The organism is Streptomyces sp. NPDC001787 (genome assembly GCF_040297465.1).
Classification (GTDB): Bacteria; Actinomycetota; Actinomycetes; order Streptomycetales; family Streptomycetaceae; genus Streptomyces.
In genome coordinates this window covers 222,335-276,657 of sequence record NZ_JBEOZE010000008.1, presented here as the reverse complement: position 1 = coordinate 276,657, position 54,323 = coordinate 222,335, and the positions used below count along the sequence as shown (strand labels likewise).

At 69.3% G+C, this 54,323-nt stretch carries 62 protein-coding genes and 1 tRNA gene (1 of these 63 cut by a window edge); 17 read left to right on the top strand and 46 right to left on the bottom strand.

Going from position 1 to position 54,323, the window contains the following annotated elements:
• Positions 1-37 precede the first annotated feature (37 nt).
• On the top strand, positions 38-643 hold the full coding sequence (locus ABT170_RS14845) for a hypothetical protein (RefSeq protein WP_351867434.1): 606 nt from the start codon (positions 38-40) through the stop codon (positions 641-643).
• 70 nt (positions 644-713) lie between these two features.
• Here the strand turns inward: ABT170_RS14845 and ABT170_RS14840 are convergent, their stop codons facing one another.
• The 9 genes from ABT170_RS14840 to ABT170_RS14800 all read right to left on the bottom strand — a co-directional run bounded on the left by ABT170_RS14840 (position 714) and on the right by ABT170_RS14800 (position 9,835).
• Positions 714-1,517 carry a hypothetical protein gene (locus ABT170_RS14840; RefSeq protein WP_351867431.1) on the bottom strand — a complete coding sequence of 268 codons (804 nt, stop codon included), beginning with the start codon at positions 1,515-1,517 and terminating at the stop codon, positions 714-716.
• A gap of 212 nt (positions 1,518-1,729) precedes the next feature.
• On the bottom strand, positions 1,730-2,530 hold the full coding sequence (locus tag ABT170_RS14835) for a hypothetical protein (protein ID WP_351867428.1): 801 nt from the start codon (positions 2,528-2,530) through the stop codon (positions 1,730-1,732).
• 346 nt (positions 2,531-2,876) lie between these two features.
• Complete coding sequence (locus ABT170_RS14830) at positions 2,877-3,329, bottom strand: hypothetical protein (protein WP_351867425.1); 453 nt, start codon at positions 3,327-3,329, stop codon at positions 2,877-2,879.
• 219 nt (positions 3,330-3,548) lie between these two features.
• Positions 3,549-5,585 carry an NAD-dependent DNA ligase LigA gene (ligA, locus tag ABT170_RS14825; protein ID WP_351867422.1) on the bottom strand — a complete coding sequence of 679 codons (2,037 nt, stop codon included), beginning with the start codon at positions 5,583-5,585 and terminating at the stop codon, positions 3,549-3,551.
• An 863-nt stretch (positions 5,586-6,448) separates the two neighbouring features.
• Complete coding sequence (locus ABT170_RS14820) at positions 6,449-7,126, bottom strand: hypothetical protein (protein ID WP_351867419.1); 678 nt, start codon at positions 7,124-7,126, stop codon at positions 6,449-6,451.
• A gap of 330 nt (positions 7,127-7,456) precedes the next feature.
• Positions 7,457-7,705, bottom strand: coding sequence for a hypothetical protein (locus tag ABT170_RS14815; RefSeq protein WP_351867416.1), 249 nt, complete (start codon positions 7,703-7,705; stop codon positions 7,457-7,459).
• Positions 7,706-8,236: 531 nt separating this feature from the next.
• A complete protein-coding gene (locus ABT170_RS14810; protein WP_351867414.1) occupies positions 8,237-9,034 on the bottom strand; it encodes a hypothetical protein in 798 nt (265 codons plus the stop codon).
• A gap of 135 nt (positions 9,035-9,169) precedes the next feature.
• On the bottom strand, positions 9,170-9,361 hold the full coding sequence (locus ABT170_RS14805; RefSeq protein ID WP_351867411.1) for a hypothetical protein: 192 nt from the start codon (positions 9,359-9,361) through the stop codon (positions 9,170-9,172).
• Positions 9,362-9,463: 102 nt separating this feature from the next.
• Positions 9,464-9,835, bottom strand: a complete 372-nt coding sequence (locus tag ABT170_RS14800) for a hypothetical protein (RefSeq protein ID WP_351867408.1) — start codon at positions 9,833-9,835, stop codon at positions 9,464-9,466.
• Between the two features lie 322 nt (positions 9,836-10,157).
• On the opposite strand from ABT170_RS14800, the gene ABT170_RS14795 reads away from it, so the two are divergent.
• Both ABT170_RS14795 and ABT170_RS14790 read left to right on the top strand, forming a co-directional pair.
• A complete protein-coding gene (locus ABT170_RS14795) occupies positions 10,158-11,372 on the top strand; it encodes a recombinase family protein (RefSeq protein WP_351867406.1) in 1,215 nt (404 codons plus the stop codon).
• On the top strand, positions 11,369-11,773 hold the full coding sequence (locus ABT170_RS14790; protein WP_351867404.1) for a hypothetical protein: 405 nt from the start codon (positions 11,369-11,371) through the stop codon (positions 11,771-11,773). Before ABT170_RS14795 ends, ABT170_RS14790 begins: the two co-directional genes overlap by 4 nt.
• Positions 11,774-11,940: 167 nt before the next feature.
• On the opposite strand, the gene ABT170_RS14785 is transcribed toward ABT170_RS14790, so the two are convergent.
• Both ABT170_RS14785 and ABT170_RS14780 read right to left on the bottom strand, forming a co-directional pair.
• The gene (locus ABT170_RS14785; protein ID WP_351867401.1) at positions 11,941-12,390 is read right to left on the bottom strand and encodes a hypothetical protein; all 450 of its coding nucleotides are present in this window, start codon (positions 12,388-12,390) and stop codon (positions 11,941-11,943) included.
• A gap of 248 nt (positions 12,391-12,638) precedes the next feature.
• Positions 12,639-14,933, bottom strand: coding sequence for a DEAD/DEAH box helicase (locus ABT170_RS14780; RefSeq protein WP_351867398.1), 2,295 nt, complete (start codon positions 14,931-14,933; stop codon positions 12,639-12,641).
• A gap of 216 nt (positions 14,934-15,149) precedes the next feature.
• On the opposite strand from ABT170_RS14780, the gene ABT170_RS14775 reads away from it, so the two are divergent.
• Positions 15,150-15,323: a hypothetical protein gene (locus ABT170_RS14775; RefSeq protein WP_351867395.1), complete on the top strand. Its 174-nt coding sequence runs from the start codon at positions 15,150-15,152 to the stop codon at positions 15,321-15,323.
• A 134-nt stretch (positions 15,324-15,457) separates the two neighbouring features.
• Here ABT170_RS14775 and ABT170_RS14770 read toward each other — a convergent pair whose 3' ends face one another.
• The 7 genes from ABT170_RS14770 to ABT170_RS14740 all read right to left on the bottom strand — a co-directional run bounded on the left by ABT170_RS14770 (position 15,458) and on the right by ABT170_RS14740 (position 21,220).
• Entirely contained in the window at positions 15,458-15,889 is a 432-nt protein-coding gene (locus tag ABT170_RS14770) for a hypothetical protein (protein WP_351867392.1), read from the bottom strand.
• Positions 15,890-16,175: 286 nt separating this feature from the next.
• Positions 16,176-16,694, bottom strand: coding sequence for a hypothetical protein (locus ABT170_RS14765; RefSeq protein WP_351867389.1), 519 nt, complete (start codon positions 16,692-16,694; stop codon positions 16,176-16,178).
• A 300-nt stretch (positions 16,695-16,994) separates the two neighbouring features.
• Positions 16,995-17,606, bottom strand: a complete 612-nt coding sequence (locus tag ABT170_RS14760) for a TerD family protein (protein WP_351867386.1) — start codon at positions 17,604-17,606, stop codon at positions 16,995-16,997.
• A gap of 283 nt (positions 17,607-17,889) precedes the next feature.
• Positions 17,890-18,438, bottom strand: coding sequence for a hypothetical protein (locus ABT170_RS14755; protein WP_351867383.1), 549 nt, complete (start codon positions 18,436-18,438; stop codon positions 17,890-17,892).
• A gap of 218 nt (positions 18,439-18,656) precedes the next feature.
• Positions 18,657-19,208 (bottom strand): hypothetical protein, encoded by a 552-nt coding sequence (locus ABT170_RS14750; RefSeq protein WP_351867380.1) that lies wholly within the window; start codon positions 19,206-19,208, stop codon positions 18,657-18,659.
• Between the two features lie 426 nt (positions 19,209-19,634).
• On the bottom strand, positions 19,635-20,036 hold the full coding sequence (locus tag ABT170_RS14745) for a protein kinase family protein (RefSeq protein ID WP_351867377.1): 402 nt from the start codon (positions 20,034-20,036) through the stop codon (positions 19,635-19,637).
• 233 nt (positions 20,037-20,269) lie between these two features.
• Positions 20,270-21,220 (bottom strand): hypothetical protein, encoded by a 951-nt coding sequence (locus ABT170_RS14740; protein WP_351867375.1) that lies wholly within the window; start codon positions 21,218-21,220, stop codon positions 20,270-20,272.
• Between ABT170_RS14740 and ABT170_RS40610 the strand changes: the two genes are divergently transcribed.
• On the top strand, positions 21,113-21,805 hold the full coding sequence (locus ABT170_RS40610) for a helix-turn-helix domain-containing protein (RefSeq protein WP_502970520.1): 693 nt from the start codon (positions 21,113-21,115) through the stop codon (positions 21,803-21,805). The genes ABT170_RS14740 and ABT170_RS40610 overlap by 108 nt on opposite strands.
• A gap of 47 nt (positions 21,806-21,852) precedes the next feature.
• Here ABT170_RS40610 and ABT170_RS14730 read toward each other — a convergent pair whose 3' ends face one another.
• From ABT170_RS14730 to ABT170_RS14705, 6 genes are all read right to left on the bottom strand, one after another.
• Complete coding sequence (locus tag ABT170_RS14730) at positions 21,853-22,323, bottom strand: hypothetical protein (RefSeq protein ID WP_351867370.1); 471 nt, start codon at positions 22,321-22,323, stop codon at positions 21,853-21,855.
• Between the two features lie 64 nt (positions 22,324-22,387).
• Positions 22,388-22,984: a DUF262 domain-containing protein gene (locus ABT170_RS14725; RefSeq protein WP_351867367.1), complete on the bottom strand. Its 597-nt coding sequence runs from the start codon at positions 22,982-22,984 to the stop codon at positions 22,388-22,390.
• A gap of 96 nt (positions 22,985-23,080) precedes the next feature.
• Positions 23,081-23,347 (bottom strand): hypothetical protein, encoded by a 267-nt coding sequence (locus ABT170_RS14720; RefSeq protein ID WP_351867364.1) that lies wholly within the window; start codon positions 23,345-23,347, stop codon positions 23,081-23,083.
• Positions 23,348-23,810: 463 nt separating this feature from the next.
• A complete protein-coding gene (locus ABT170_RS14715; protein ID WP_351867361.1) occupies positions 23,811-24,113 on the bottom strand; it encodes a hypothetical protein in 303 nt (100 codons plus the stop codon).
• Positions 24,110-24,859, bottom strand: coding sequence for a DUF6283 family protein (locus ABT170_RS14710; RefSeq protein ID WP_351867358.1), 750 nt, complete (start codon positions 24,857-24,859; stop codon positions 24,110-24,112). The genes ABT170_RS14715 and ABT170_RS14710 overlap by 4 nt, the downstream gene beginning before the upstream one ends.
• A gap of 198 nt (positions 24,860-25,057) precedes the next feature.
• A complete protein-coding gene (locus tag ABT170_RS14705) occupies positions 25,058-25,975 on the bottom strand; it encodes a hypothetical protein (RefSeq protein ID WP_351867355.1) in 918 nt (305 codons plus the stop codon).
• A 393-nt stretch (positions 25,976-26,368) separates the two neighbouring features.
• On the opposite strand from ABT170_RS14705, the gene ABT170_RS14700 reads away from it, so the two are divergent.
• The gene (locus ABT170_RS14700; RefSeq protein WP_351867352.1) at positions 26,369-27,532 is read left to right on the top strand and encodes an MFS transporter; all 1,164 of its coding nucleotides are present in this window, start codon (positions 26,369-26,371) and stop codon (positions 27,530-27,532) included.
• A gap of 180 nt (positions 27,533-27,712) precedes the next feature.
• On the opposite strand, the gene ABT170_RS14695 is transcribed toward ABT170_RS14700, so the two are convergent.
• The 5 genes from ABT170_RS14695 to ABT170_RS14675 all read right to left on the bottom strand — a co-directional run bounded on the left by ABT170_RS14695 (position 27,713) and on the right by ABT170_RS14675 (position 32,551).
• The gene (locus tag ABT170_RS14695) at positions 27,713-28,849 is read right to left on the bottom strand and encodes a hypothetical protein (protein ID WP_351867349.1); all 1,137 of its coding nucleotides are present in this window, start codon (positions 28,847-28,849) and stop codon (positions 27,713-27,715) included.
• Positions 28,850-29,166: 317 nt separating this feature from the next.
• Positions 29,167-29,898: an XF1762 family protein gene (locus ABT170_RS14690; RefSeq protein ID WP_502970519.1), complete on the bottom strand. Its 732-nt coding sequence runs from the start codon at positions 29,896-29,898 to the stop codon at positions 29,167-29,169.
• Positions 29,899-30,031: 133 nt separating this feature from the next.
• Complete coding sequence (locus ABT170_RS14685) at positions 30,032-30,745, bottom strand: WbqC family protein (protein ID WP_351867346.1); 714 nt, start codon at positions 30,743-30,745, stop codon at positions 30,032-30,034.
• A gap of 19 nt (positions 30,746-30,764) precedes the next feature.
• Positions 30,765-31,430, bottom strand: a complete 666-nt coding sequence (locus tag ABT170_RS14680) for a YdcF family protein (protein ID WP_351867343.1) — start codon at positions 31,428-31,430, stop codon at positions 30,765-30,767.
• 17 nt (positions 31,431-31,447) lie between these two features.
• Positions 31,448-32,551, bottom strand: coding sequence for a helix-turn-helix domain-containing protein (locus tag ABT170_RS14675; protein WP_351867341.1), 1,104 nt, complete (start codon positions 32,549-32,551; stop codon positions 31,448-31,450).
• Positions 32,552-32,710: 159 nt separating this feature from the next.
• On the opposite strand from ABT170_RS14675, the gene ABT170_RS14670 reads away from it, so the two are divergent.
• Genes ABT170_RS14670 through ABT170_RS14660 form a run of 3 tightly spaced genes read left to right on the top strand, consistent with a single transcriptional unit; the run spans position 32,711 to position 34,010 of the window.
• A complete protein-coding gene (locus ABT170_RS14670) occupies positions 32,711-33,157 on the top strand; it encodes a hypothetical protein (RefSeq protein WP_007490484.1) in 447 nt (148 codons plus the stop codon).
• Positions 33,148-33,549 (top strand): ATP-binding protein, encoded by a 402-nt coding sequence (locus ABT170_RS14665; RefSeq protein ID WP_351867338.1) that lies wholly within the window; start codon positions 33,148-33,150, stop codon positions 33,547-33,549. The genes ABT170_RS14670 and ABT170_RS14665 overlap by 10 nt, the downstream gene beginning before the upstream one ends.
• Complete coding sequence (locus ABT170_RS14660) at positions 33,546-34,010, top strand: hypothetical protein (RefSeq protein ID WP_351867335.1); 465 nt, start codon at positions 33,546-33,548, stop codon at positions 34,008-34,010. Before ABT170_RS14665 ends, ABT170_RS14660 begins: the two co-directional genes overlap by 4 nt.
• A gap of 150 nt (positions 34,011-34,160) precedes the next feature.
• Here the strand turns inward: ABT170_RS14660 and ABT170_RS40605 are convergent, their stop codons facing one another.
• Positions 34,161-34,271 (bottom strand): hypothetical protein, encoded by a 111-nt coding sequence (locus ABT170_RS40605; RefSeq protein ID WP_502970518.1) that lies wholly within the window; start codon positions 34,269-34,271, stop codon positions 34,161-34,163.
• A gap of 37 nt (positions 34,272-34,308) precedes the next feature.
• Positions 34,309-34,980, bottom strand: coding sequence for a hypothetical protein (locus tag ABT170_RS14655; protein ID WP_351867333.1), 672 nt, complete (start codon positions 34,978-34,980; stop codon positions 34,309-34,311).
• Positions 34,981-35,348: 368 nt separating this feature from the next.
• On the opposite strand from ABT170_RS14655, the gene ABT170_RS14650 reads away from it, so the two are divergent.
• Positions 35,349-35,915 carry an RDD family protein gene (locus ABT170_RS14650; RefSeq protein ID WP_351867331.1) on the top strand — a complete coding sequence of 189 codons (567 nt, stop codon included), beginning with the start codon at positions 35,349-35,351 and terminating at the stop codon, positions 35,913-35,915.
• 136 nt (positions 35,916-36,051) lie between these two features.
• Here the strand turns inward: ABT170_RS14650 and ABT170_RS14645 are convergent, their stop codons facing one another.
• From ABT170_RS14645 to ABT170_RS14610, 8 genes are all read right to left on the bottom strand, one after another.
• Positions 36,052-36,591 (bottom strand): hypothetical protein, encoded by a 540-nt coding sequence (locus ABT170_RS14645; RefSeq protein ID WP_351867328.1) that lies wholly within the window; start codon positions 36,589-36,591, stop codon positions 36,052-36,054.
• A 396-nt stretch (positions 36,592-36,987) separates the two neighbouring features.
• Positions 36,988-37,812: a hypothetical protein gene (locus ABT170_RS14640; protein WP_351867325.1), complete on the bottom strand. Its 825-nt coding sequence runs from the start codon at positions 37,810-37,812 to the stop codon at positions 36,988-36,990.
• Positions 37,809-38,234: a hypothetical protein gene (locus ABT170_RS14635; RefSeq protein WP_351867323.1), complete on the bottom strand. Its 426-nt coding sequence runs from the start codon at positions 38,232-38,234 to the stop codon at positions 37,809-37,811. Before ABT170_RS14635 ends, ABT170_RS14640 begins: the two co-directional genes overlap by 4 nt.
• A 208-nt stretch (positions 38,235-38,442) precedes the next feature.
• Entirely contained in the window at positions 38,443-38,790 is a 348-nt protein-coding gene (locus tag ABT170_RS14630; protein WP_351867320.1) for a hypothetical protein, read from the bottom strand.
• A gap of 55 nt (positions 38,791-38,845) precedes the next feature.
• Positions 38,846-41,152 (bottom strand): hypothetical protein, encoded by a 2,307-nt coding sequence (locus ABT170_RS14625; RefSeq protein WP_351867317.1) that lies wholly within the window; start codon positions 41,150-41,152, stop codon positions 38,846-38,848.
• A gap of 24 nt (positions 41,153-41,176) precedes the next feature.
• Complete coding sequence (locus ABT170_RS14620) at positions 41,177-41,473, bottom strand: ribonuclease E inhibitor RraB (RefSeq protein WP_351867314.1); 297 nt, start codon at positions 41,471-41,473, stop codon at positions 41,177-41,179.
• Entirely contained in the window at positions 41,470-41,868 is a 399-nt protein-coding gene (locus ABT170_RS14615) for a hypothetical protein (RefSeq protein ID WP_351867311.1), read from the bottom strand. Before ABT170_RS14615 ends, ABT170_RS14620 begins: the two co-directional genes overlap by 4 nt.
• 53 nt (positions 41,869-41,921) lie before the next feature.
• Entirely contained in the window at positions 41,922-42,044 is a 123-nt protein-coding gene (locus ABT170_RS14610; RefSeq protein ID WP_351867308.1) for a hypothetical protein, read from the bottom strand.
• Positions 42,045-42,504: 460 nt separating this feature from the next.
• On the opposite strand from ABT170_RS14610, the gene ABT170_RS14605 reads away from it, so the two are divergent.
• From ABT170_RS14605 to ABT170_RS14595, 3 genes are read left to right on the top strand one after another with little or no spacing between them, the layout of a single operon-like run.
• Positions 42,505-42,741 (top strand): hypothetical protein, encoded by a 237-nt coding sequence (locus ABT170_RS14605; RefSeq protein ID WP_351867306.1) that lies wholly within the window; start codon positions 42,505-42,507, stop codon positions 42,739-42,741.
• A gap of 56 nt (positions 42,742-42,797) precedes the next feature.
• Positions 42,798-43,187, top strand: coding sequence for a hypothetical protein (locus tag ABT170_RS14600; RefSeq protein ID WP_351867303.1), 390 nt, complete (start codon positions 42,798-42,800; stop codon positions 43,185-43,187).
• A complete protein-coding gene (locus tag ABT170_RS14595; RefSeq protein ID WP_351867300.1) occupies positions 43,184-44,464 on the top strand; it encodes a site-specific integrase in 1,281 nt (426 codons plus the stop codon). The genes ABT170_RS14600 and ABT170_RS14595 overlap by 4 nt, the downstream gene beginning before the upstream one ends.
• Positions 44,465-44,525: 61 nt before the next feature.
• Here the strand turns inward: ABT170_RS14595 and ABT170_RS14590 are convergent, their stop codons facing one another.
• Positions 44,526-45,215 (bottom strand): hypothetical protein, encoded by a 690-nt coding sequence (locus tag ABT170_RS14590; RefSeq protein WP_351867297.1) that lies wholly within the window; start codon positions 45,213-45,215, stop codon positions 44,526-44,528.
• Between the two features lie 229 nt (positions 45,216-45,444).
• Here ABT170_RS14590 and ABT170_RS14585 point away from each other — a divergent pair, with 229 nt between their 5' ends.
• Positions 45,445-45,750, top strand: a complete 306-nt coding sequence (locus ABT170_RS14585; RefSeq protein ID WP_351867294.1) for a hypothetical protein — start codon at positions 45,445-45,447, stop codon at positions 45,748-45,750.
• A 51-nt stretch (positions 45,751-45,801) separates the two neighbouring features.
• On the opposite strand, the gene ABT170_RS14580 is transcribed toward ABT170_RS14585, so the two are convergent.
• Entirely contained in the window at positions 45,802-46,515 is a 714-nt protein-coding gene (locus ABT170_RS14580) for a SpoIIE family protein phosphatase (RefSeq protein WP_351867291.1), read from the bottom strand.
• Between the two features lie 165 nt (positions 46,516-46,680).
• Here ABT170_RS14580 and ABT170_RS14575 point away from each other — a divergent pair.
• Positions 46,681-46,757, top strand: a tRNA-Met gene (locus ABT170_RS14575).
• Positions 46,758-46,838: 81 nt separating this feature from the next.
• Here the strand turns inward: ABT170_RS14575 and ABT170_RS14570 are convergent.
• The 4 genes from ABT170_RS14570 to ABT170_RS14555 form a co-directional block, all read right to left on the bottom strand.
• A complete protein-coding gene (locus tag ABT170_RS14570; RefSeq protein ID WP_351867288.1) occupies positions 46,839-47,369 on the bottom strand; it encodes a hypothetical protein in 531 nt (176 codons plus the stop codon).
• Positions 47,370-47,406: 37 nt separating this feature from the next.
• Positions 47,407-47,685 (bottom strand): hypothetical protein, encoded by a 279-nt coding sequence (locus tag ABT170_RS14565; RefSeq protein WP_332758412.1) that lies wholly within the window; start codon positions 47,683-47,685, stop codon positions 47,407-47,409.
• A gap of 355 nt (positions 47,686-48,040) precedes the next feature.
• Complete coding sequence (locus ABT170_RS14560) at positions 48,041-48,625, bottom strand: DUF6245 family protein (RefSeq protein WP_351867285.1); 585 nt, start codon at positions 48,623-48,625, stop codon at positions 48,041-48,043.
• A gap of 147 nt (positions 48,626-48,772) precedes the next feature.
• Positions 48,773-49,603 carry a hypothetical protein gene (locus ABT170_RS14555; protein WP_351867282.1) on the bottom strand — a complete coding sequence of 277 codons (831 nt, stop codon included), beginning with the start codon at positions 49,601-49,603 and terminating at the stop codon, positions 48,773-48,775.
• A 474-nt stretch (positions 49,604-50,077) separates the two neighbouring features.
• Between ABT170_RS14555 and ABT170_RS14550 the strand changes: the two genes are divergently transcribed.
• Positions 50,078-51,274 (top strand): hypothetical protein, encoded by a 1,197-nt coding sequence (locus tag ABT170_RS14550; RefSeq protein ID WP_351867279.1) that lies wholly within the window; start codon positions 50,078-50,080, stop codon positions 51,272-51,274.
• 224 nt (positions 51,275-51,498) lie between these two features.
• Here the strand turns inward: ABT170_RS14550 and ABT170_RS14545 are convergent, their stop codons facing one another.
• Positions 51,499-52,068, bottom strand: coding sequence for a hypothetical protein (locus tag ABT170_RS14545; protein ID WP_351867276.1), 570 nt, complete (start codon positions 52,066-52,068; stop codon positions 51,499-51,501).
• A 934-nt stretch (positions 52,069-53,002) separates the two neighbouring features.
• Here ABT170_RS14545 and ABT170_RS14540 point away from each other — a divergent pair.
• Positions 53,003-54,323: the 5' portion of an SIR2 family protein gene (locus ABT170_RS14540; protein WP_351867274.1), read on the top strand. 287 nt of this gene lie beyond the right edge of the window; 1,321 of the gene's 1,608 nt are visible here — the first part of the coding sequence; its start codon is at positions 53,003-53,005; its stop codon lies off the right edge, out of view.

Genomic DNA, 54,323 nt, shown 5'->3' with positions numbered 1-54,323 from the left:
TACGGTCGGTGGCTCCCCGGACCTCTACCGTTCGCTCATGACCACAGCGATCACCCGGTATGCCGCTCGCGACCAACCAGAGGTCGTCCGACATGCAGCCTGGCTGCTGTGCCGCTGGCTGACCGAACACCCCGACGGCGCGGCGCTGGCCGAGATCCAGGCCGACCCGTACTTCCGCGAACGCGTCGATCACGCAACGCGCGAGGAAGTCACCGCGGACGTCATCGAAGCCGCAGCCCGGGTTCTCGTCGAGGAGCGCCGAGTCGTTACGGAGGGCGAGGTCTACCGGCTGCAGCCCGCGCTCCGCACCCCGCTGGATGTGACCACCTTGGAGTGGAAGGGGGCTGTTGTCCCCGGATTCAAGCGGAAGCGGTACACGATGAGGCTGTCGCTGTGCCCCTCGGGCTGGCCGCTGCCTCCGGAGCGGGCCGGCTACCCCGGTCACGAGATCTGCGGGTCGGTCTTCGACCGTGTCCGTGACCCGAGCGGATTCTGTGACGTCCTGCCGATCTGGCGCATCACCCGGAGCAACGGACGGATGACCGGCACGCAGTACTGGTGCGACGAGGAGCTACCAGTCGACCTCCGGGCCGCCGCCGTGACACTGGAGAACCAGCCCGAGACGGCAACCCGCTCCGTATAGCCCTAGCCCGGCGCCCCGGCGCCGGGCCCCGGTCCTCCGCGACACGGCTTAGGGCGCGCCCGCCCGCCCGCTACCCTTCAGTGCCCCATGAGATGTGCACGAGGTACGGGCGCTGCTCCGGAAGCACCTCGAAGGTCCACTCCAGCCCCGCCAAGTCGGTGACGCGGGACTCGCCTTCCTGGGTGGGCAGCGAGACACCCGCCCGTGCCATGTAGTCCTGCATCTGCTCGATCACCTCGGTGGCGTTCTCCTCGGTCATCTCGACCCCGAGCTCCAGGCGCGCGAAGAGCCGCGCGGTCATCACGCCCATGCCGAAGGGCAGCTCGGTCTGCAAGGCCAGGAACCACTTCTTCCTCTCGCGACGAGGAGACGCCACCCGGCTGGAGACGCCAGCCTTGACCTGGGCGTAGGTCCGATCCACGTGACGGGCCTTGTAGCCGGTGACGACGGCGGCGTCCCTGCTGAGGGTGACCGAGAACTTGTCCCGCTGGGTACGGAGCCGCCACCGGCCGGTCTCGGGATGCCGCAGCGCCGGGCGGGCGTCGACGGCGAGCAGATCTTCGAGCAGCGAGCGTATCTGCGCCTCTGCCGCCCGGCGATCCCCTCCGTGCGCGTCGATGAAGTGGTTGAGGGCCGCGTTGGAGATCGACACCTCGTACGCCTCGTCGGACTCGAGCGGACGATCGCTGGTCTCCCGCCAGCGTGTCTCCTGCCTCAGGTCGGGCTTTGCCTCCGGCTGGGCCGCTCGCGGGCGGCCGAACCCGTCGCAGGACCGGCACCAGCCGTCAGCCATCGAGGTCTTCGCGGCACAGCGTGAGCCGTCCTTGTTGTATCGGGTGCACTGCCTGGTGGGCGGCTGGGGGATCGCGGCCATCGTGACGTCCCTGGGCGTAGTGGGGAGGGAGCAGGCGGAGAAGCTCCTGACCTGCGTGTTGACGCCCTGACTGTGTGGCGGACCCCGCCCGATCGCCGCATGCGCGCGAATCCCGCTCCCGTCGTGCCCTACCGGCCGCTTCTTTCGTCAGGCCGTGCCGGTGGACAGCTCGCCTCCGCCTGAGGCCCCGGCGCCCCTGCGGCCGCTGGGCCTCAGCAGGAGAATGGGGTGCTCCGCCCCAGGGCCCGGCGGATCGTCAGGTGGTGCCGCGTACGCAGGCGCTGGAGCTCCCACACCGACAACAACGTCACGGACACCGGAGGGCCGGCCACGAACAGCGCGTGCACCGCCGGAGGGGCAACCACCGGCGGGCCGTCCAAGGCCTGGACGACGAACAGGGACCAGACCAGCACGGGTGAGAGCAAGGGCGGCAGGACCTCTGAGACGTCACCGACGCGGAAGGTGTAGTGCACGCTCAGCACCACGGCTGCGGCACCGAAGGGAACGCCGAACAGTACCCCCGCCGTGGAGACGAGCGCGCCGACGATCGGCAGACCGCCAAGCGCCTGGGTCACCTGCATAGCGCCGCCCAGAAGCAGGAACCACAGTCCCACTGCCGATCCGAGCAGCGCAGCGAACCCCGCGGCCGGCCCGGCAAGACGCCGGCAGTAGACGGCGCGCACGGAAGGCCGCGCGGACAGGACGAAGCAGGCCAGAGCGATGGGGCCCGCGACGAGCAGAACACCAGCACTGAGGAACAACTCGAGCACCTGGTCCGCCGCGACATCGGCCGCCGACTCCTGGAGGGGGTAGGACCGGATCAGCCACAGTGTGGCCGCTCCGCCGACAGCGGTCCGTGCGACCTGCGCGGCCGTGATGGCCGGGTCCGATATCCGGTCCTGGCGGCTCGGGCGGAACAGCCGGTAGGCCGTCCGGAACGGGAGAGTGAGCAGCCGGAGGCACCCAGCGGTCCGGGTGCCCCCGGTGTACCGGGTGCGTGCAGCGATGCTCATCGTGTGATTCCTCGTGGAAGCGGTTAGTCAGGTCTGGACGTGCTCGTAGGCCTCGGGCAACTGGCGGCGAATGGCTGCTCGAGAGAGAAGTGCTGAACTTATGAGCAGATGCGACGAATAGCGACGGTTAGCGAGGATTGCCCAGTGAGGTGGCATCGGGAGGGCTCAAGAGCTGGGGAGATCGGCGTAACAGCCGGACAGCGTGCAGGTGAGAACGCCGCTTCTGATCGAAGGTGCCTGCTGCCCCCTCTCGGTCCACCGAGGGGGGCAGCAGCAGCGAGGGCTGTTCAGGGGCAGAGCGCTTCGCCGGTCGTAAACCGGGCGCGGGCAGTGTGGCGACAGCCGGTCACATCCAGAACGGGATGAGCCGCTGGTGCTCATGGGTCTGAAGGAACCGGGTGATGTCCGCGGCGGGGTCTCGTCCGGGCACTTCGGCATCCGGCAGTCCGAGTGCGGTGAGCACCACGGTGCGCAGCGACGGGTCCAGGAGCGGCGCGTCCCAGAGAAGGCAGGTCACCGTTCGGGTGGAGGCGTGGACGTCTTCTTCGATGTCGGCGATCTGCGGGTCGATGGACCCAGGAATGGCGTACCGCTGCCCCAGACAGACGCGGTCTGCGTCCTCGATCAGCCGCGCGACGGTCTCACGTGCTTCCCCCAGCTGCTCGTCCAGCGCGACCAGCCTCGTCCACATGTCGGGGCTGTCCGCTGGGACGCCGAAGAGGTCGGTCGCGCTCTGGCGGCCAGCCCTCCACAGGAAGAGCGCATCGTCCGGCAGGGGGTACAGATACGTGTGCTTCATGATCGTCTTTCTTGGTCGGAGTGTCTGGTCTCGTCGGCGGTCGCGGACGCCCAGAGCCTCCTGTGCGCGCGGGCCTGCCGACGGGCACAGGAGCGGCCGCCGGGGGCTGCGGCGGCCGGCACGTGAGGCCCCGCCCGGTGCAGCAGAGGGCCGGAACGGGAAGGACGCGGAGCCCGCTCTCACTGAGAGCGGGCTCCGCTGGATGTACGACCGATCGGGTCAGCTGGTGAACTGAGCGACCAGGATGGCGAACGCCTCCTCGTTCATCACCTCGATCTTGTGCTTCTCGGCCTTGGCGAGCTTGCCTCCAGCCCGCTCCCCGACGACCAGCAGGTGGGTCTTGGAGGTCACGTCGCGGCCGGGCTTGCCGCCCGCGTCCTTGATCAGCTGGTTCATCGCGGCGCGGTCGTAGGCAGCGAGCGGCCCCGTCATCGTGCCGGTGACGACGACCGTCTTGCCTGCGAGCGGGCCGCTCACGGGGGCGGACTGAAGATCGGCCGCCAGCTTCACGCCTGCCGTGGCGAGCTTCTTGACCACCGCAGCGACCCGGGGAAGCTGCCGGGCGATCAGCTCGGCCTTCTTGACCCCGATGCCGTCCACCTCCATGAGCACCTGGGTGTCGGCCGTGACGAATGCGTCCATCGACCGGAAGTGAGCGGCGAGTCGTTCGGAGAGTTCCACTCCGGTACCCGCGATGCCCAGCGCTGCCAGCACCTTCTCCAGCGGGCGGTCCTTCGCCGCCGTGATCTGCTCCAGCAGGTTCGACGCCTCACCGCTGCCCCGGGTCGCCTCGGTGAGCTGATCCAGGGTGAGGTGGAACAGGTCGCCGACATCGCGCACCAGACCAGCCTCGACGAGGTTGCCGATCACCGCCGGGCCGAGACCGTCGATGTCGAACTGCTCGCGTCCTGCGGCGTACAGCAGGGCGGCGGGGAGTCCGCAGGAGCCGCCATTGTTCGCCGTCTCATCGCAGGTCCAGCGGCCCTTGTCGGTGTTGATCTTCCCACCGCACACCGGGCAGGACGCGGGGAAGGTGATCGTCTCCTCGGTCCCGGTGCGCAGGTGGGTCACTGGCCCGACCACCTGCGGGATGATGTCGTTGGCCTTCCGGACGTAGACCGCATCTCCCTTCATAAGCCCAATACGGGTGATTTCCGAGGGGTTGTGCAGGGTTGCGGAGGTGACCATGCTGCCGTCGATCTCGACTTCCTCCAGCACGGCCCGGGGAGCGAGGATGCCGGTCTTGCCCACGGCCCAGACCACGTCCAGGAGCTTGGTCATTCGCTCCAGACTGGGCAGCTTGTAGGCGACGCTGTAGTGGGGGTGCCGCGATCCGCTACCTGCGGTGGTCTGCTCGGCGCGGCTGTTCGCGCGGATGACCACGCCGTCGATGTCGAAGGGCAGACTGGGGCGCATCACAGCGATCGCCGCGACCTGCTTCTGTACCTCGGCCATCGTCGCGACGACGTGGGCCTTCGGCGGGGTGGCCTCCGTGGTCTGTATTCCGGTGTCGGCGACCCACTTCATCAGGTCGGCGTGCGAGGTATGGGCGAACACCTCGCCGCCCGGCAGCTCGACGGCCTGGAAGGCGAAGAACGTCATCTCCAGGGCGTAGGCCCTGTTCCTCGCCCGGATGGTGCCAGCGGCGGCGTTGCGGGCGTTGGCGAACGCGTCCCCGCCGTGCTGGGCGCGCACCTCCTTGGCCCGTTCGAACTGCTTGTGGGTGAAGAGGACCTCTCCCCTGACCTCGAAGGTCAGCGGCCGGTCCAGCTGCTGGGGGAGACCGGCGATCGAGCCGATGGCATGGCTCCAGTCCTCGCCCTGACGGCCGTCACCACGTCCGACGAGCTTGACCAGGCGACCGCTCTGGTACCGCGCGGCGACCGCGAAGCCGTCCAGCTTCACGTCCACGACATAGCCGCCGGTGACCGGGCCGCCCAGACGCCGCTGGAGCGACGCCTCCCAGGCCAGCAGCTTGGCGGGCGTGTTCACCTTGTCCAGGGACTGCATGGGCACCGTGTGCGGGACCTCACCCGCAGGGACCGCCCCGTCAGCGACCTTGCCGGAGGGGGAGTTCGCCGCCACGTCCTCCGGGTGGTTCTCCTCCCATGCCACCAGCTGGTCCCGCAGCCGGTCGAAGGTGGCGTCGTCCAGCGGGCTCTCGCCGGTCGCGTAGGCACCAGATGCCTTCTGGATGGTGGCCAGGGCCTGGCGGTAGGCGGCGGTGCTGCTGATCGTGGTCTCGATGACCGACATGGGCACGGACCTTTCTGGACGCGGTTCAGGACCCGTCCGGCAGTGCGGAGCCAGCGCCGCACGGATCGTCCGTGCGGCGCTGGCGGGTGGGGTTGACGGGCTGAGCCTGCGCCCCGGAACCGCGATGGTCCTCACGCTCGCGAATTTCGGCTCGAAGGCCCGCACCGCCACGGCCCACACGCGGGTGCCGGCGTTCTCGCCGGTTTCAGACGGGACAGCGCGTCAACGGCCGGCCCGGCGCCGCGCATCGCGGAGGATCTCGTCCCGCGCTGGATGCGCGTCCACCGCCGCCCGCAGCGCGGCCCACCAGGTACTCGCATACGATTCCCGCTCCGCGGCTTCCGTCAGGCGTTCTTCGGCCCTGGTCAGGCGGGAGGCGAGGGTTCTGCAGGTGCAGGCGGCGTCGGGGTCGTTGATCCGGGCTAGACACCCTGGTAGCAGGCACAGTGCCCCGTCCGGGTCGGTCCACCAGTAACAGCCCTGCGGAATCTGCTCAGCAGGAACAGCGATGGGTGCTTCTCGATCTCCGGGTCTTCTCATCGTGGTGGGGTGGCGGGGTCCAGGGCGGCAGCCAGTGTCGGTGCGAGCATGCTTGACCTTCCGTGTGGCAAAGGCTTCCGCCGGCCGACGGAGACCCATCGTGGCCTCGGTAGCGGACAGTCCCGCTCTGCAGAGCCGATTCGAGGCGCCGAGGGTTGTGGTCTGGGAGCGGTGCTCCCGCCCTACGCAAGGAACCGCAGCGCCGGGATGGGGCCGGCCGGGAGCCCGTCGCATCCCAGGGTCGACAAGAGCGTCTTCCTCTGCGGCGCGGGCGCCGAGCCCCTGGCTGCGCTGACAGTCCGGGGCCCGGCACGGAGGGTGTTCTACATGGGCTCGCTGATCTCGTCGAAGAACGTGGCGGCGCGCTCCAGCACGTCCTTCTGGGTTTCGCTCAGTTCGTCGTTGACGTCGCCGTGCGTGCCGAACAGCTCCACGGCGGTGTGGGCGAGAGCAGCCAGGTCCCAGCCGTTGAACGTCCCCAGAAGGGACGCCAGAACGTCCTCTCCGCCCCGTGCACGGGAGGCCCGTGCGCGCGTGGCTTGGCGGGTGCAGGGCTGCCCGATGCGGGCCTGGGCGCACTCCTCGGCATCCGCATGCGGCAGGCAGTCGGCGCAGGCCAGCGTGAAGGAGCCACAGACCACGTGCTCACCGCTGCGGCGAGCCGAGTGCCGCCACTGCGGCAGATGGCAGCGGGTGCACCGGCGCTGACAGAGGCGGCCAAGGCCGTCTCGGAGCGCGGCGAGGACGTGGGCCATCTCGTCGATGCTCAGCTCGAAGAACCTCACGTCCGCTGTGCCGTCGTCCCGGATCAGCAGCGAGTCCTCGTCTGAGGTGTCGGTGTACGAGCCCGGCGCGGCAGCTCGGGGCTCTTCGACATCACTGCCGTCGGCGTCGACCAGGACGAAGTGCTCGCCGCCGTGCAGGGCAGAAACGGCGGCGCTCCACAGTTCCCAGTGCAGGCCGTCGGCGCGAAGGGTGGCCCGCTCGGAGTGGGTGGTCACGAACACGCTCCCGCAGCCGGCACGCTCGAACGACAGGCCGGGCTGTTCCGCCGGACCGCCAGAGCGACTGACTTCAAGATCAGGAAAGGCGGCGGTCAGGTAGCGGGCGGCGTGCTGCTCGGCCCGTGAGAGTGAAGCTGCCCATACCTGCCGTGCTGCGGTTTCCGGGCAGTGGGAAGCGAAGGTGATGTTGTGCGGCATTGCGGGCTCCGGCGTGGTCGGGAAGTCGGACGCCGGAAGACTGCTGCCGGACCACGACGGAACCCCATCCGTCGCGAATCTCCGTGCCGATTGCACCAGGTACACGAGGCTGATGGCCAGCCAACTGAACTACCTCGTGACCTGCCACTGCTGGAGGAAGAACGGGTCCGAAGGGGCCGCGTCCCTCAGCGGATGACCATCGGCCGAGAGCTCGTCCCGGGAGACCAGCATCGGGACGGCGCGGGTGTCGCCACTGGACAAGTGAGGGCAGAACTCCAGCGCCAAGTCCTTGCACTTGGCGTGCAGCGCGGCTTGGAGCACCTGGCCCTCAGGGGTGGCCAGTACCCACGCCTCCTCGGGCAGCTCATCGCCGCACACCTGGCAGAGCCACCGGTTGTGCGCGAGGGCGCAGCGTGCCCCATCGAGGGCGAGCCATAAGACGTAGTCCGCGGTCCGGGGAGCGACCCAGGGCACCGGCAGGCCCTTGTGGACCGGGCGGGGCAGCCCGGGCGGGACCGAAGCAGCGAGCCCGGACTGTTGCAAAGCGCGCCAAATAGGGACTTCCATGCCCAGCGCTGAGCACTGGACGTTGCCGCAGACGAAGCGGCGGATCTCCACGTCGTACTGAAGCGGCTCAACGCACTCTGCGCAGGGTGGTGCAGGGAAGCTCACAACCCCATCCTCTCCGAAGGAACCTACGGGCGTCCTTATGGGACCCGAGCGGTCCATGGCCGACGATCACGGATTCTGGGATGGGGCGCAGCAGATCCGTGAGTGCCCGCGAGTCCTGCGACGGCCCGGCGCAGGCGGAGGGCGATACCGCAGGGGCACAGGCCCCTGGTCGTTGGACAGGCCGACGGCCAGGGGGTACGCCGCCGCCCGTCTGACGGTGACGGGCGGCGGAAGATCTCAGTCCAGGGTCTCCAGCCAGGCAATCAGCCCACGCTCGTACCGGTCACGGGCCGCGTCGGCGACGGCCCGCAGTGCGGCCAGACCCGGCACATGGGCGTCCACGGCGTCGCGCATGAAGCCCGGCATTACGGCGGCAAGCTGCTCCTTGGTCCGGCCGGCTGCCAGCCCGGGGCCCCGCCGCTGGGCACTGACGGCGAGCTCAGCGAGCTGCTCCGCCGTCATCGAGGTCTGCGCCGTGCTGACCGTGTCGCCCGGGTCCTTGTTCAGAATCTCGAGTGCGTGCGCCTGCCACAGCGTGACGCCGTGGCCCCGGAACTGGACCTTGCCGGATTCCCACCCGCAGGCACAGAGCAGACGAGTGTCGTCGTCGCTGTGGTGGTGCCAGTTCGGGATGTGCCTGCCCGATGTCCAAAGAGCCTGCGCATGCTCGGGGCACGCGTGACCGCTCAGCGGCCGGTGCTGGAGCCAGCCATCACTTGACCAGTCCTCGCGTTCTGGAGGCGCACCGGAGAGGGAGGCGATCATGTCGAACTGGCGGAGGCAGCCAGGTACCAAACACGAGCGTAGGGACACTCCACTGCGCTCCCACTCCTGGTGAGCGAGCAGCATTTCCTGTGCGAGTACGTCAACGACGGCGGAAGCCACCATGTCGGCCTCACCTCCTGATAGGCGGATCGGCTGCTGTGCCGAGGCCATCGCAAGAGCGTTGGGGCCGAGTCTGATGGTGATCGTACGGGCGGCTGCTGCGATGCGGGAGCGTAGCTCGTCGACGCGTTCCGGTTCGATGGGAGGCATCTGGTCTCCATTCTGGGGCGGGGTGCATGGTGGCCGGTGAACCGGCCATGTCCTGCGGCGCTCGGTGGGGCGTCGGGTTCACGACTTGCCCGGGCCCCACAGCGGCCGGGGGTCAGTGGGAGTGGCGCGAGGCGGTCACCAGCCAGGTGGGGGCGGCGGCTCCCACATCGATGGGAGCTCCTCCTCGCGGGTGTAGCTGGGATCGATGACGCCCAACGGGCAGTCCACGTCGCAGTACTGACCGGCTGCGGCGTGGCAGTAGCTGCATTCCTCATCGAGGAGTAGAGCCGTCTCGGCATTGTCGAAGCGGCGTTCGGCGTAAGGCATGGCGTTGAGGCCTCCTGACCTCTCAGTGGCCCGGGTAGACACTGTCGGTGCGGCGTCGCCGCCGTGTACTACGTCCGCAGGCACGACCCGGGCCGGCACCGGTCAGGACGGGGTGACGTCCGGCTGCGGATGGTCGGCATCGGGACCCGGGCAGGCACGGACGGTGCACCAGTGCGAGCCGGCGAAGGTGACACCGCCGTGTGTGACGATCGCGGCGGCCGCCAGCCCCCTCGCGAGCGCGTTGAACGCTTCGGCTGCCGCCCCTCGCTTCGGAGAGTGGAACTGGAGAACGTCGCCCTTGGAGCCGACGACGCTGGCCGACTCGCTGGCGATGGCTACGAGCACGTCAGTGGGACGGTCGCGGAGCTCGGCGATATGGAGGGGCACGGCAAGCCGCAGCGTTTCGAGAAGGGCGACGTTTCCTGCGGCTGCGTTCTGGGTTGACTCGGAGCGGCGGACGGGACGAGTGGGCATCGGCTTCCTCGGGCTGGGGGCGTTGAGGAGGCCGATGCTGCGTTCAGGAGGCTGAATCCATCACACCGTCGCGAATTTCCTGACCGTCGGGTCTGCAGGTATCAACTGGTGCTGTAGGGGTCGAGGTTGGAAAACGGTGACTGTCAGTGGGGCCTCATAGGGTCGAGGTACCGCGACTCTCTCCTGTCTTCCTCCCTTTGAGGGACAGCGATGAGCCTCATGCCGCGTCTGCGGATATGACCCTCGGCCTGCCATTTGAGCCCGGCCGCGGTCATTCGCCACCGCGAGGACACATCCGCTCTCTGAGCACCCAGGAAGGACCATGACTTTCCCCTTCGGACCGCCCATCGACCTCAGCGACCTGGCCAACTTCGTACAGGTGGACGCGCGCCTCCGCCGGTCGGCCTTCGTTGGCCGGGTCTCCACCAAGGACAACCAGAACCCCAGCAGCTCCATCCCCCGGCAGGTGGCCCTCGCCGCCCAATGCCTGGAAGAGGGGGAGGAGTTCGCGGCGTACTTCTGGGACGTCGAGTCCGGAATGCTCCCTACCGAGGCCCGGGGCCTCGCCCCCCAGGAGATGTACGACGCGCTGCGCGTCCCGACCCGCCGGGACGGTGGCCTCCAGGACCTTCTCGCCCACGCCGAGCCGATGGGCATCACCCACGTGCTAGCGGAGCGCGCCGACCGCGTCGCGCGGGCCATGCTGGCCAGTCTGACCGTGGAGCACGAGCTCCAGAAGTCCGGGATAGAGGTGGTGTACGCCAACGAACCGCAAGGCGGGACCGAGTCCGGCCGGCTGCGTACCCGCCGCTACGGACAGGTCGAGGCGGAGGTGTACCGGACGGTCATGCTGGAGATGTCCATGGGCGGGCAGTTCCAGCACGCCCTTGGCGGATGGAACCACGGCTACCCGCCGTACCCCTACATTGCGGTCGTCGACGAGAACGCACCGCCGCCGCCACGGGGCCGGTTCGGAGAGGCGCGGCCGAAGAAGAAGCTCGCCCCGCACCCGGACGCGCGACGCTTCGACGCCTCTCGGGAGCTGTGCCGCCTGCGGCGTGAGGAGCACCTGAAGTCGGGAGACATCATCTCGATTCTGTCGGCCGATCCGGAGCGGTACCCGATCGAGGGCCAATGGACGCACAACCTCGTCGAGGGCCTGATCGCAAACCCGAAGCTCACCGGCTATCAGGTCTACAACAGGAAGGCGTCCCGGACCGGGCAGCCAGGCTTGTCCCGGTGGAATCCGATCTCGAAGTGGGTGTGGTCGCCGGGCCCCGTGCATGAGCCCGTGGTGAGTCTCGCGGAGTGGAAGCAGGCCCAGGAGGTGACTGCCGGGCTCAGGGCGGGCGTGGAGGGCGTCCCGCTGCTGCGCATTCAGGCCGCCGCTCGTCGACAGGGCCTGACGGTCACGAAGGTCGACAGCACCAGCAGTCACACGCGGTACCGGATCGGCGCTCGGCAGGTCGTCCTGCCCACCCCCATCCCGGATGCGGTCGCTCAGCAGATCATCGAGGACCTGGAGCGTGCGGCGTGAGCGAGGCCATCGAGTGCCAGGCCAGCCGGCGCGGCCGTCTGTGGGTGGCGCACGAGCCCAAGCACGGCGTGTACGGGAGCGGGCGGACGCTGCGGCTGGTCCGCGCGAGCGTCGAGGATGGTCTCGCGCTCGTAGGCGTGACCGCCGAGGTGAAGATCATCCCAGTGACGCCGGAACTCGAGGAACTGCGTGACGCTGAGGATGCCCGCGCAACGGCCCTGGCCCAGGCCGTGAAGGCTCTGGCTCTGCGGCGGACATCCTTGAGCGACATCGCCCTGGCGACCGGAGCGTCCGTCAAGCAGGTGAAGCTGATCCTCGCCAGACCAGCCGAGGATCCGAGGGCGCACGCGGATCCCGCCTCCGTTCCGACGGGAATCCGCTCGCCGGCCGTCCTGCCGTGATGTGAGGAGAGCACGTCGTGGGCGATCGGTCCGGTCGGTCCTTCCTGGGTAGCGAAGCGTGATAGCCGACTGACCGGTCGCGGTGACGCTGTTCCTGCTGCTTGAGGGAGCCGATCGCCCGCCTCGCCCATGGCCGCTGGCTCTGAGACTTCGCGCGACCGGAAAGGCTACTCCAAAGGGACCACGTGGGCTGGGCGCCCCTGGCGCAGCTGGATAGTCGCAGCCGTCGCCAGGGCGGAGCTGACGAGCTTGGCGTGGCCGCCGATAGTGATCCGTGCATCATCCAGGGTCGCCAGCCGGCCGTCGATCAGAGTCCGGCGGCTGACCACCTCCACAGTGAACCCGCCGGGACTATGCTGCCGGGCCACGTAGCTTTCCGCACCGATGGTGCACTCCCAGGTTCCAGCCTCGGTCTCGGCCATGTCGACGAGAGTCCGGACCTGGTCCAGCGGACTCTGGACTGCCGGGTGGTTCTCGTCGACATGTTCCTCGAACGCCCGCCGTGCGAGCAGCGCGAATCGGTACCGGCCGACCTCGCCGCACAGCGGACACTCGAGCTTGTACCTGTCCGGGGCAGTGCACTCATCCTCGGTGATCTTCGGCTGTAGGCCGTTCACCGAGGGCTCGGATGCTCTCTGCTTGCGAGGTCGTGGGCTCACCGGCTCATCCCTGGTTCTCGGGTCGATGGCATTCGCATTCTGCCCATGAGGGAAGCGCCGCCGGACAGTTTCGACCCGCTGGTCTGGATGCCGGCCGGGGTGTGCACTGCTTCGCCAGCAGATCGTTTACCTGGACGGTGCTGAGCTTCCGCTCGAACGGGTGAGGCCGCGGGCGGCACGGCGACCTCACCTCGTAGGCCTGCGTATCACCCCGCGCTGGACCACCCGGGAAGAGCTTCCAGGCGGCGGCGCCGCTCGGCGGGCTGCTTGCCCTCGCGGACGAGGGCCTTCTGCTTCAGTAGCCAGCGGTAGAGGCCGACGCCGTCGATCGCTTCGTCGAAGGGGACCTTCAGGTGGCCGTGGTCGGCGGCCCAGTCGGCCAGGACCTCGAAGCTCGCCTCCCAGGCGGCAGCGTGGCCGTCCCACATCCATTCGGGCCGCTGTTCCAGAGTCTCCGCCTGACCGGCGGGCAGCGTCCCCCTGCGGTAAGCCGTCCGCTTCCGCGACACGGCGTTGCCGAGGGCGAATTGGATGCCGTCCTTGTTCACCTTGTACGGCTGTGGAACCCGAGCATGCCCGTGCTCGCTGATGAAGTCGTCGAGGTGCTTGAGAAGGAGCTCGAACTTCGCGTCGTGTACGTGCCACATCCAGCCGGGCAGGGCCTCGTAGTACGCGATCTCATCGGCGTCCATCAGCTTGTCGCGGTATCGGTTGCGAGCCAGCGTGACGAAGTTGTCCAGCCGGTAACCCGTGGGGGAGACGAAGCCCCGCGGCACCCTGGCGTGGCCCTTGACTGCGACGAACGCTTCCAGCTCCGTCCGCCCTTCCTCGCGCTTGGTGTCGGCAAGGCTCCACGTCCATCCAGGCTGCCCTGACAGCAGCTCCTCCCGGCGGGGCAGGAGCTTGCCAGCCGCGCGCAGAGACCTTTGACGAGCCGCCCAGGCCCCGAGGCTCCCGGCCTCGGTGGAAAAAGGCACAGCCGCGTGTCCGTGCTGCGCGACGTATCGCTCCAGCAGGCCGAGCCACCGGTACCAGTCCTCGGTGGTGTTCTCCAGGACGTGGACGCCCAAGGCCTGCACGAAGCGGGCCCCCACCGTCGCGCTGCCGTAGATCTTGACCTTCTCGGGCAGTATCGCCTGGGCGTCGATGCCGTCCGCCGTCGGCTCACTGCTCAGCCGACGGCGAGCGGCAGTAAGGGCAGCGTCCATGCGCTCGTCCTGATCGCGGAGCGCGGCCAGGACTCGCCACACATGCTGGAAGGCGCTGGCTTCCAGGACCGCCTGCGGATTCTCGCCCGGCGCGACGTAGACAGGGAGGAGGATCGTCGCCGGACGGTCGTGCTCGGGATGGAGCCTCAGCGCCCGGCCGACAGCCTGCACGATGTCTGTCTGGGAGGACTTCGGGTCGACCAGGCAGATGCCGTCGACGCTGGTGACGTCTACGCCCTCGGTCAGGGCACGGACGTTGTTGAGGACGACCCGTTCGTCCCCGGCGGGCGCGGCCAGCATGGCCAGCTGCTCAGCGCGCTTCCCTGCCGGGGTGGCGGCGTCCATGTGCAGAGAGGTGATCGTCACGCCTGCTGCTGCGGTGCCGATCGAGCCGAGGGAGGCAGAAAAGCGCTTGGAGCGGTCTACCCGGCTGTGGAAGGCGATCACGCTGCGCAGCTCACGTTCGCGCATGGCCCGCGCCAGGGCGATCTGAGCGGCCACCTTCGAGGAGTCCCCGGGGCCGGTCCGGGACGTCGCCTCCTTCTGGAGTGCGGCGTGCACGTCCTCGTCGGAGACCAGGACGATGGCCACCTCGTAGTCGGCCAGTAGGTTCCGCTGGATGGCGGCGCCGAACGTTAGCTCGTGAACCCGAGTGCCGTACTGCGCCTCGTCGTCCATCGAAATGACATCCGCCATGCCGTCCGCGCCCTCGTGAATGCGACTCGTGGCCGTAAGCGACAGACGGAACGCCGCCGGAATCCGGTCATTGTCGAGCACGACTGCGTAGGACTTTCCCGACGGTCCAGCGGTGTGGTGGGCCTCGTCCAGAACGATGAGGTCCAGCGGTGAGAGGGAACGTCCTGCGTACGCCTCGGCTATCCGCCCTACCGACTGATAGGTCGAGATCACCAGGCGTATCCGCCCGGCCTCCGCCGTATCGAGGAACGCGGCTACCCGCTCGGGGTCGACGGTCACCGGTACGTCCGCCCCGCCCACCGCGGAGTCCGAGCAGACGATGAGTGTGTCCAGGGTTCCGGGGAAGTCGGCTGCCCACCCGCGGTGCACCTGCTCGGCGAGTGCGAGGGTCGGCACTGCGACGAGTACCGAGTAGGCCGCCCGCCTTCGGGCCGTTTCACGTCCCACCAGGGACTTGCCCGTGCCGCACGCCATCACAACCAGTGCGCGGTCCCCAGCGGTCCGCATGATGGCGTGCAGCGCCTCCTCCTGATGAGGGCGTGGGGTGAAGCGGAACGCACTTCCAGAAGAGGAAGCGCGGGACCGGCTGGCATACATGCGGGCTCCGTGGGCGGGGTGATCTGAGTAAGGGAGCCGATGGTGCGCCGGGTGCATGAGGCGGCCAGAGTTTCCGCGAATTCCGGCCGAGCAGGGCCGCCAGATGAGCAAGTGAACTGAAGGCGTTGTCCGACGTGACAGACGGACAACGGGGCCAGCCGCGCAGTGTGGTGTTCATGGGTGCAGGTTCGTCTCAGCGCTTCTACCGTTGGCCTCATGAATGGAAATGTCGAGCCGTTCGGGGATTCCGGGTCCTCGCTGAACGCCGTGGAAGTTGAGACCGCCGACGGGATATGGATGCTGATCTACGGCGACGGCCCCGACTTCACCACCATGGACACCGCGTTCGTTCCAGCCGCGCTGATTGAGCGACGCGGGGACGTGACCTAGCGGCTGGCGTCAGTAGCCGGCCAGCCGCACCGGGCAGCGGAAACTGCACTCGCCTTCCATGACCGGCCGGCACGTCCTGGCCGCAATCGGCAGGGCCCAGGAGCGCGTCCTGGGCCCTGCCGGTGAATGACGGATCAGCACCCAGCTCGCAGCGGGGTGAAAGCGAGCTTGTCGCCCTCCGCGGCGGCGGCGGCCTTGGCGTACGTCGCGGAGTCCACCTCGTACCAGACGTCGTCCCTGCCTGTGTTGCCGTCGACGTCGTCGAGTTCGACGCACCACCGCGCGTGCCGGACGACCCGGTCATAGGTCTCCGTGCCCTGCTGCACCTTCCGGCAGGTCCGGGTCGGTTCGGTCGTGTACCAGGTGCGCGTCTTCCCCTTCGTCGTAGAGGTGTGCTTGACCCGCTTGGTACCGGTAGTGCACTGCTCGACCATCCGGGGGCGAGTGTCGGTCACGGTCTTCTTCGTGACGATCCGAAGGTCATCGCGCGCACCGGAGACAGTGCTGTCCTTGGAGCCACCGCAGGCGCTGAGCGCGCAGGCGAGAAGGGCGACGCCAGCTGCCATCCGAGCGGCCATACGGACGGGACGCGACATCGGCTTCGACTTCCCGGTGGTAGCGGTAGAGGAACGGATTGATATGGGCACGAACAACTGCTCCTGTCTCCACAAGTGGTTGGGGGGTGCGCTGCACTTGGCCGGCGCTTACGGAGCAGAGGGTCCTCGACGAATGCGGTGGTACCGAGTTCTGGCGAATCCCCCTCGGCACTTTGAGGTTGGAGCCATGCCAACCACCTACCGGGCGGACAGGAATGCCTCGGAGCCCAGAAGAAGCGTGGCCCGTGGACCTTGCTCATATGCGCTGCTGAACCGAGATGCCCGGCACCCGGTTCTCGTCGGAATGGACGCTGGAGCCGCACCTCCCGTAGCCGAGCCTCACGGCGCCGCACCTGCAGGAAGGTGAGACCTCGTCCAGCGAGGGTGGGAAGAAGTCGGCCCAGGCCAGCATCGAGGCAGTCCACCGGTCCTCGAGTAGCGCCAAAGCCTCACCCTTGGTAGCCGGACGTCCTTCGCGTCTTCCGGTGACGACGTACGCCAACCCCTGGCGGGCGACATCCACGAGCATCTCGCGCTGCTGGCAGGACCGGCCAGGGGGAATGTCTGCGGCCAAGCTCAGACTTCGGTACCCCTCCATGAGGTAGGGGCGCTCCGCAACCTCGCATGAGTCCAGTGCGGCAAGCAGGTCGTCGGCGAGCTGGTTGATGTGCAGGGTGGTGAACGAGCCGGCGGCGCCCGCGGTGTGCGTCGCGCGAGCGTCGAAGATCAGGCAGGCCCGCTTCAGGAGATCGTTGAGTGCCTCATCGTCTATCACGCCGCGAACTTAGGCCCAGAAGCGGACAACCGTAGTTGCCGAGCCTCACCGCTGGGTGCCCAGAACGCTGACTGCAGTGCTCGGCAGAAAGGTACGGCCCACCAGAGGAGGGAGAGGGCCGGTTTCTAACCGGGGCAATACCGTCGTCGCCGGCGGGGTGCTGGAGGCCAGCTCAGACGGAACGTCCGAGGCGTCTGGTGGCTGGGCAAGCCACCAGACGCCTCGATAACGCCTTCCACCCGAGGGCGGAGCACGCCGCGAGCAGCGTGCTCTGCTCCCTCAGCGGTTGCTGGGGGACCGCTACTTGTACGCGTTGCGCGGCCCCGCGTCCATGTCGATGGCCACCACCTCGGCCTTCTTCATCAGACCTCGGCGCACGAGGCTGACGAGCGGCCGGTCCTCGCACCCCGGCGCGGAGTAGTGCTCCAGCGCGTGGACGCTCACCCCGTCCGGGGTGTTCTCCAGCATGCCCGGCACGCACGTGTAGATGCGGCTGTTGTTGTTGGCGTTCTCAGCCGTGATGACGACCCGGTCGCCGAGGCCGTTGTCGAGTTCCATGGAGACGCGGTACTCGAAGAAGGACCCGGTGCCGTTCGACTGAGCGGAGTAGGCGACTGGGATCACGGCGCGTATCGAGTCGTCCAGGGCGATCTCGATGATCTCCTCGGCAACTCCGACCGTCTGGCGGCCGACGTCGCCGAGATGCTTCACCGCCCCGTCGGCTGTGGCGAGCTGGGCGGGTACTCCCTCCGCGGGGAAGGTAGCGACGGTCTCGACTCGGCCGTCTGCGTAGACGACGAGGGCGTACAGGTCGTAGTCCGTTCGGCTGTCCCACCAGCACCGCACCCGGATGCTGGAGGACTTGGTCATGCGGGCGGGCGCAGAGCCCTTGGTCATGTTGATGGTGCTCACTGCTGGTGGCGCTCCTTATCGCGTCGTCTTCGGACGTCGCCAAGGTGAGGCCGTTGATGGCCAAAGCACTTCTCCACGCGAATTCGCGTTGGCGCGGTCCACCGCCGGCAGGGGGCGCACGTGGTCCTGCGGACCCTGCCGGCGGACAGGCGGTCAGCGGTGTAGGCGGTCGAAGGCCCTCGGCACCCGCAGGGGGCGGGTGCCCGGACGTGCCACCGATTGGTGGCTGGTCTGTGCGGCGTCAGTCGGCCGGCACCCGCGGAGCCGTAGGACCGTCAGCTGGTCAGACCGTCGGCGAGGCGCTGTAGTCGTAGTTCAGGTAGCCCTTGCCGTCGTTGCGCCATTCGAGCTTCAGCTGTCCGTCGACGTACGCCTTCGCGCTCCCGACCGGGTAGCTGATCGTCGGCGTGGTGTAGCTGTTGTTGTAGTTGCCCCAGTAGTCGGAGTTCTCCAGCTTGGCTTCGATCCCGTAGTAGTTGCCGCTGCGGACAACCGGATCGGTGCCGGCGACGGACTTCGCTATCCAGATCCGCAGGTATGCGCCGTTGAAGATCGACGTGTCGTCGACCTCTCCAACGGGGCCGTCCCAGGAGGCCTTCGCGTAGCTGTACACCGTCGAGCCGGAGCGGGCGGAGCAGAGACTGATCTTGATGTCCCAGTTGTCCGCCCACGGGCCGGAGTAGGCCGGGTTGTCGATGGACTTCGTGCTGGTGGTGCACTTGTAGGAGAGCGCCGACGCCGGCGAAGCGGCGAGAAGCGAGGTGCCGGCGAGTGCGGCGAACGTGAGCGCGGCGGCGGTCCCACGGCGGGCGTTCGAGGAGAGGTTGCGCAACTGAAGTCAGCTCCAAAGTGATGTAAGCCGCATACCGGGCGGCGGGTGGGTGTGACGAGTCATGCCGACCTGCGCACGGCAGTCAGCGGGGTGGGGGAGAAGGGGTGTCTGGCCTGCTGGTCGGAGTCCTGGCATCGGCAGGCACGCTGGTCCGGCGGCGGATGAGCGCCGCCGCTACAGCGCTGTGGCTGACGTGTCAGCCGTTCCGGACAGAGCTGTCAGACGGCACTGGTGGGCTGGGGCCACCGGTACAGGTGCATGAGCTGCTCCAGGACCGGGGACGAACCGATCCCCAGAAGGACGCAGGCTTCCAGTCCATCCGTGAAGGATGCTCCCGGATGGCTCGTTGCCTTTTCCAGGCGCTGCTGCGTGGTAACTCCGATCAGTCCGCCGCCGACGATGTACTGCCAGAGCTCGGCGTACTGGTCCGCAAGCAGCACCAGGTCCGCCGATCCCCTGGCCGGGTGGGGGCCGGGGAACCCGAGCTTCAGCTTGACCAGCGGACTAGTGCCGCTCATCCCCGACCAGGAGGTGGCCACCGGCATACGCTCGTGCAGAGCGACCGACCCCATCTCGTCCAGCAGCTCGAAAGCGGTCCGAAGCTGCGGTGCCGGCCCGAACGTGCGCTCGTCGTCATGGACGTAGACAACGAACACCGGGCTCAGACCGGGCCCATCGCCCTCGGGGAACATCACCCCGGCGCCGTCCGCGAACACGCCGCCGGCCAGGAAATCCTGGCGCTGCCGCTCCTCGTCGGCGGGCGAGAACACGGCCGCCCGGGCGATCCGACCCGCTGGAGCCTGAAAGGACGGCCCCGGTTCCTGACCCCTGCGACTCCTGCGCGCCGCACGCTCGGCACGGCGTCGCTCCTCACGGTTCACTGACTTCTCCGTTCGTCGTCTGTCAGCACGCAAGGTCTCAGCAGATGCGGACACGGCATCAGAAGTCGTTCACGCAGCGGTCAAGACAGCTCGGTCGCGGACGCGCCACATTTGATGGCTGGCGCCCGGTGCCCGGGAGGCACCGATGGCGGACGGCAAGCCGATCCGTCTGCTCGGGAGGGAACCGACATGAGCCCGTCGCGTCGGCCCCTGCGGCGACGAGTCCGCGGCGACCTGAATCGACAGCGGCTGCTGCCCGGCGCCTTCGCCATGAAACGGCAGGAGCGCCTGCCACGGACTCGTGATGCTTAGGGTTCAGCAGAAGACGGCTGGGACGTCCTCTTCGGCGCAGAGCGTGAGGAGGTCAACGAACTCCCGCCCGACGCGCCCGTTGTAGCCGTCCGGACCCCACAGGAGGCCCTCGGGGTCACTGCGGCCGAGTTCGGCGAGTGCTTCGCTCAGCGCCGGGGCAAGCTCGCGCGCCTGCTCGGGCGTCAGCTCACCGCGGTCGTCGTCGTGGTCCAGAAGGTGACGCAAGGGACTGGTCACGCTGCTCCATCGACGGCCGCCGCCGTAGCCGTGCATCTGAGAGAGGTTGATGCCGATGTGGCTGGCGATCCCGCGGCGGAAGAGACTGAAGCCCGCGTACGACCACTGCGGCAACGGATCACTGGGCAGCGGTCCGTTCGGTCGGCCTGCTCGGATGGAAAGCCCCACGTCGTTCTCCTAGTCGTCCGGTGTGAGAGGAAGCAGGGGCGATGGTGCGGGTGTGGGGGGACGGAACGGCAGCGACGGCGAATCTGAAGGCGTGGCCCTCTCGTGGTCCTGTGTCGTCGACCATGACGCGCAGGACAGCCGCCCCCGCAGATCAGGGACGGACGCCGCGTGCGGGGAGGCCGGTACTCCCCGGTGCCCGACGCCTACGTCGGGCACCGGGGAGTAACACCGGGTCAGGGAAGGCACAGCCCCGTGTGGTCGACAGACTGCGCGCACCCGTCCGCGCACTGGTGCCCAGCGGCTGCCTGAGCGGTTCTCATCGCCTCGTGACAGTCGGGGCAAAGGGCCGGGGCCCCGGGCCAGTCGGTGGCCCGGGCGAGGAACGCCACCGTGCCGCAGCGCTGGCAGACGTCGCCGCTGGTGCGCAGCCACGAGGTGTGCAGATACGTGTAGACGGTGTCCGGCGGCGGAGTGCCGAGGGTGCGAATGTGTGCGCTCTGGCTGAGGACGCTCAGTTTGTCGGCGGGGACGATGACGTGGCGCAGGCGGCGGTCACCAAGGACGCCCACCCAGGTCAGTTCTGAGGCGCCGAGCGCGGCGAGCGCGTCCTCGGTGCCCTGCATGCTGCCGGGGTAGATGACAGCGGCCTCGGTCAACCGGGGCGCGTACAGCGCCCCGTTGGAGGTCCGCCAGATTCCGCGTTCATCACGCCAGAAGGTCGGCTCCCGTCCGCTGGTCAGGCAGTCGTCCACCCAGCCGGCCACAATGAACTGCATAACGCTGGCTGGTAGCCCACGGCTGCCGCTGCGCCTGGTGCCGTCAGTGATCAGGTCGTGGGCGACTCCCCACACGCGGCGGCGTGCTTGATGCTCGGCTGCGACGCTGAAGTCACCGTCCTCGAGGCCGTAGGCGGCGGCATACGCCGCTTCCCAGTTGATCGCCGCAGCACCGTCGGAGAGCTGATCGAGCGCCGCCAGCAACTGCTCCGGTAGGAGATCTGCATCGAGCAGGGCGGCCGCGTCCTCTTCGCTGATGCCCAGGGCATCGTGGGCCGCATCGATGATGGGGCGGCCCGCGTGGCCGATGTTGGGCAGGTGGGCAGTGATCCAGGCTTGAGGATCTTGCGGGGTGGGGTGGGCGGTGAGCTGGTCGCGGAGGCGACGAGCGAGGTCGTTGTCTGGCATGACCGCAAGAAACCGCGCTCCACGGCAGTGCGTCGCGCCATCGCGAATCCTGGAACGGGTAGGTCACCGAATCCGGCGGGCCGGCCACCGGGCCGGTCGCGGGTAGCCGCGCACCGCGGAACAGGAGCGTGCCAGCAACTTCCATGCGCCCGCGTCCTGTCGTACTCCCCGGCACGGGTTCCGGCCCGCACCGTCCTGAGTGCGGCGTATGACGGCGTCGCTGCAGTCCGTCTGCCACTGCCCCACGAGCAACACCGCCCCGACGAAGCCAGCACTCGTGCCCGAGACCGGAATCGTGCCGCTCACCGGGAGAGTGAGCATGCTCCCGGGCGCCAGCTGGCGCCCGGGAGATTGTTCGAGCAGAGAGAGGAAGACGACGTGTTGGGCAGCCGTACGTGGATTACCGGACTGGCGCGCAAGAAGCTGGGCGCCGACTTGAGGCGGGCGTACGACAAAGGAGCTTCGATCCGGACCCTGGCCGAGGGCTGCGGACGCTCCTACGGCTTCGTTCACCTCCTGCTTACCGAGGCCGGGACGACCCTGCGCCCTCGGGGCGGAGACACCCGAGGCCGACCCGTCGCCTGATGAGGAGGCCGTGCGGTGGAGTGCCCAGGTGGAGCAGCCCGCCCGTGTTACGCGCCGTTCTCGGGAATCAAGCCTGGAGGAGCGCCGGCGGTCCTGGCGAGCGAGGTGCAACCCGATGCGCCTCGGAGCCACGCGTCCGCATCAGGCGCGGGCAAGCACACCACGTCGGTAAGGCCGGACAGTTCGACATCGCGAAGATGGGTTTCCCACACCTGACGGCATGCGATAGCGACTGCGACCACATCGGCCGGCAGGTCTGGGCTGGGGCGGAACCACAGGCGCGCGAAGTACATCACCAGATCGGCGGCCGCACCGGCCATGCCTTGGCGCTCTCCTATCTCAGCAGCCCATGAAGCGATGTCCTTCGGAACGGTGCTTCTCCCGACGACGGCGGCCGCGGGGCCGGGCAGGTGGACCACGGTGTCGGCGAGGCGCTGGCCGAGATTGCCCACGTCGGTTCCCGGCACCGTGCTGGCGGTGACGAGCAGCAGGGCCTCAGCCGGGGCGGTCGCTTCCATGGCCGCAACCCTAGGGCCCTGCTGCGGGCCACATGGCCTCAATGCGCAGTTCGGGCCGGAGGACCTACGGCTTCTTCTCGGCGATCTCCCGGGCGTGCTGCATCTCCTGGCCGGTGTGGGGCGTGCCGCCGCCGTTGACGAGCAGGTACATGGCGGCCTCGTCATGGATCGTTCCGGCCGTCCGGAACTCGGCGACTTGGAACTGAGCGCGGCGGTCGAACTTGAGCCGCCTAGGCTGGCTCAGCCCGCCATAGCGGACGTAGGGGCCATCCTCGGTGAGCTCGGTCTGCTCCACGACCGCCGGGTCGAACCAGGAGGCGGGAACAGCGAACTGATCGGTGAACCACAGCTTCGCTGTCAGGATCCGCTGCTTCCCGTCGACGGCCGCCCATACCGCCGCCCCGGCCTTGTACACGTCTTCCGTGGCTGCGGCCCAGTTCGGGTTGTCGCGATCGCTGATGATGATCACGCCAGCGGGCAGGCCGATCATCCAGGAACGGACGAGTGCCACTCGCTGGTCCTCCGTCCAGACACTGCCCCGCTGGTAGGGAGGGTCCACGTCGAGCTGCCCTTCCTCGACCTGGCGAACGAGGTCGTGAGCCCCGCGGGCCCTCGGGTTCAGGGTGGTGTGCTCGATGTGGGTGGGCGTCTGCCGAGTCATGGGGATGAGGTTCCTTCGCTCTGAGGGACGGGGTACTCGGAGGGAGTGAAGCGTCCTTGCCGACCGGGCCGGAGCAGCGGCGAATCCTGCCTCCCGCTATCCCTTGATCCGGTAGTCACCGTCCTCGATCAGGCCCTCGTGTGCGAGCCCGTTCAGCAGCACCTGCGGGCGGGGAGCGGGGCCCCCTCGGGCCATCCACAGGCGGGTGGTCTTGGCGTCGTGCAGGTTGCCGTGGACCTGGAACTCGCCGCCGGCGGCCGTGCGGGCGTCGTAAGTGCGGCCGGACAGTGCCGCTACAGTCCGGTCCAGGTCGTGCGGGAGGAGGACTCGCAGGGTGATCGTCTCGTAGGGAAGCTGGGGCATGGCTGCTCTCCGATCGGTCCGCTCGGGACAGAAAGGTGCAGGCTCGGGGGAGCCGGGCACCTACGAAGCGCTGCCGCGGCTGGTCCGCGGTGGACGCTGTCCTGGTGGTCAAGACGAGCGCAGCCTGCCTCGTGAAGCGGACAGCCTCCGGAAGCACGTGGACGCCGCTGTGCGAACCTCCGCAGGTTGACGGTCGAGGGGCAGAAGCGGGAAGCCACGCATCGCGGGAACGACGACGGTCAGGCGGTGCGCTCGGTGAGGCTTACGGCATACGAGGGCAGTCCCTGGCGAAGGATGGTCGTGTTCGCCCCTTCCCAGAACTTGACCGGATCGAGGGTCAGAACCGCATCCGTCCCGCGCAGCGCCCGCTGCTCCCGGCAGAAGCGGTCAGAGAGCGGGACTCCGAAGTAGGCCGTGGCCCACCCGTCTGGCAGCGCCGGATCGGCCACCCTGCCTTCGGCCGTCAGGCGCCATGCTCGAAGCCGCTGAACGGGATCTCCGACGGAACGAGCACGAAGCCTTCCACGTACGTCCACCCGGCCTCCTCGGCCCACCGGCGGGCGACGTGAAAGCAGCGCCTGGGATGCTGGGCGTCCGGCATGGGCCAGGCAGCCGGCTCGTATGCCTGCCCGTGGTGGACGACGAGCTCCGCGAAGCTGGTGTAGACCCATGATTCGTCCCCGAGCGGCAGCTGTCGGTAGCGGGCTATCCACTCCTGGAGCGTGTCAGACGCCGCAGTGCTCGACTGGTTGGCATCGGCGGTCACCCGGCACCGCCCGAACGCCGGTTCTGCTTGCCCTCGGCAGCCACGTCCCCTCCTGGCAGCGTCTCGTTGTCTGCGCACATTTGCGACCGGCCCCGAAGAATCGGGGCGAGCGTCGGGTCGCCCTCCGCGACACCGTTGGCCACGGCCATCTCCGCGTAGTCGTCGTACAACTCGACCCCGGCAGGCAACGTCGGCACCTGAATGAGCCCGGCCTCCAGCAGTTTCAGCACCTGCTGGTTCCCCGAGGCGCCGCGCAGCAGCCACCCAGCACAAACCCGCGGCGCTTCAGCAGACGAGGAGTGGCAGCCGAATCGGCGGTCACTGTCCGGGTAGGACGTCGGAGCTGAAAGACGGAAGGCCTCCGCGGGAAAAGCGCCCGGAACCGCGTCCCGCCGCCAGGGGCACCGCTCCGTACCCGCGCAGGGGCTGCGCTGAGCGACCGGCGGCCCTTGGTAATCCACTGACGTCACGCCCCAGACCGGGCCCGCCGGCCGCTGCTGGGTGACCGTGCCCCCCTTTCGACTGCTCGGAAGCCCAGGGGCAGCCTCGCCGTCGTGCTCAGGATCTGTGATCAACGGTTGCCCGGACGCCAGGGTCGCATTCAACGCCTCCAGGACCTCGTCGACCGACAGACCGCGAGCGTTGGCCAGCCTGGCCAGGTGCGCGCGGACTCGTTGATCGTGCTCGGCCTCGTCGTCGAGCGGCTGCTCAGGACTGAGGAGGGTGCGGTCTGCCTCAAGGGCCATGGCTAACGACTCCTGGAGTGGTCGAAGAGGGGAGGATCGCACAGGAGCGTGGATCGCGGATCGTGGGCCCAGTCTGATCTCGAGCGCTCTCGACGCCGAGGCCTGGCGAAATCCTCTCGGCCGTCGGGTCGACGGGGTTACCGGTGGAGTTGCAGAACTGTGCCCGGGGCAGTCCGTTCAACATCCGGAAGCGCCTGGTCATCCGTCGTAGGTGAGATGGAACCGCCAGGTCAGTCCTGAGCCCCCCGAGCCGGGCGCTGGCGCGAGCACAGGCTGGCCCCGTACGAGTAGATGCCGGGCGACCACACTGAGTTCGGAGGACACGATGCTCTGATGCAGGGCGTGCAGGATTCTCGACCGGTCATCCTCGGCGCCGGGGGAGGAGGCTGCAGTCACATCGGCCCAGGAGAACCGAGTAGCTGGGGCGTCACCTGGGCCTTCCACCGTGATGCCGGAATCGTCGGCGTCGAGCCTCTGGCCGGGCAGGGTCCCGATGTCGGTCAGGTACGGCTTCCAGCCGCCGGCCGGTACTGCAACGGCTCCCGGCGTACGTGCCGTGCCGTTCTGGTGGTCGTACGCGAGCCACAGCACCACTGCTCCGTTGCCGTCCGGGCCGTTCTCTTCGTCAGCCGGGAAGCCAGGATCGGAACGGTGCGGCGGAAAGACCTGCTTCCTGCGGTAGGTGAACCATTCGCCCACCTCGTGGACGGCGAGCGTGCCGATGGCGTAGTGAGCCTGAGCGACCGCGAGCGCCAGGATCTCCTCGTCACTGGCCCCGGCGGCGCAGGCGGCCACCAGCATGTCGTCCGCCCAGTAGTGGAACCAGCGCAACTGGATCTTGCCCCGGTCAGGGTCTGTGACGTCGGGAGCCATGAACAGAACCCGCGGGTTGAACGATTCCGGACTCTCCCCAGCAGCCGACCACGTCAGGCGAATGTCGCGGTAGTCGTACGAGATGTCCGCCAACAGCCGGGTGAGGCGCCCGCCATGCTCCTCCACTGCTGTGTTCCGACAGGACTGGCATAGAACCTCTTCGAAGACCCAGCGCGACACACCGCACACACAACTCCCCGCGTCACGAGCGATCGGCGGCACGTACGGCACCAGCGACAGCATGAAGAATCTCCCGAACAGGTCTCGGCCCACGCCGCATCCGATGACCGGAGCAGCGCAGTCAGTCTGAACGGTCCTCCCGCTGGTGTCCCAACCACCGCGAGACCGGGCAGCACCCATGAGTGGAGGCTTGTCGGCGAGGACTGCGTGGACGGCGAAGGAAGTGCTCGACGAGGGTGTCCGGTTCACGGCCCACCATCCCGTCATGCGACAGCCAATCCACCCCGCACCAAGCTCTCCAGCCCCCGATCCGCGTGCCAGCGGTCCCGCTCGCGGACACTGCCGGCATGCCCAGCCGTCAGCACCAGCTCGAGCGGCCGTACTCGCACCACACCAGGACCCGCCGTGTGCCGGTGACGGAGCGCGGCCGCATGGCCGAGAGCACGGAGGCCGCAGGTGACAACCACCGCGACCTCCACGGCCCGCGTGGCCCCTTCGACGAAGCGGTCTCGGCTGCTCCTGATCGGATACTTCGCCACTCTGGGCGTGGTCATGGCCGTATGGGGCGCCCGGATGCCCGCCGTTCGCGCCGCTGCTGATCTCCAGTCCGGTGGCCTAGCCGTAGTTCTTCTCTCGGCCGCTGCCGGGATGGTGGGAGGCCTCCTGATCGGCGGCCGCATCGCTGACCGGCTCGGATCATCCCGCCTGCTGGTCCTTCCCGCTGTTGGCTTCGGCTTCTCCCTGGTCCTCTTGGGGCAGGGGCGCTCGCTCCTCACGCTGTCGCTCGCCGCCGCGGTGTTCGGGGCCTTCCACGGACTGCTCGATGTCGGAGCCAACGCCTCTGCAGTCACGTGCGAACGGGCTTACGAGCGTCCGATCATGTCCGGGTTCCACTGTGCCTACAGCGCCGGCGCGCTCCTCGGAGCCGCGCTGACAGCGGTGACCGCATGGCTGCCGCACGACCTGCTGTTCGCTGCTGTCGGCATCCTGGTCTCCCTGGCGGCGGTCACCTCCGGCCGCACGGTCCGGGCTGCAGGCCACCTCGACGCCCCCGCCGGCGCGTCACCCGACGATGAAGACGAAGCCGCGCTTCCCCGGCGCAGCCTGTGGCTTCTGGGTGCCCTCGCGGCGGCCTGCCTGCTCTGTGAAGGCGCCGCCGTCGACTGGTCCGCCGTACACATCAAGGACCTGGGTGGATCGGAAACCCTCGCCGCCGCCGCCTTCGCGGTCTACAGCGCTGCGATGGCGGTTGGGCGGCTGTGCGGGGACAGGATGCTGGCCCGTTACGGGCACGTCACCGTGGTCAGAATCGGTGCCGGACTCGGAGCCGTAGGCCTGGCGATCGGGGTGGCCTCCAACTCGATTCCGATAGCCATGGCCGGATGGGCCGCAGTGGGGCTGGGGCTGTCTACCGCCGTCCCCTCCTTGATTTCCGCCGCCGGCCGCGGAGGGCCACGTGCTGTCGGCACGGTCGCGGCCACCGGATATCTCGGTCTCCTCGCGGGGCCGGCCTTGATCGGCGCGCTCGCCTCCTGGACCTCTCTGCCGACTGCCCTCTACCTCCCCGTGCTCATGGCCGTCGTCATGGCGGCCACGACCCGCCGTGCACTGAGACCCTGAAGGCGGGCACCGTTCCCTTCGTGCCCGGACAGGTCCGAGTCGGCGCCCAAGACGCGCCCCACGATGAAGCGGCCGCCCCTGTGTCGGGGCGGCCGCGTCTCGCGGGGTGATCGGCATATCCGTTGCAGCGGTTCTGGCCGATCTGTTCTGTCGCGCTCGGCGTGCGGCGCCGGATGGGTGTTACTGGGAAACCTCGTAGGTGTAGGTCGTCCCGCCCTGGGTCCGAAGAGGCTTGCCCTCCGGTCCTTTCGTCACCTCCGGGAACAGGTCCTCTCGGTGCTCGTGGTACTTGAGCTCGGTGTCCTGCATGTCATGGTGCAGACGCGGATTCATGCACGTCATGCGCCGGTGCGGCGGCACCTTCCAGCGGTACTTCCACTCCACCTTCCGTCGACCGTCGGAGGCCGCCGCGTCCCGGTCAGCTTCGGCCTTGGCCGGTCGACGGGCGCGGGTGAGGTCGACGACGTGCACGACGCCGTCACCGACGGCCGGTCCCAGGCCTGACTGCCGCGCCTTCGCCTTCGCCTTCTTCCGCGCCGAGGGCGGCAGCACGTTGTGACGCTTGATGTCGACGAGCTGGGTCACCCCTGTGCGCTGCTGCATCATCTGCCATGCGGTGTAGAGCACACTGGCCCAGTCGTGAGGGCCTGGCTGGGGCTGTTCCTCGAAGCGCTCCCCGATCGGCAGCAGCGCCTCATCATGCCATCGCAGAGGCCCCCACAGGTCGGTGTACTCGCGGGAGAACAGTGCGTCGCGGGCCCGGGCCATCGCGGCCGTCACCGGCACCCCGTTCATCATGGCGACCGGAGCCTCGTCGGGAAGGTCCGGGATGTCGCCCGGCCGCGCGGAGTAGAAGGTGACCCATATCGCCTGCATCGTCTGAGGAAGGCGGGCGGGTTCCCCGGTTTCTTCCCGGCAAAGCCACGCGATGGGATGCTCGGGGCCGAGGTGTTCCATCTGCTCGCGACCCCACAGGGACCAGGAAGCGGCGACGATCGGGGTGTGCAGCTCCACCACGCGGCCGTCAGCCGCCATCACGGGCTCGGAGTGGTGGCCGATCGGATCAGCGAACACGATCAAGCCTGAAGGGCTGGGGAGCCGAGTCGCGGTGATCTTCTCCTTCGGAGGTGACCCGGCCGCCGCTGCTACGGCCATGCCGGTGGCGTTCGACCCGAAGGAGTAGGTGCGAGCCTGCTCCAGCCGCAGGGACTCCTGGCTGGCCAGCACCTTCGCCGCCCAATCGGCGGTATCGCAGGCGCCCAGGTTCGGCACATCCGGGACGGGAAGGACGGACCAGCCACCCTGGCGGATGGCCATGCCCAGTTCCTCAAGGCAGATGTTCGAGCGGGTGAAGCGTTCCTGGCGCTGCAGCCAAGTGGGAAGCAGGGCAGGCTGAGGCGGCGTCCAACGTGCTCCGTAAGCCTGCCTGACCGTCCCCGTGCTCATGTCGCTCCCCGTGATCCCCGGCCGCGCTCTCCACCGGCGCGGTCTCGTTGGAGCGCACTGAACAGGGAAGAAGCGGACCGGGGCATACTTCGGCGAATCGGCGTCGCAGGGGGGAAGGCGACTGTCCTCTGTGACGCCGCGGCTGGACTGGACAGGGCACGAGCCTGTACGAGTGACGAGCCGACCGGTCAGACCGCAGCCTTGGCGGCGCGGTGCGCACGGACCCGACACGTCGTCGAGCAGAAGCGGGCAGGGCGTCCAGGACCGGGGCGCAGCGGGAACGGTTGCCCGCACCCGGGGCCCTCACAGAGGATTTCGTTCCGGATTTCGTTACGCAGCTCGGCCAGCGCTGGCAGAGCCGCAGCCCCTGATCGCGACTGCTCCCACAAGATCCGTGCGACCTGATCTGTGCCTCGATCCCTGCGCGGACGTGAGGGGGTGCCCCATCCTGCACGGGGCCGAAGCGCCGCAACCTGCTTCCAGCCGACGGCACGCAGACTGGCGCCCGACTCGCCGTCCTGGGTGTAGGTGATGAGCCGTAGGTAGCCGGCAGCCGACGCGGTACGCCATGCGGCCCCGTACAGGGTGCTGCAGGCGTTGGGAGTGCCATCGGTAGCCACTCGGGTCACTTCAAGCTGCCACCCGTCATCGAAACAACGGGCCACAGGGCGGCCCACAATCGCAGCGCCACGAAGCGTTCCAGCGTCGTCGAGTACACCGAGGCTGAACTTGTGGCCGGTCGGCCGTTTGTGATGCCGGTGAAGCCTGTCAACAGCCTCGGCTGCATCACGGAAGGCGAGCGGGATGATCGTGAGCTTCGACTGACGGCCGGGTGCCGGGGGTTCGGCACGTCCGGGGCTGACCGTGCGTGACACGCCCTGGAGCGTTTGCAGGGGACTGTTGAGTTCGACCAATGACATGGCCTGCACGGAACAACGACAAGGCCGTCGGAGCCCCGCCGCGGCGAATCTCGTGTGAACCGAGTCGCCCAGAGCCAGAGGGTGCCTCCTCCTTGACCGGACAGGGGGACGCCGCTCGGGCACAGCGGCCGGGTCATGCCTCCAGCATGGCCTCGGGCGCCGCGGCGAGTGCGCGGCAGCGGGCGGCCACGGCCTGCGGACCGAGCGCCGCCAGCGCCCACAGGGCGCTGACCCGCCGGCCGGTGGACCAGATCCCGGTCGCCGGCGGTCGGAACGGCACAACGGCGATGTCCTGTGCCTTGAACGGAGCGGGGTCGAGGTAGGTCATGCCGCCCGTTCCGCACAGGTACGTGCGGGCACCGGTCGCGGCGGCCAGGTCGGCGAGCCGCTGGGAGCGGCCCGGCCGGGCGGGTAGATCGCTGCTGGTCAGGATCTGCCCGCGCCAGCCGAGCAGGTCCAGCAGGAGACGGGTGGACGTCTCGGCGACGATCGCGGTCCGTTCGGTGGCGAAGGCGTCCAGCGCCGGAGCCAGTGCCTGGGCGAGGGCCGGCCAGTGGGGGCTGTTCCCGTAGTGCTGACGCAGCATGCCTTCGGTCCTGCGGCGTGCGAGAACTGGATCGTCGATCAGCGCGTCCCGGATGAGTGTGGAGCGCCCGCTGGGCAGGTGGGTGGGGATGGTCAGCCACCGCTGGCGGGCCGGGTCGTCGAGGTCGGCGAGACGGGCCCGGTGCTGGTAGTCGCGGCGGGTGAACTGGACGTCGTCCAGGTCGATCCAGGTGTCCGCCGCGAACAGCTTGGCCAGCGTGCTCAGCCGGGGAAAGATGTTCGGCTGATGGATCGCGCACAACCCGCCCAGCGCGGGCAGCTCACGCGATGAGGCGGCTGGTGAAGCCGTCGCGGATGAGGGACTCGTACGCGGCATGCACGTCCTCCGGGACCTCCTGGGCGATGGCGAATCCGAGCTTCGGGTACTCGATGACCCGCTGGAGGTCGCCGACGAGCATGTCCAGCACGAGCTTCTCGTCGCCGATGGACTTCAGGTAGTCGTCGAACTCCAGCGGCTCCGATGCGCACCGGATGTCGACGTCGGGCCACAGCTTGCGGGCGGTCGCGAACGACCGCCGTTCCATGTAGGGCTTGGAGACCAGCAGCACCGTCGCGGGGCGGATGCCGGCGGCGGCGAGGACCTCGCGGGAGAGGGTGATGTTCTGCCCGGTGTTCGCCGCGTTCGGCTCGAGCAGGATCGCCTCGGCGGGGACGCCGAGCTCGATGGCGTGCTCGCGGAAGTGGACGGCCTCGCCGCGGGGGAAGACGTTGGCGGTGGTGGGGCTGTTGCCGCCGGTGAACACCAGGGTGGGGAAGAGACCGGCGCGGTACAGCTCGGCGGAGTGCGTGGCGACGCCGAGGTCGTGGCTGCCCAGTCCGATCGCCGCGTCGGCGGGCCGCAGCTCGTGGTGCATCTGGTGGTAGTCCCAGATCAGCTTGGCCCGGCGCCACTGGTCCTCGGTGATGGCCTGCTGGTCGTTGCTCACGCGTGTGTTCTCCCTGGTCACCGTTGCCGGGGGCCGGTCGGCCCCTCGCTCATGGCCCTGATGCCCTCGATGCTGTGCAGTTGGTGCACGAGTCCGTACTGCGCGGCCTGCCTGGCGGCCTGGTCGAGGACGAGGTGTCCATCATCCCGGGTCGCCGGATCGGAGAGCAGGATGTGGCCATGGGCGGTGTCCAGTCGCACGCGTTGCATCGGTGACTCGATGGTGCCGCTGCTGCGGGCGATGTCGATGAAGTGCAGGGCCTGGGTGAGGTCGCCGGCGCCGCGTCGGGCCAGGGCGAGTTTCTGGTGGGCGACCGACCAGTCGTCCGGTTCGGTCAGGTCTTCGAAGTCGCGGGTGGCGGCCTGCATGACACGGGTCGCGTAGTCGTGCTGGCCGTCCTTGCTGAGCGAGGTGCCCACCCACAGCCTCGCGCGGGCGCGGTCGCGGCGAGAGAGCCGATCGTCGACGGCGAGGGTTTCGTAGTGGCGGGCAGCGAGCTCCAGCTCGCCGGACATCTCGGTGACGACCGCGAGGGAGAGGTCGAGCTGGGCGACGCGGCGGGGGATATCGAGCTGGGTGAAGATGGCGCGGGCGTCGGCGTAGGAGCGGCGGGCGGAGAGCGGGCCGAGGACGGCGCCCTGGTCGCGTTTAAGGTCGCCGAGCAGCGCGGTGGACCGGGCGAAGAGATACAGGCCCTTCACGTCCAGCTCGGACGCCTGGAACCGGGTGAGCCACCGGTTCAGGAGGCTGTCGGCGAAGGTGAAGTTCTGCCGTGACAGGGCGACCACGACGCGGTCGAGGTCGTCGGCCCAGCTCTCGTACTCCCAGGCTCTGGGACCAGAAGTGGTGATGCGAGGCCGGCCGACGCTCGGCCCGGTGCTGGTCATCTCGGACAGGATCGTCTCGAAGCGCAGGTGGACGGCGACGTCCGCGCGGCTGAGGGCGGTGTCCAGGATGGCCTGGGTGTCAGGGCGGGGCGCGGTGTCGGTGAGCTTGCTCTCCCACTTGGACACGGTCGCGACGGCCAGGCCCAGCTGCTGGGCGAAGGCCCGCACGCTCAGGCGCAGAGCGCCCCGCAAGGCCTTGGCCTCCAGGCCAGTCCAGTGGTGCACCGTCGCCACGCGTCGTCACTCCCTTCCACCCGTCATCGAAGCACGGTCCGTGCAGTCGGCGGGACGGAAGTGGAACGGAAGTAGAACGACAGCTGGTTGGCGGCGAGTTGGGCAGCGGCCACGCTCAGAGCGTCACTTCTCTGCCGAGCCTTCTGGATGGTCCCCAGCATGGAACCCCTCACCGAGCAGCGCCAGGTCAACGGCCCGGTCGTGTACGGCCTTCTGCGGCTGGTGCGGGTCTCCCCGGCACGGCAGGAGGCACTGGTCGGCTCGCTCGCCGAGTACTGCCGCAGTCACGAACTGCAGCTGTCGGGCGTCTTCACCGACCGGGACACGGCGGCGGGCGCCGCGTCGGCGGCGTTCACCGGGCTGCTGGACGTGCTCGCGCTGCCGGACGTCTACGGCGTGATCGCGCCGGCCATGTCGCACCTGGGACCGAAGGCCATAGCCGCCGAACGCAGGCGGCGGATCGAGGCGGCTGGCTCACGGCTGCTGCTGGTCCGCAAGCCCCGGACCACGCACCACGCCGCTGCCCGCACCGGTCCCGTCCGCCACCGCCAGCCCGGCACCACCCGCGTCCTGGACGCCGAGTCACGAGGACCACGATGGCCCTGACGACCCAACAGTTCTTCGAGGCCCGCCCCGAGTCGATCAGCCAGGCAAGATCCTTCACCTCCGAGGCCCTGACCGACTGGGGCTTGCCGGACCGTGTCGAAGACATCCGGCTCTGCGTCTCCGAACTCGCCACCAACGCCATGGTCCACGGCACCGTGCCCGGACACGGCTTCCTGGTCAAGCTCGACGCCCAGGAGGAAACCGTGCGCATGGAAGTGCACGACAGCCGCCGTCGGCACCCCTTGGCCCGGCAGACCGCCGACACCGACACCTCTGGACGCGGCCTGATCCTGGTGGCCGCGCTCGCCGACGGCTGGGGAGTCCAGGACCGCGCCCCGTCCGGAAAGATCGTCTGGTGCTGCTTCAAGGCCGCGGGAGGCACGACAGCATGACAGTCCTGCTCACGCCGCCCGCCCCTGATCTGCGGCTGCTGGTGTCCCTTGCCGCCTGGACCTGGGCCGACACCCGCCCGGACGGGCATGAGGCCGCACACATCCTGATCACCCGCGCTCCCGCCGGCTCGGGCACCACCGAGACGGCCGAGGCAGGGATGCGGCGGCTGTCCGCCAGCCTGGGAGGCCTGACCGGCGCCCGAGAGGTCGTTCCGGAGCTGGAGCGCTGCCTGCAGATCGTCGGCGACCAGGTGCTGCTGCACGTGCCCGGGGTCTCCCGCCGGCTCCGGCTGCCCACCCGCTGCCCCTGGACCGAACTGGTCGCACGCAACGCAGAGGCGGTCCTGCTTCTGGGGCTGGATCCGCTGCCGCAGACCGCCGACGCCGCGCGGATCGACGCCTACCTGGATGCCACACTCGCCACCGACCGGCTGCTCTTCGGCCGAGCCCGAACCCGCTGAACCCGTCAGCTCGACCGCCCGGACGCAAGCACCCCGGCCGGGGCGACGCAGCGGGAGAATGCGCCAGGCCAGACCTCTTACGCGGTTCAGCGCCAGCCACCTTCCGACCGCTCGACAACCCGCGGCGCCGACCCGGCAGTCCTCGTCGCCTCACGACCCGAACCCATCCGGCGGGCTCACCCGCTCACGGGCCAGCCGGCGCACCTGCGCACGAGCGCCCGCCGGAGGACTGCGGCCCTCCCAGTACGGATGCGCGTCCACGCGCGCGGACAGCGTGACCAGCCGGCGCCGCAGCGCGTCATGCCTTCTGGCGCACGGAATGGGCAGCGATGACACCGTGGATCGCCTTCACCGACGGGGTGTCGTAGAGGCCCCTGCGATCCGGCGACCGGCTCAGCCCGAACCGAGTCCGTCGGGCGACTCCGGGTGCGCAGAACCACGACAGGTCGAACTGCCATCCCGATCCGTCTTCCGCAGCACGGCTCACGCGGACGTTCAGGGTGAACCCGTCCTCGTACGGGGTCCATGCCTGTGCGGCAGTCCAGCCGTGGTCCTCGGCATGGGAGAGAAGGTTGGCCGCTGCCTTCGGCAGGGCGTATCCGCGGGGAGGGGCGAACACGACCCCGGCTTCGAGGAGCCGCTGAGTCCTGTCACGGACCTCGCGCTCGGCCGGGGTCAGCACGTTGTCACGCTCCAGGGCGGAGGCCAGGGTGACGGCCCGCCCGCTGTAGCGGCAGGTGGAGCCGATGCCGTACGCATCCCGGATGACAGCACGACGCTTACCGTCCAAGGTCCACTCGGCCTTCGGCTCGTGTGCGCCCAGGACGCCATCACGGACGTCCACTCTGGCTGCGCTGCCGCACGGGCACAGCGCAAGGACGCAACGCTGAAGATCGGACCACACGTTGGGCAGGAGGATGGCCGTCTCGTGCTTCGGCTCAGTGGCCAGGCGCTCCAGTGTGGTCGTCATGCTGCTCTCCTAGAACTTCGATTCCGGCTGGAAGGCAGACTGAACGGGATCCGGGGGCCAGAGGCTCGTACGGGCGAGAACCGGCGGCCGTGATGCCCGAGACCGGCAGGTGCCCAGTCGGACAGCAGTAGGCGGCATACGCCGAGCGTCATGCCCGAGTGGATCAGACTGGGCGGCGCGCCACAGGTGAGGTGTCCGTCGGCAGAACACCCGGCCCTCGAGGGCGTACGACTCAGGCCCATCCATCTGAGCCGTACGCGCGACGACGCCGGCCACCTTGCGCCGAGGTAGAAGGTGAGCCATGGGAGATGTCCGGATCGGGGCCTAGCTTTCCAGCGTCCCAACCACCGACGGTCCAGGAAGCCTTCATGACGACACAGCCCTACGGCCCTTCCGACCCCACTCCCGCCGCTGGCAGCGCGTACGGCTCACTCAGCCACGCCCCGGCCGCGTACGCGTCCTATGCCCCGGGCCACCCACATGTCGGGCCGGTGCATGGCGGGCCGCCGGCAGGCCCGCTGCTCGCCAACATCGGAGCCCGGCTCGGAGCCCGGCTTCTGGACCTCGTGATCTGGTACGTCGCCTACTTCGTGACGGCGATACCGCTGATGATCTGGATCGATTCCGGCGCCGGCGCCGCCGGACAGACAGTGCTGGTGGCCTGGCTGCTCACCACCTACGTCCTGTACTTCCCCTTCAGCGTCTGGCGGTTCGGTTCCACCATCGGGAAGAGGATTTGCAAAATCCGCATCGTGCGGAGTCAGTCAGCCCTGCCGACCGGCTTCTGGCGGGCGATGGGACGGGAGACCTTCTTCTTCGTCGCCGCGGTGATTCCGGTCCTCGGCCTTCTCAACCCGCTCTGGTGCTGCTGGGATAAGCCGTACCAGCAGTGCCTGCACGACAAGGTCGCCGACACGATGGTGATCACACGGTAGGGCGCCCCCAGGCGTAGGCGCTGACCTGCCGCCGCAAGGCGTGCCCCACCAACTCGACACGGACGCCCCCACTGTGGATCTCCACGGTGGGGGCGTCGCTGCTAGGGGTGGGCTTCCAGGTCTTCGTTGGCCGCCGCTACTCCGCGCTCGCGGGATCGACGGCGGCTTCCGGAGGAAGGTGCGCCCACCAGATCTTGGCCGAGAGCCTGATGGTCGCATGCGTCGTGTCGGAGGCCGGGTCCCACAGAGCGTAGATGCCGTCGTCGGTGTACGTGACGGTGACTGGCGTGGCCTGGGTCGGTCCGGTCGAGCGGGCGCCGCCCTTACCACCGAACAGGATGCGGGTCGTGTGGCTGCTGGCCTTCACGCCCGGAACGAAGCGGAGCTCGGTCATGGACCACTTGCCGGCCTCCGGCTCCGGGGTGTGCTCGATGACGCCTGCGTCGGAGAAGAGCGTGGTCCAGGTGGTGCGGTCGCTCGCGTCCGTGCCCTTCGCTCCGATGAACAGGCGAAGGCCCTTGGCCGGGCAGCCGTTGCGCCGGGCGCCAACGAGCTGCGGTTCGGCGAGGAGGTAGCCCGTGCGAGTGACCTGATGACCGCGAGTGTCAGCACCCGTGGCCGTCACATGGTCGCCGACCGAGAAGCCGTCGAGCATCCTCTTGAGTTCTTCCGTCATACGCGCGTTCCTTCGTCTGGGAGTCCAGGTGAGTTTCGACGGGGCGAGACCGCCGATTGGAGGCCGCCGACGTCGCGCCGCTCGGTGGTAGGGCGGCGAAGTGGAGCCGATGCTTGTCGAGTCCGCGCCCAGCTCGCAGTCGTGGCGAATCTCCCTCCGCTGCACCCGGGGGCAGACCGCGACCGGCCCGAGGTGGTTCCGCAGGGAGTCGGCTATTTCTGTACGCCCATGACCATGGCCGCAGCACCCGACGAGACGGGCGGGAGAGCCGCGGGGCGGTGCTGGCGGACAGCATGTGAACGGACCGGTGCGCTCGCAGAGGGTGCGAGCTGCCTCCCCGGCCGGGCGGGCGCGGTTGGAGGCGTGGGCGGCCCTGGACTCGCCCCGCCTCCGGCTTCAGACGTGGATGACCGTGGGCGCGGCGGGCAGCTCGGGGCGCTGGGGAGAGATCATTCGGGGCATCACGCGGCCTTCGAGGACCGATTGCGCGTTGACCAGGGCGAGGATCTCCAGGAGCAGGTCTGCTGGCACGTTCGTCAGCTTCAGGACCTCTGCCGACGAGGCGTCATCAGCCAGCCGTACGGAGCCGGAGCAGTGCGCTCGGGGCGCCGAGGCCCCATCTGGCCGATGCTGAGCCGCTGACCAATGCGACTGTTTGCGGGCGTCGACAGCATGCGGCTGCTCGTACGGGGCGGCCCGCAGCGCTGGCAGTACGTCCTGCATGCGTCGGTTGAGCCTCTGCCGGCTCCGTGTTTCCTCCTGGACCCTTTGTTGCATCGCACGGGCAGCCCCGAAGGTGCTCAGGTAGTCGGGCAGCAGACGCCTGATGATCTGACGGGCCTTGCTTTCGCTGGAGGTGTCGATCCCCACGGTCACGGGCTCGGCTCGCCATCCGCAGTACTCGGATGGGTAGCCGCCGCGCACCGTGAGCCGCCTACCTGCCGCGTCCTTGCGGTAGCTGCCCTCATGCGTGAGCGACAAGCTCATCCCGCTGGGGTGCGTCAGGAGGACGCTCACGAAGTTCACGGGAGCGACCTGGTGACGCCAGCCTCCGCCCTCGACCTGTCGGTCGTTGAACTCGGCAGCGAGCGTCCGGCCGATCCGATGGGCCAACTCCTGCCGTTCCCGGCGTTCGGCGTCGAGCCGTTCGGCGTGAGCCTGCGGCGTCCAGGAACTGGTCATCTCCGGGGGCGTCCCCTGCTGTTCACCCACAGCGGTCACAGGGAGCCTCCCTCCACGTCGGCAAGACCCCGAGTGGCCGAGTCGTAGATCGCCCCGTGGAAGGGCTTCCGCGCGAGGCGGTCAAATCGGGCCGTGTCGAACGAGGCGAACTGAAGATCCACCCCGTGGGACGTCAAAAGCCGGGCGAACTCCAGGTCGGTGCTCTCCGGGTAGACCCGCTTGTCAGGCACCAGGTCGGCCGCCTGCCAGTGGAAGTGCTTCTCGTAGCGCACCACTACGCGAGTGACGTGGTTGTACACCAGGACGTGCAGGTAGGCACCACGCACGTACACATGCCAAGTGTCCCGGTCACAGGTGTAGCCGAGCAGGAGGGTTCGCTCCGCGCCGGGGATGTCCTGGGTGTCCACCGCGCGCAGGTGCTTGGTTTCGCTACGCAGACGGTTGAGGTCGGCAAGGTTCATGACAGCTCCAGGAAGGCGTTGGGAAAGCCCACTGAACCGCCGAACCTCGATAGCGTCGTCTTCTCGCGAATTCACCGAAGAAGCAGCCCGGCCCCGGGCGACGCCTCACATGTAGGGGTCGGACATCAGCCTGCCCGCGGACTCCCCGACCGCAGCCTGAAGAATGCGACAGCTCGAGACGGGGGTACAGAGGCGTAGCGCAGGAGCCTCAGTCCGGTTGGAGCGGAACCGCAGGGGGCTTCGAGACGAGAAGCCTGGGCCGGTTGGTCGTACGGTCAATTACCGTCCAGCCGTGTTCGCGCAGGAGGTCGGCATAGGCGGCGACGAGGACGTACTCCTCAGCCGCGACCCCTTCGAAAGAAAGCCCATTGGCGGAACTCGGGAACGGGGTGCGGTGGCTGACGCGTGCCTGAGCTGAACCTGGCGCGCCCGGTGAGCACAGGAATCCAGCCGTGACGACGGCGCCGGTCGCGTCGAACTTCGCCTTGGGGTGGTGTGCCAGGAGAAGCGTGGTCACGGCCGTGGTTACAGGACCGGCCGGTTGCAGGGTGTCCATGTGGTGTCTTCCATCGTCTTCGGTCGGGGAGACAGCTTCTTTCCGAGACGGCCTCTTATGGCCTCGAGGACGTGCTCGTCACGAAGACGCTGCGGATGCCTTGAATCGCCTCGTACAACCGGTCTGCGGCTGTACTACCGGGAGCGCCGAGGTCTTCGCGGGCGGCGTCGAGCAGAACCGCCAGGTGCTGGCTGCGGATCCGGCCGCTGGCGCTGCGCCTGGCCTGGCTGAGTGCGGCGTGGAGCTGCTGGCGGTAGGCGCCCGGCTGGACCTGGGCGAGCCGGCCGCGCCGCGAGTCGACCCGTCCGGCCGCGACGTAGAGGTCGCTGCGGAGCCCCGCCGGAATGCGCAGGTAGGCCTCGTCGTCCAGATCGGGCAGCGGAACCCAGGCCTCCTCCGCCGCGATCACGGCCCGGGCAGCGGCATCCCGGCCGGCATGGGCCGGGCTGCGTCCGAGAGCGCGCCGCCGGTGCTCGGCCGTCCACCGGACGGTGTCGGTCTTGCGCTGTCGGACGGGAGCGACGGCGCCGCGCTCGGTTCCGTCGGCCAACACCTGGTAGCCGCCCCGATAGGTGGGGTCGGGCTCCAGCCGCCAGGCGCGTCCGCCGATCGTGCCCAGGTCCACCGGACCGGTCTCCTGCTGCGCCGCGGCCGGGGACAGGTCCTGAAGTGCGCGGAGCAGTTGCCGCGCTTCCTTGCTGCGGCCGAGTTCTGCGGCGTCGAGGGCAGTGAGCTGCTGGAGGTCGGCTTCGCCGGGCACCCGCAGCGCGGTGCGCAGGGCGGCTTCCCGGACAGCCTGCGGAAGGCGGGCCAGCTTGCCGGCGCGCTCCGATGTGGCGATGGCCAGTGGGATGACGGCGGCTACCAGAGCGTTCTGGTCCGGTTCGGTCAGCGCGGCGAAGGCGTCGGCCACCGCGGCTGCCGAGCCGGGGGCCGCGGCTCGGCGCAGCCCGTCTCGGACTACCGCGCCCGCGGCCTGCTCACGGTTGGCGAAGTGCTTCTGGCCGTGGGGCGGCCGCAGCGGCATGGCGTGGCTGGTCCGGGCGGACCAGCCGAGGAGCGAGGTTCCGTGCAGGGAGTGTTCGGGCTGGATGCTGCCCGCGATCTCGCCGTCGCGCAGCACCCGCCAGCGACTGTGATCGTCTTCGTAGCGCACCAGCGTCCACCCGGCCCCGCCGTGCACGCCCAGGTCCTCGATGGCGACAGGAGCCCTGGGTTCGTCCTGTGCGGCGTCGGTGCCTTCGTCGCTGTCGGCCGGGTCCGGACCGAGGGTGTCGCTGTCGTCGTGTCCGGCGGTCGTGTCTGGGGCGGGGGCCTTCCGGGCGGTGTCGAGCTGCGTTTGCAGGGCGGCCAGCTCCCGGCGGTGCCGCTCGCGTTCCTCCTCCAGCAGGCCGTTCAGCCGGCCGTTCTCGGTCTTGAGTTCTTCGCGGTGCGCCTGGAGTTCCTCAAGACGGGCTGCCAGACCGGTGTTCTCGCTCTGGGCGGCGGCGAGGTCGGCGGCCGTGCGCCGCTGCGTCTCCTCAAGCCGGGTGTGCTGGCCGGACAACTCCTCCAGGCGGCGGCTCTGCGTCTCGGCCTCGCCCTGGAGCCGGCCGTGGGCGGCGACGAGCTGGCGGTGCTCCTCAGTGAGGTCGGTGTGGGCCTGCTCCAGTTCCTTGTGCCGCGTCTTCAGCAGGTCGTGCGCGCCGCTGAGCTGCTGGTGGGTGTCGCGCAGCTCGCGATGCGCCCCGGACAGCTCGTCGAGCGCGGCGCGCTCCGCGGTGGCGCGGCTGTCGGCGTCAGCGGCTTCCCGCAGGGCGGTGGCTGCCTCCTTCTGCGCTGCCTGCTGCTCCGCGCGTGCGTCGGCCGCGTCCTGTTCACTGCGGGCGGCCTCCTCGCGGGCCTTCCCGGCGTCCTCTACCGCTGTCTCGCGGCGCGCCTCGGCCTGGCGGGCCCGCTCATCGGCGGCGCTGTTGACCTCGGTGATGTGGGCAGCGATCGCCGCGGTGTCCGCGCCTGCCTGCTGTCCCTGGTGCACGGCCTCCAGCGCGGTCAGCACCCGGGGCAGTAGGGAGGCGAGGACCTGCTCCTCGCGGACGCCCCGGGCGACGGCCTGCTGCACCGGCACGGGCTCCGGTCGGGCCGCGCGCTCCTTCTCCAGGTCCTTGCGTGCCCGGTATGCCTTCTGGCGGTCGCGCGGGTTGTTGTGCTGCACGCAGAACTTGGTCGGCGAGCCGGACTTGCCCGGAGGACGCGGTGCGCGGGCGTTCGTGCAGTCGGGGAAGTCGCAGTCGGCGCCGCCGAACCCGGCCTCGATGAGCTTCCTGGCCAGCCACTCGTCCGTGGCGGCCGCCTTGCCGTGCCGGAGGGTCTTCGTGGTCATCGCTGCTCTCGTCTCCCGGCCGTTTCAGTTCTCGTCGCGGTCGACGATCATCGGGTCCGCCACGGGGCGCCCGGACTCGTACGTCGCCTCTCCGCCGTCGTAGTCGCCCCCGTGCCGGGTGACGATCGCCTCGACCTCCCGGTGCCGCTCCACCAGCCTGCTGACCTCGACGTCACGTGCGGCCAGGAGCTGCCACTTCGGTGTGATTGCGGGGTCCGGCTCGCTGATACGGGTCACGTAGTCCGCCAGTTCCTTCGCGCATCCCTCAGCGCTGGCCCGGTCCGGGAAGTACGCCCAGTGCGTGTAGGGGATCGTGCTCATCGTTCCTCGTCGGCGTGCTCGTTCAGCAGGACGTCCAGTGCCTGAGCCGCTGAACGAGGAAGCTGTGGGCGGTACAGCGCGAACCATGCCCGGACGCCGTCGATCGTCTGTGTGGCGTCGTCCTGCCACGCCGCGACGACCTCCCGTGCCCGCGCGCTCGCCAGATCGGCGTAGGCGGCGGGGACCTCGTTGGCGATGACGTCGCTGATGCGCTCGGCGAGGGTCCCGGTGGTGCCGGGGACCGCCTCGGCCTCCAGGCGGTCGGCCTCAGCGCGCAGTGCGGTGGCCTTCTCCGCGAACATCCGCTCGTTGTCCGTGCGGGGACCGGCGTCGGCTGGAGGGATGCGGGCCTCCAACTCGGCAGCCCTCTGGCGCAGTTCAGCAGGACTCGGCATGGCTTTCCCCGTTCGGGTTGAAGGTGGAGGGCGGCTGATGTGTGGGCGGGGTGTCAGCCGAGGTGCCGGCCGACGAGGAGGGCCGCGGCCAGGAACACGGGCGCGAAGATGCCCGCCAGGTTGATCAGGTCCATGAGCGGACCGTCGCCGCCGCCGCGCCATCGCCGCCGTCTCAACGGGTCTCCTTGCTCTACGCGTCCCGCCGGTCCGCGTTTTCGTGCCCGGCTGGTCACCGGATCGTTCTGCACCGTAGAGGATGGATCTTGAACTTACAACTCAACTCAAACGCGATTACTATTGAGTCGTAACCACCTGATGCGCAACTGCCTCTGAACTGCGGTGAAGCTCTGTACGCCATTCTCAGGCGTGATGTGCATTCCCGGCCCAGTCGTACCGCTAGCGTCATCGCGCGTTCAGATCACCTCCTGCGCCTTCGGTGCTGATCGGACGGGCTCCCGGCGCCCCATTTAGTTGAATCCCGTACGGACGGGTGTCGGCCCTGCGCCGGGTCCTGATTCCGGATACTCTCTGCTTAGCCGGAATCAGAAACTGCGGGGGACACGACAACCCGCGTGAGCAGGTATCCGGCTCACGCAACAACTTCGCCAGGACGGCCCGAGAGCGCAGGGGGAGAAGATGACGGGGGAGATCCCGCAGCAGCAGGTACCGGCGGACGCGGGGCTGTTCCCGGAAGCCAACCTGCCCGGCGAGGAGATCTACCTGGGCCCCCCGAGCAGCGGGAAGACCAGCGCCGCCGACCAGTTCCGGGCCCAGCTCGCGGCAGAGCGAGCCCCCTTCCGGGAGAAGACCGTGATGCGCGGCGGCCGCGAGTTCATCGAGTTCCACGTTGAGCGACCGGAGGCCGGCCGGTGACACCGCCGACAGCACCCTTTGCCCACACGCGCCCGGCCATCTCGCCCAGTCCGGCCATGTCGGCACGCCCGCTGGTCTTCATCCGCGACGAGATGGCCGAGGTGCTGCGCGAAGTGGAGGCGGAGACCAGGCTCGTCCGCGTCCACGGCGGCCGCGTCGACCACACCGCCCGCCAGGAGCGCCCCGGCCGGTGGCGCATGGCCTGCGGCACCCTGCCCGTGAGCCCGCACGACTTCGAGCGCTCCCTGTGCGGCACCCCCTGCCTCGCCTGCGACCGCGCGCTGCACCTCGCCGCCGACCCGGCCGCCGCCGCCCTGCGGGCCCACACCGCAACCGTGCAGCGCCGCCAGGCCGCCGGCCAGCCACCGCTCCCCGGCAGCGAACCTCGCCCGAACGCCGCCGCCGAAGCCACCGCCCGCGCGCACGAGGAGCAGCCCGCGTCATGACGTCGACCGAACTCGTCCCCACCGCCGGGCCCGGCCGCACTCCGGCCGTCCGGCGCCGGCGCCGCGCCGAGCCGGACATCGTCTCTCCGGCCGGCGAGCGGATCTCGGCCTCGGCCGCCCGCAAGCTCACCGACTCCGTCCCCCGCAACTCCCACAACGCCCGGGCCAGCCGCTGGCGTTCCTACGCCCTGTGGTGCGCCACCTACGACTGGGCCGAGGACGAGCCCAACGCGGTGCTGTCCTACCTCTCCGATCTCGGCGACCGCGGCCACCCCGCGAACTCGATCGAGGCCCACTTCAGCACCCTGCGCGCGATGCGCGCCATCCAGGGCACACCGCTGTCGGAGAAGGAGGTCAAGGCCTGCCAGCTCGTCATCCGCCACCGCGCCGGGGAGGAGGCCGACGACCCCCTGGTGGAGCCCGGCCCGCTCCAGGCCGACGCCGTCGACCTGGACGAACTGCGCCTGATGGTGCGCAAGCTGGACCGCACCACGGCGCGCGGCAAGCGGGACGCCGCCGTCCTGCTTATTGCCTGGTGGATGGCCGCCCGCGCCTCCGAGCCCGCCCGCCTCAACCTGCACGACGCCAAGATCCGCACCGTGCAGATCGAGGACGAGGACGGCCGGAAGCGCCCCCACCAGGCCCTGATCATCAAGATCCGCCGCTCCAAGGCCGACCAGGCCGCGCGCGGGCAGGAAGTGCGCATCCTCGCCCCCGCCGACACGGAACTGTGCCCCATCCACGCCCTGCGTGAATGGCTCGACGTCCTCGCCGACGACGACCAGCTCACCCCCGGCCCGCTGCTGCGCCGCATCGACCGGCACGGCAATATCGGCGTCAAGGCCGCCGGACGGCGGGCCAAGGACGACCGCCGCCGCGGCGGCATCACCGCCGACACGGTCAACGACATCATCAAGGCCACCGCCCGCGCCGCCGAGCTGACCCCCACTCCGACCCCCGAGGAGCGCGCCGCCGCGGCCCAGGCGAGGCAGGAAGCGTTCGCGGCCGCCGACGCCGCGCCCACCGCCGAAGAGGCCAACGCCGTCCTCAAGACGTGGCGCACCGCCCGCCGCGCGGCCCGCGCCGCCGTCCGCCGCATCACCGGCCACAGCTTCCGCCGCGGCTGGATCCAGCAGGCCCTGGCCGCCGGCAGCCCGCCCGAGACGGTCGCCCTGCACTCACGGCACTCGCTGCGCAGCACCGCCTTCGACGCCTACCGCCGCAAGAAGGTCCCCTGGAGGGAGAACCCGACCCGCTTCCTCGGCCTGGCCGCCTGATCAGCCCAACGACGCTGCTGCCCCCAGCCGGCAAGAGCCGCCGGGTCGCAGAACGTCGGGGCTACGCCGGGCCGGTCAACCACGGCGGCAGGAAACCCGATCCAGGGGAGACCAGGGCGACACCGTCGGGCATCCGGCTGTTGACGTGCTCCACAAACGTGCCCGGCAGGCAGGGCGACTCGTGGATCTGGAACAAGGCCTTTACCGCCAGCCGGGGCGTGGACAGCAAGCTCAGGACCCACGCCTGGGTGGCGCTGCGGTCGGCCGGCTGTGCCGTCTTGGTGACCACGACGCGGACCAGACCGTCATGGGCACAGGCCAGCGCGGCGTGGTTGGTCGGCGTGAGCTGCAAGGCCTCGGCGTACAGCAGGCAGTCGTCCCAGGCGATGCCGCTCAGGACACCATCCGGAGTGGCGAACACGACACCCCACTGGGCCACCCCGATGGAGGGATCCGCGCCGTCGGACCAGCCGTGCTCGATCATGTGCCGGTACGGGTCGACACGCGGCTTGCCGGGCTGGGCGGAACTCGGCCACTGGTGCACCACTCCGGGCGCGATGCCGAGCAGGGACCGATTCCCCGGAGCCGTCCAGTTCGCGACGACCAGGGTGAGGCAGCCCGGGCCGCCGTTCCCGTACTGGCGCAGCACGACGAGTTCGGACTCGCGCCGGAGGCCGGCGGACGTGTAGGGCTGGCCAGTCATGGCGGCGCGGGCGCGGGCCGCGGACTTGCGAGCGTGGTTCTTCGTCATCGGTACGTCCTTCACAGCCCGCGGCCCATGACCCGCCGGCCGGACAGCACGGACAGGACGAAACACGCGCTGATGCGGAGCACCTTCGGCCTGATGTACGTCGCGGTCATGGGACGGGACGGGAACCTTCGGCCGCACGGGGGCCGCGCCCGACCATAGCCCCGAGCCCTTCAGGCGGCCAAGGACGTGCCACCCGCCCGGGTGAACGCCCACCGAGATGAGCCGGCCGGTGCAGACTGCCCACGATGGAAGGAGACGAGAACGCCCCCTCGAGGTCGTCGAGTTCGCCATCGCGCGCCTGGCGGAGGACGCCGCCGCCACCGGCGCTGCCCTGCGGCTGGAGACCCAGCGCCTGCTGATCGCGGACGAGTCCCCCCTGTGTACCTGCGACGAAGCAGACTTCCCACCCACCGACCCCTGCGACCGGGGCCATCTCCTACCGCGCCACTACGACTGTCCCGTCTACGAGGTGGCCCGGGCCATCGCCGTGACTTACAGCGGGCACCCGGACTTCAACGAGGCATGGCGGCCCTGACGCCGGCGCCCCGAAAGTACGGGCGCCGGCGGCGGGCCTGCGAAACGCCCCTCAACGCAGCCGCAGCACCACCACGGTGGCGTCGTCCCGGTAGCCGCTCTCCTCGGCCACAGCCGCCGCCACCAAGGCGTCGGCGAGGGCCTGCGGCCCGTCCGAGTGCTCGCTGCACAGCCGGGTGATCGTCTCCGCCCTCACCTGGTCGGACACTCCGTCGGACATCACCAGCACGAGGCGGGCCCCCGCCTCGGGGATCTGCACCTGCCGGCACGTCGCCGCGCTGGACTGCGCCAGCCCCAGGCGGGCCCAGTTGTCGTGCTTCGCGGCCTCCAGTTGCACAGCCGCACCACCGTTCCACCGCAACCAGTTCCCCATGGTCTGGTCGTCGGACCAGAGGGTGAGCCCGGCGTCCTCCCGCCAGCCGTACGCCCGGCAGTCCCCGATCCAATGGACGGACGTCGGCTGCCCCGGCTGCGCGCAGGCGAACACCGCCGACGCGTGCGGTGGCCGGTTGTAGGCCGCGGCCATCTGTCCGGCCGTCATCAGCCCCGGCAGCCCGCCCAGCTCCATCCCGATGTGCGTGATCACCGGCGGGGTGAGCGCGGCGTACCGCACGGTGTCCGGGTGGTGCCCGGCCCCGTCCACCACAGCCGCGCACACCGTCTCCCCGCGCCGCTGCACGTCGACCCCGTCTGCGCAGGGGGGCTCCGTGCCCGGCCGCTGCGCCAGGCCCACCGCGATCACTGGGCCCCTGGTCGCTTCCTTCACCGCGTCCTCCTTCGTTCCGGGGCCGGCGTGGCCCCTCACCTACAGGCCCGCCGGGACAGAAGAGTGCGTTGGATACCGAAATTGAGGCTGGTGGGGCAGAAGTGGCGCTGCCAGGGGAAATGCGGTCTGGGACCGACGGCCAGTAGCGTAGGGTGGTCCTACCGACGCGGGGTGGAGCAGCTCGGTAGCTCGCTGGGCTCATAACCCAGAGGTCGCAGGTTCAAATCCTGTCCCCGCTACCAACGCACCGGCCCCCTCCGACATGAAGTTCGGAGGGGGCCGGAAGCATGTGGCGCTCGCCCACCGCCAGCCGTGTGATGCCTCTAATCCGCGCCGCGCTGCGCCTCGAGGGCCGACATCATCACCTCGTACGTCTGCTGCCTGCGGGCCGCGTGCTCAGGGCTTGCCAGGTAGCGCAGGTGCTCCTCGTGGTCCCGCACTCTCTCCTCGTGCCGTCGGCGCCGCTGCTCGGCGACCCGCGGTGACGGCGCGGTGCGTATCGCTTCCGCGGCCACCCCCGGGTCCGGGGTGTCCACGGACATCTGGACCCGGGCGAGGACGTCCCGGCCGGCGGCGCTGGACTCCAGCCACATCACCATGCCGGGGTCTTCGTCGAACGCGAGGCGCAGCCGCTCCCGGCCCGGGGCCGTTTCCGCCAACGGGAGCAGTACGGCCGGGTCGTTGCCGGTGTGGACCAGGGCCGAGGCTTCCGGGTCTTCCTTGATGAAGGTGGCGATCCGCTCCAGGAACGCGGCCATGCGCACCAGCGCGGCGGAGTCCGGGTCGTAGGGGCGCGGCCCCGGGTCGCCGTGCTCCCACGTCCGCGACGCCTCGATCTGCTCGTTGATGTCCACCCGAACCCCTACCCCTCGTGATCTTCGAACCCTGACCCTACGAGGTTGCACAGCGGGCCGGTACAGCAGCCGGGGGTGCGATCTGCATCCGGGTGCCGTTCCAGAGCACCGTCTCCGCGGGCAGGATGAGCAGTCCAGCCTCCCCGTCCTGCCAGGCCGCGCCGGTACGCCGCACCTGGACGGCCGCACCGCCCGCGCCGGCCATGTAGACGGTGGGGTCGACTTCCCATCCGTGCTGGGCGAGCCACGCCTCCAGCTGGATCATGTCCGACGGTGTCGCCCCACGCGGCCACTCGTACGTGCTCTCGCTGCTCATGGTTCTCCCCCCCCGTTACGGCCGGACGGCCGGCCACTGGCGATCCTTCCACCCGGCACCGACAGAGGGCTGCGCAATTTCCGGGGGCGAGCGGCGTCCCGTCGCTGAACCGGGCAGCAGCCTGGGATCCGAAGACGCGACCCCCCGCGATCCCTTCGAATCCTCGGGCACCGAACACGGTGAGGCGTGCGGCATGCAGGCAGGCCCCATCGGGCTCGCCGCCGCGCCGAGCAGGTACGCAAAGCCGTGATGAGTACGCCACCGTGACGGATCCCTGTACCGGCTGCAGAGCGCTGGCCAGCCGGTATGCCCGGGGAGAACATGCCCGCGGGCACGAGGCATTCGTTGCGCTGCGTCAGTCAGTGACGGACCCGAGAAACATCTCGGCGACAGCGCCGGGCAGCGCGTCGATCGCGGCGATGCCAGCCTCGAGCGCTCGACGGGCACGGACGAGCTGCTCGGGGATCTCGGCGGCGCGCACGTCGTCGACGGCGGTCACGGTCGTGCAGGCCAGGAGGTCCAGCAGCGCGTTGGACGCGTGCCCAGCGGCTTCCACGATGGGCCCGGCGCCGCCCTCATTCATCGCCTTCAGCAGCTGACGTACCTGGCCCGCCTGCCAGTGCAGGACGCCCATGACGCCCACGCCGTCCGCGCCGGACGCCTTGAGGACCTGCTCGCGGGCCAGGCCGAGCTCGCGGCCGCCGGCACCGCCTTCGAGCATCCGGCCCTCGGTGACCATCCCGGTGCCGATCGACGCCCCGTACAGGGCGTTCGCGAGGATGGCGGCCAGGACCTGCTCGCCGCCGACAGCAGCGGCCTGCTGCGCGAGTTCGACCTCTGAGGGGACGCTGGCGTACACACCGAGCGCCGACAGCGCAGCGGAGATCTCCGAAGCGGTGGGGGCGGGGCTGGCGGAGGAGGGCTGGGGCGGAATCGTCATGGGTCTGAAGGTAGTAGACGCAGGATGGTGCGGAACCGCGTCCGCCTGAAGACGCCCACCGCCACCAGGCCAGTGGTAGGCCCCTTCCTATCGGTGCTGCACAGCCTTCTGGCCATCACGGATGACCCCAGGCCCCGGAGCGGGCTGTCAGGTCCACCCCGCCGCGCGCATCATGCTGAACGACGCTCGCTCGGCCGCCTCCTCTTCATCCTGGTTCACTTCGACGCTCTCCCAGCCCAGGCCCTCGGCGTACCGCAGCACACCGGACAGCGTCTCGTAGTCGTCGGATCCGTGAGGGCCGTCGAAAGGCGAGACCAGGACCGGTGACAGCGCTTGCCGCACCCAGTTGGCGACGACGGCCTCGTCCCCCTTGGGCATCCATGAGTAGTAGGGCACTCGTCCAAGCTCACCGAGCGCCTCTCTCAGGGACTGGAACTCCGAGCCGGGACGCGGACGGGCCGCGCGATCGAGGGCGTCGGCGAACGTGGTGAGCAGGGCGAGATCCGCTTCGGCTACCTCAATCGACGCCAGGTGCACCACGTTCCCGCCGTCGGGCCCCACCAGCAGCAGCATGTTGGGCGGGTACTCCTCTGTCCCGTCCACCAGCTCCTCCGTCCCCTCGGGTAGAGCATGGCGGACCTGCCAGTACGCCTCGGTGACGTCCTCAATCGGCGCGCCGGGGATCGGCACACCTCCGCTGTCCCGATAGCCCACAAGCTCCCCCTCATGATTCAGAACCATGTCCATGCGGAGCCTCAGGAGCAGGCCATCCAGTTCGTACAGGCCGGCCAGGGCGTCCGGTACGAGCGGCAACAGCATGGTGCGGGTGGGGGAGGGGCGCAGCGGTAGGGGCCGGTCGCCAGCTCGGGTGCGATCGTTCGCCCGCATCGCCTCGGTGAACCGCAGGCCGGCGGCTCGGCTCAGCTCTCGCAGTTCTCGCGTGCGCTTCCGCGACTTTCGGGGCGGATTGGTAGGCATGTCTGACTCCATGCAGCGGCGTGCCCCACGCACACGCCGCTCTGAAGACAGGCATGGTCAGGTGCACGATGCGTCGAAGGACGGCTTGGCCTACCAACGAGGTCTCCGGCGTGGGCGGAAGGCCCCTTCAGCGGTCGGCGGTCGTGGCCGCCTGCCGGGCAGCATACCGGCTCGGAAGCGGCAGGATGAACGGGCAGACATCTCTACCTGCGCCGCCGCGCGTCGTCCGTCAGGGCTTCACCGGCTTCTGCCCACGAGAGCGCGATCGTGGGTGCCTCACCGAGCCGATTGCCCGCGTAGGGGCCGCCGCGCTACCGTCAACGCGGCGGTAGTGATCGCCCGACTCCGATGCTGCGCGTCCCCACGTGACCAGCAGCGCCGGCGGACAAGGTTCTGTCGAATCTCACTCACCGATCACCTGTGCTTGAAATGCCGAAGTGCGGGACGTGGGACCGCACGGGATGACGAGCACGCGTGACGCGCAACCGCAAGAAGAAGTTGGCCATCCGAGCCGAGGCCGATGGCGGCAGCCACGCCCGTGCCGCCCGACTTCACACCCCCGCCCCCAAGGAAATCCTGACGGCCGACCTCCATGACCGCCTGATCAACGCGTTCCAAGTCGAGGGCTGGCCTGTAGAGACCGACGGGTTTCCCGAAGGCGGCATCTGGACCAGCTGGCTTGGGCCGGTCTGGTCCATGCTCTCCCGGCCGGGTGGAACGGACACCGAGGCAGATCCCGACGACCCGGATCATTACGACCTCACCACCGTCCCTGAGCTGACCCTCATCACGCCCAAGATCCCCATCAACTCCGGGGAAGCGATGGTGCTCACCCTGCCTGGCACCACACCACTCACGGACATCGTGCACACGGTAGGAGAGGAGCTCGGACGCGCCCGTGCATCCAAGGTCGACGAACTGGTCAATAACGCGCAATGCTCCCTGTGTGGCGACAGGTACCCGGCCGCCCACCTGCTGCCGGCCACCGAGCACGACCGGCTTCTCCACTGCCCCTTCTGCGTATTCGACGGCGACACCCTCGGCGGTCACCCGCTGCGCCTGGCCTACCTCATCGACGCGCTGACCGACGAGGATGCCGCCGCGCCAGCAGGCTGGTCAGCAGTGACCGCTCTCTTGGCCTGCGCCGCCGGCCCGGACTTCCGCGATCGACTCGAAGGCGACGATGGCGTTCTGCGGCTACCGCTACCGCACTGGTTCGACCCGGGCCAGGTCTGGGTGTGGCTTCCGCCCGGCGACTTGCCGCCGGCCCTGCAGGGACTGGGACCAGGCACAAGCCTGAACACCCTTGTCATGGCGGTCGAGGCCGCCCACCCCGACCTGCGCGACCGCTTCCACGCCGAAATGGCCGCCATCCTGGAAGAGGACGAGAAGGACAGCCCTCCAGCAGCGCAGGACTACCTGGTCGAACAGCTGTGGCCGGCTGTCATCTGCTACGCCGTCACCACGGCTACCCAGTTCAGGGAACGACCGCACCGCCAATCACCATGGGACCTCCTCACCGACGGCTTCGAAGAGGGCACTCTGGCCGACCACTTCCACCAGATCGGCAGCACCCTGATCCCCCAGTCCTTCCGGTCGATGCTCACTCTGACGATCGGTGTGCCGCTCATCTCCAACGTCCTCGGCTTGAAGCCGGATTACGAGCACTGACAGCTCGCGCCCACCGACACAGGTACGGCTCTGGCCCTCTCCCTGCGGGGAGAGGGCCAGAGCTGGACGCAGCGTGACAGGAGCAGCTCACGACTTCCGGCAGACGGATCCCGCAGCGGGCACCTCTGTCAACAACACAGTCGGCCTCGGGAGTGCCGGTTTGTGACGTCAGTAGTTCCAGCGTTCCAGGACGGGTACGTCCGCGGCGCCCTACTGCCAGCCCCTTACGGGAGGCGGAAGTTCCCCTCCAGCACCTGATCCACGACATCCCGCATGATCGGTCGATCGTTGGCGACGTCGCCGAGATCGACCACTGCCAGCAGCGCGCACGTCAGGACGGCCATGTGGTTCGGGCCGGGCTGATCGCTCCCTGCCCTCTCCGCCCGCCAGCTGTAGTACCAGGCCAGGACATCGCGCTCTCCGTCCGCTGGGAGCTGCCTGAGGAGCTCGGTGATGAAGGCAACCGCCTCGGCCCGGTCCTGTGCGCTCAGGTCCGCGACGGCACCGCTACCAACAATCCGTTCGGCCACCAGTTCGCGCACCTTGACGACGCCAGCCGCGTCCTCGCCAGCAGTCTGCCGGTTCCCCAAGAACAGGCTGGCGACCGATGCGATGAGGAAGACGGTCGCACCCTGGGTGTCTTCCATGGCCGGGACAGGCCGGTATTTCTTGATGAACCGGACGGCCTTCTTACGGCGGGCAGACGGCTCGCTCGCCGCCAGTACCAGCGACCAGGCCATGTGCACGGCATCGGCCGGCGGCAAGCGGTCAGCGAGTTCATCAGTGACGGGCATGGCGGTTCCTCCCAGAATCGCAAGGCGCGCTCACAGACTGGAGGCGCACGGGCAGGGCCCGCGCCGGGGGCGGGCTGCATCCCCGCTGCCGCAGGAACCAGTGGGAGGCCGGCTGCTCTCCGGGATCGAGTTTGCCGTTCAACGGCACCCCAGCTCAAGCCCGACTTCGGTCGCGCCTCGCTCAGTCACTCGATGCCAACTGGCATCGTTGACAGCGGAGCCCGCCCGGAGGCCCTTCGCACGTCGTCCCGGGCGGGCCACCGACGGCCATCCGCTGTTCAGAGTGTGCAGCTCCCTACCCCACGGGTCACGCCGTGGGCGTCTCCGCAACCGGCGTGAGGTCCGATACTCGGCGCCCCAGGATTCGGACCGCACACGGACCGCACATGTCTCCAGCTCCCGTGACGTACAGCTGGGCGTCGGTTGTGTAGCACTTCGGGCAGTACGGACGTCCGGTAGTCTGCGCGCGCTCCTCTGCTGGGCACAGGCGCGGACCTCCGATCAGGCCGGTGATGATGACACGGCCGCAGTGCGCGCACTCCAGGCCGTACAGCGCATCACGTTCACAGCGGGGACACCGAGCACCGGCCGGAACTCCCGCTACCGGGGCAGGCGAGAAGGCTGAGACCGGAGCGATCAGGCCGGCGGCCTTGAAGCATCCCGGGCGGGAAACGGCGATCGCGGTGGTGTGAGAGGCGGTCATAGTCGAGGGGCTCCTTCGGAGAGGCCGGGGCGTCGGCCTTATTGAGCCCGAACCGTTCGGGGCCGACACAGCTCCGGCGAATCCCGCCCGCGTCCATGAGCTCCGAAGAAGACAGCCTCCGTATCGCGGCCGCGGCGCAACCGCGCCTCGCCACCCTGCGTTGGAAGTTCCCCACCCGAAGGGGCTCGCCGCCGGGAGGCGGGCGTGGGGCGCGCGCGTGACTATGGTCGTGTGGAGGCGCAGATGCGGGCCGCGCTGGCCCGCCGGCTTCAGGACCTGACTGCGGCGCCGTTCCTGTTCGTCGGCAGCGGCATGTCGCGGCGCTACCTTGCGCTGCCGGGGTGGGAGGAGCTGCTGGAGCAGTTCTGCTCGGACCTGCCCCGGCCGTACGACTACTACCGGGCCACCGCCGGGGCGGATCTCCCGGCAGTGGCGAGTCTGATGGCGCGCGACTTCCACGAGCTGTGGTGGTCGGATGCCTACGCCGACCAGCGGGCGGGCGGCGCGGTGCCGACGGGCCCGCAGTCCGCGTTGAAGATCGCCATCGCGCACGACCTGGCCTTCCGCTCGGACCTGGCCGCCTCCCCGCATCTGGCCGACGGTGGCCTGGCCGAGGAGGTGCAGCTGCTGGGGCAGGCCACCGTAGACGGGGTCATCACCACCAACTACGACACCCTGCTCTCGCAGATCTTCGCCGACTTCCGTCCGTACGTCGGGCAGGACCAGCTGCTGTTCAGCGACGCGCAGGGCATCGCCGAGACCTACTACATCCACGGCAACACCGACCAGCCCGAGAGCCTGGTGCTGACGGCCGAGGACTACCGGCGGTTCGAGGAACGCAACGCCTACCTGGCCGCCAAACTGCTGACGATCTTCGTCGAGCATCCGGTGATCTTTCTCGGCTACAGCCTGTCCGACCGCAACGTCCACAGCATCCTGTCCGCGATCACCGCATGCCTGACCAGCAGCAACATCGGCCATCTCGCCAACCGGCTGATCGTCGTCGAATGGGACCCAGCCGCCACCGAACCGCACATGGGACCCTCGACGCTCGTCTTCGACCAGACTCTGGTGCCGATCACCCTGATCCGGGCCGCCGACTTCAGGACCGTCTTCGAGGTCCTGGCCGGCCTGGAGCGGCCGTTCCCCGCCGCTCTCCTACGGCGGCTGTCCGATCACGTCTACCAACTGGTCAGGAACCCGCCCAGCGAGCCGTCCGCTCTCGCGGTCGCCGACATCGACAGCGCGGACGCGGCCGGCCTGCGGGTGGTCTTCGGCGTCGGCCGGTTCAACGACAGCGACGTCGCCGGCCTCGGATACCGCAGCCTGACCCGCACCGACCTGGTTCACGACGTGCTGGGCACTGCGACCAAGCCCCTGGACGCCTCCTCCGTGCTGGCCTCCACGCTGCCGCAACTGCTGCGTACGACCCCGTACGTGCCAGTGTGGAAGTACCTGCGCCAGGCTGGACGCCTGACCGGCGGCAGCACCGTCGACACCAGCGGCTTGGACGACCGCGTCGCCGCCGCCGTCACCCGGGGCATCGGCGTGC

Bases quoted from the DNA above. Each gene is read 5' to 3' on its own strand.
- ABT170_RS14845 (WP_351867434.1), top strand. From the start codon at position 38: ATGACCACAGCGATCACCCGGTATGCCGCTCGCGACCAACCAGAGGTC.
- ABT170_RS14840 (WP_351867431.1), bottom strand. From the start codon at position 1,517: ATGGCCGCGATCCCCCAGCCGCCCACCAGGCAGTGCACCCGATACAAC.
- ABT170_RS14835 (WP_351867428.1), bottom strand. From the start codon at position 2,530: ATGAGCATCGCTGCACGCACCCGGTACACCGGGGGCACCCGGACCGCT.
- ABT170_RS14830 (WP_351867425.1), bottom strand. From the start codon at position 3,329: ATGAAGCACACGTATCTGTACCCCCTGCCGGACGATGCGCTCTTCCTG.
- ligA (WP_351867422.1), bottom strand. From the start codon at position 5,585: ATGTCGGTCATCGAGACCACGATCAGCAGCACCGCCGCCTACCGCCAG.
- ABT170_RS14810 (WP_351867414.1), bottom strand. From the start codon at position 9,034: ATGCCTCCCATCGAACCGGAACGCGTCGACGAGCTACGCTCCCGCATC.
- ABT170_RS14805 (WP_351867411.1), bottom strand. From the start codon at position 9,361: ATGCCTTACGCCGAACGCCGCTTCGACAATGCCGAGACGGCTCTACTC.
- ABT170_RS14800 (WP_351867408.1), bottom strand. From the start codon at position 9,835: ATGCCCACTCGTCCCGTCCGCCGCTCCGAGTCAACCCAGAACGCAGCC.
- ABT170_RS14795 (WP_351867406.1), top strand. From the start codon at position 10,158: ATGACTTTCCCCTTCGGACCGCCCATCGACCTCAGCGACCTGGCCAAC.
- ABT170_RS14780 (WP_351867398.1), bottom strand. From the start codon at position 14,933: ATGTATGCCAGCCGGTCCCGCGCTTCCTCTTCTGGAAGTGCGTTCCGC.
- ABT170_RS14775 (WP_351867395.1), top strand. From the start codon at position 15,150: ATGAATGGAAATGTCGAGCCGTTCGGGGATTCCGGGTCCTCGCTGAAC.
- ABT170_RS14770 (WP_351867392.1), bottom strand. From the start codon at position 15,889: ATGGCAGCTGGCGTCGCCCTTCTCGCCTGCGCGCTCAGCGCCTGCGGT.
- ABT170_RS14740 (WP_351867375.1), bottom strand. From the start codon at position 21,220: ATGCCAGACAACGACCTCGCTCGTCGCCTCCGCGACCAGCTCACCGCC.
- ABT170_RS14730 (WP_351867370.1), bottom strand. From the start codon at position 22,323: ATGGAAGCGACCGCCCCGGCTGAGGCCCTGCTGCTCGTCACCGCCAGC.
- ABT170_RS14725 (WP_351867367.1), bottom strand. From the start codon at position 22,984: ATGACTCGGCAGACGCCCACCCACATCGAGCACACCACCCTGAACCCG.
- ABT170_RS14720 (WP_351867364.1), bottom strand. From the start codon at position 23,347: ATGCCCCAGCTTCCCTACGAGACGATCACCCTGCGAGTCCTCCTCCCG.
- ABT170_RS14710 (WP_351867358.1), bottom strand. From the start codon at position 24,859: ATGGCCCTTGAGGCAGACCGCACCCTCCTCAGTCCTGAGCAGCCGCTC.
- ABT170_RS14705 (WP_351867355.1), bottom strand. From the start codon at position 25,975: ATGCTGTCGCTGGTGCCGTACGTGCCGCCGATCGCTCGTGACGCGGGG.
- ABT170_RS14695 (WP_351867349.1), bottom strand. From the start codon at position 28,849: ATGGCCATCCGCCAGGGTGGCTGGTCCGTCCTTCCCGTCCCGGATGTG.
- ABT170_RS14690 (WP_502970519.1), bottom strand. From the start codon at position 29,898: ATGTCATTGGTCGAACTCAACAGTCCCCTGCAAACGCTCCAGGGCGTG.
- ABT170_RS14670 (WP_007490484.1), top strand. From the start codon at position 32,711: ATGGAACCCCTCACCGAGCAGCGCCAGGTCAACGGCCCGGTCGTGTAC.
- ABT170_RS14665 (WP_351867338.1), top strand. From the start codon at position 33,148: ATGGCCCTGACGACCCAACAGTTCTTCGAGGCCCGCCCCGAGTCGATC.
- ABT170_RS14660 (WP_351867335.1), top strand. From the start codon at position 33,546: ATGACAGTCCTGCTCACGCCGCCCGCCCCTGATCTGCGGCTGCTGGTG.
- ABT170_RS14655 (WP_351867333.1), bottom strand. From the start codon at position 34,980: ATGACGACCACACTGGAGCGCCTGGCCACTGAGCCGAAGCACGAGACG.
- ABT170_RS14650 (WP_351867331.1), top strand. From the start codon at position 35,349: ATGACGACACAGCCCTACGGCCCTTCCGACCCCACTCCCGCCGCTGGC.
- ABT170_RS14645 (WP_351867328.1), bottom strand. From the start codon at position 36,591: ATGACGGAAGAACTCAAGAGGATGCTCGACGGCTTCTCGGTCGGCGAC.
- ABT170_RS14635 (WP_351867323.1), bottom strand. From the start codon at position 38,234: ATGAACCTTGCCGACCTCAACCGTCTGCGTAGCGAAACCAAGCACCTG.
- ABT170_RS14630 (WP_351867320.1), bottom strand. From the start codon at position 38,790: ATGGACACCCTGCAACCGGCCGGTCCTGTAACCACGGCCGTGACCACG.
- ABT170_RS14625 (WP_351867317.1), bottom strand. From the start codon at position 41,152: ATGACCACGAAGACCCTCCGGCACGGCAAGGCGGCCGCCACGGACGAG.
- ABT170_RS14620 (WP_351867314.1), bottom strand. From the start codon at position 41,473: ATGAGCACGATCCCCTACACGCACTGGGCGTACTTCCCGGACCGGGCC.
- ABT170_RS14615 (WP_351867311.1), bottom strand. From the start codon at position 41,868: ATGCCGAGTCCTGCTGAACTGCGCCAGAGGGCTGCCGAGTTGGAGGCC.
- ABT170_RS14605 (WP_351867306.1), top strand. From the start codon at position 42,505: ATGACGGGGGAGATCCCGCAGCAGCAGGTACCGGCGGACGCGGGGCTG.
- ABT170_RS14600 (WP_351867303.1), top strand. From the start codon at position 42,798: ATGTCGGCACGCCCGCTGGTCTTCATCCGCGACGAGATGGCCGAGGTG.
- ABT170_RS14595 (WP_351867300.1), top strand. From the start codon at position 43,184: ATGACGTCGACCGAACTCGTCCCCACCGCCGGGCCCGGCCGCACTCCG.
- ABT170_RS14590 (WP_351867297.1), bottom strand. From the start codon at position 45,215: ATGACGAAGAACCACGCTCGCAAGTCCGCGGCCCGCGCCCGCGCCGCC.
- ABT170_RS14565 (WP_332758412.1), bottom strand. From the start codon at position 47,685: ATGAGCAGCGAGAGCACGTACGAGTGGCCGCGTGGGGCGACACCGTCG.
- ABT170_RS14560 (WP_351867285.1), bottom strand. From the start codon at position 48,625: ATGACGATTCCGCCCCAGCCCTCCTCCGCCAGCCCCGCCCCCACCGCT.
- ABT170_RS14555 (WP_351867282.1), bottom strand. From the start codon at position 49,603: ATGCCTACCAATCCGCCCCGAAAGTCGCGGAAGCGCACGCGAGAACTG.
- ABT170_RS14545 (WP_351867276.1), bottom strand. From the start codon at position 52,068: ATGCCCGTCACTGATGAACTCGCTGACCGCTTGCCGCCGGCCGATGCC.